Source organism: Pedobacter sp. (genome assembly GCF_965279535.1).
Taxonomy (GTDB): Bacteria; Bacteroidota; Bacteroidia; order Sphingobacteriales; family Sphingobacteriaceae; genus Pedobacter.
Map to the genome: position 1 here is coordinate 403,700 of NZ_OZ257244.1, position 57,671 is coordinate 461,370.

Below are 57,671 nucleotides of genomic sequence, written 5' to 3' on the forward strand. Positions count from 1 at the left end.
GAATCTGTTGTTTATTGTATCTATCAGGAGCAAAAAGCTAAAACCATATGGCTGGGCAGTCAGGGAAACGGGTTGTTTAAGTTAGACAAGAACCTTAAACTAACCCGGGTAGTAAATGAATCCAATGGCTTAGCATCCAACATAATATGTGGTATTCTGGAAGATGAAAAAGAGCAGCTCTGGATCAGTACAACCAATGGATTATCTTGTTTAATTAAAAAGAATTATCTGATTAGAAATTACAGCAAGTATGATGGGCTTCCGTCTACACAGTTTAATTATAGATCCTATAATAAATCTACAGATGGTGAAATGGTGTTCGGAACCACCAATGGGTTTGTGAGATTCTACCCCAATCAAATGAATTTAGCCATCGTTAAGCCTAAAATATTACTGCTTGATTTTAAAATCGCAAATAAAAGTGCTCCTGTTGGTATAGAATCATCTCCACTAAAAAGACATATCAATTTTGCATCTGATTTAAAGTTGTCTTACTCACAAAATTCGTTTTCATTCGAATTTATCGGAATGAGACATGCTAATCCCAAACAAATTAAGTATTCATGGCGGTTAAAAGGTTTTGAAAGTGAATGGAGCCCGGCAACATCAACAACAATAGCCAATTATACTAATATCGATCCGGGTGATTATGAGTTTGAAACCCGCGCCTCTCATGACGGTTTTTCCTGGTCAAAAGAAATCAGACGCGTTCATATTACCATTACACCTCCATTTTGGCGGAGTGGTGTTGCCTATCTGGTTTATTTCCTGCTACTGGTATTGTTAGTGATTGTCGGCTTTTATTATTTTAAAACCTGGTTGAACCAGAAACACTATAAAGATCGGCTTCAGTTTTTTGCTAATGTTGCACATGATATTCGTACTCCTTTAACATTAATTAAAACCCCTGTAACTGCTCTGTTATCCCGGAATACAATTAAGGATGACGACCGTGTTAACCTCAAATTGGTAGAGCGAAATGTAGAACGATTAAATCGTTTTGTAAATCAGTTGCTTGATTTTCAAAAGGCCGATCTAAATAAGATGAACCTGAAAGTATCCAGACAAAACCTGGCAAAAGTTTTACCTGAATTACTTGATTCCTTTGCACCATTGCTTGCAAGCAAAGAAATGCAGCTGATTAAAGATATACCAGAAAATGAACTGCAAGTATGGATTGATGTTGAAAAATTTGAAAAAATCATCTACAACCTGATGTCTAACGCAGTAAAATACACCAAAATTGGAGGTACAATCCATGTTCAACTTCTAACGGTAGATAGTTATTGTGAGATAAGGGTTAAGGATAACGGAATAGGTATTCCTGAAAAACAACAGAAGTTTATTTTTAATAATTATTACCGAGCAGATAATACTGTAAACTTGCAGGAAACAGGAAGTGGGGTAGGTTTAATGTTAACTAAACAGTTGGTAGAACTGCATAAAGGGAAAATTTCTTTTCACAGTTCTAAAGAGAAGGGAACAATCTTTATTATTCAATTACAGCTTCATCCTGCCTTTAGCGAGGATGAAATCCTGGATGCTGAGGTTATTCAGGACCTGTCATCAGCCGATCCTCAACAATCAGATATTGCAGAAGGCGGCAAAGGAAAGCTACTGATAGTAGAAGATAATACAGAGCTTCGTGAGTACCTGAGTCGTGAATTATCTGTAACTTATCAGGTGTATGCTGCCGAAAACGGAATAAAGGCTATTCAAATTGCGAATCAATATCATATCGATTTGATTTTATCTGATGTAATGATGCCGGAAATGAATGGCTATCAGTTCTGTGCTGCAATTAAAAAGGACGTAGCCACCTGCCATATCCCGGTAATTCTCCTAACCGCCATCAGTGGTATGGAATACCGTATCGAAAGTATGGAGCTTGGGGCAGACGATTATATCGAGAAACCCTTTGATCTGAATTATTTAAAAGCCAGAATTGTGAATTTACTGGCTACCCGGGCATCATTAAAGAATAAATTTCTAACTGTATTTGACTTTCCTTCAGTTTCAGAAGACGGACCGAATAGTTTGGATACAGCCTTCCTGAACAAAGCCATTAAAATTGTCAACGATAATATTGATAATCCTGACTTTTCAGTAGAAAAACTATGCCAGGATGCCGCTGTTAGCAGGCCTGTACTTTTCAGGAAACTTAAAGCTTTAACAAGTCAGTCTCCTCAGGATTTTATTAAGATTATTCGCCTGAAAAAAGCGGCAGAACTCTTACATACCAAATTACATTCTGTGAACGAAATTGCCTTTCTTTGCGGCTTTGCTGATGCAAAATATTTTAGTACCTCTTTTAAAAAACACTTCGGAGTGAGCCCTACGCTATATAATCAAAGAGATTCATCTTAATAAATTTCAATTGAGATTTGCTTATTGTTTAGGATGAAGTCGTTAATAAACAGACTTGAGCTTTTACTGTATCCTGTCAAAAATCAAGCTGAAATTTTAATTATTAAAATTGAATCCTCAACTGCCCCTTAATTACATGACCGTGTAATTAAGCGAAGTGTATACGCAATACGGTTCGTTAATAATTTAATATTTCATGTGTGTAAAATCACTGAAATGTCTCCCTCATTCAGAATCCTTTTAAACAACATCTTCCAGGTGAAGGTAGCTACACGGAAGCTATGTGGTTTCAGTATGGTTTTATTTAAGTCAGGATTCTAAGCTAAGAACCAAATAATAAATAACCAATATGAATTTAATGTTGAATACTTGCAGTAGGATTCTTCACAAACCCGTAAGTCAATTACCAGGTGTGAAGTTGTGCTTTTCGCTGCTATTTTTTCTTTCTTTCTTAACTGTTGGGGCAGTTGAAAGAGGCTTGTTAAGAATTGATCCCATCACCATTAACGGTAAAGTGCTCGATGAGACAGGACAACCCCTGGTGGGTGTTTCCGTTCTTTTAAAGGGCACACAAATTAAAACACAAACCAATAGTGAAGGTGGGTACACAATTAAAGTACCCGAACAATCAGGAGTTCTGGTATTTAGCTATATCGGCTATATCAAAAAAGAAGTAGAGATTAAGCACGCTGGTCCTATTAACGTTACGCTACAGCCTGAAAGCAGTAAACTGGACGATGTTGTAGTGGTAGGTTATGGAACGGTTAAGCGTCCTGATATTACTGGTTCCGTAGGATCAGTGAACATGAAAGATTTAGCCAAAGCACCTGTAACAAACTTTACAGACGCCTTAGCCGGTCGTGTGGCTGGTGTACAGGTAAACAGTAATGACGGACAACCGGGCAATGTATCTAACATTGTTATACGCGGAGCCAACTCTTTAACACAAAGTAATGCTCCACTTTATGTTGTAGATGGCTTCCCGATGGAGGATGTGGATGCCAATAATATTAGCTCAGCAGATATTGCTAATATCGATATTTTGAAAGATGCTTCGGCAACAGCAATATACGGCGCACGTGGTGCAAATGGTGTTGTGGTTATTACCACTAAAAAAGGCAAATCAGGCCGTCCAATATTCTCTTTCAATAGTTATGTGGGTATGCAGAACAACCCCAAAAGGGTTAAGCTATTAGATGCCTATGAGTATGTGAAGCTTATGCTGGAGGTAAATCCCAGTACGAATACGCCAAGATACCTCAACAGTAATTTCCCAACCCTGGAGTCTTATAGAAACGCGACTACAATCGATCTACAGGATGAGTTATTTCGAACAGCAATATATCAAAATTACGATATATCGCTGCGAGGTGGGAATGAAAACACGCAATATTCCATCTCTGGTAACAGGCTCGATCAGAATGGAATTATCATTAATTCGGGGTTTAAAAGATGGCAGGGCCGTTTTGATCTGGACCAAAAAATCAATAAATCCATTAAGGCGGGTCTGAATGTAAATTATGGGTATTCTAAAAACTATGGAACACCCATTAACAATCCTAACTTACCGGCAGCCCTGAATAACTCGAACGGAACAACAGGGGTATTGGGCACAGTTTGGTCTTATCGTCCAACAAGAGGTAAAAATGATGATCTTGAATCGATAACAGATGAATTGTTTGATAGCGGTGACGGAGCCGATGGATCACTGATTAATCCTATTATAGAAGCCAATAACCTGTTGCGTGAAAACATCTCTCATAATCTCAATATCAATGCATACACCAGAATTAACGTAGCCAGGAATCTGGTATTTAAGACCACATTTGGCATTAATGATACAAAGAAACAAAACAACCGTTTCTATAATTCGAATACATTTTATGGTAGAGACACCATTCCGGGAAGAGCAAATCTTGGTAATGGAGTTAGTGGTACAATTGTATACAACAATAAAACCTCTCTTACTAACGAAAACACATTGAACTATAAACTTAATGTAAACGACGCTCACCATTTTGATATGCTGGCTGGTATAACTTTTCAACGGACAAAAGAAAGTGAAAGAGGTCTTGCAGCAACACACATTCCAAGGGAAAACGAGTTTATGGGATTGGATGCGCTTGGAACAGCTCCAAGATTATGGTCGCCAACAGATGCCAGTTACAGTGTAATTTCTAATTCTGGTATTAATATCCTGAATTCATATCTGGCTAGAGTAAATTACGACTATAAAAGTAAATACTTATTAACCGCTTCCTTCAGGGCAGATGGTAGTTCGAAATTTGCAGCAGGACACCGTTGGGGATATTTTCCTTCTGGTTCATTGGCCTGGAAAATCACAGGAGAAGATTTCATGAAAGGTATACCACAAGTATCAGAAGCTAAAATCAGGGTGGGATATGGTGTAACGGGAAATAACCGGATAGGAGACTTTGATTACCTTCCCCGCCTTGATGCCTCTGCAGTACGTGGTTACTCATATAATAACCTGGCAGGAGGTTCTGGTGTTACCATAGGAAGTATCGGCAATGCTGATTTACGCTGGGAAACTACTGCTATGACTAATATTGGACTTGATTTAGGATTGTTTAAGCAAAGAATAGTCATTACTGCCGATTGGTATAAAAAGAATACAAACGATTTGCTTTTAAATGCGAACGTGCCCTCCACATTAGGGGTATCAAGCGCAATTAAAAATGTTGGAAAAATGCAGAATACTGGTTTAGAACTCAGTTTAACCAGCACAAACATTGAAACCAAATCGTTCTTGTGGTCAAGTACCTTTAATATTGCCTTTAATCAAAATAAATTAGTAGAACTTACTGAAGGAGCAAGCTTTTTAACACTTCCAGCCAATACACTTGGTGGAATAGGCTCTACAAATGCCTATAGTGCCATTTCGCCTTATATTTCTGTAGTCGGCCAGCCTGTAGGCCAAATGTATGGGGTTATTTTTGACGGTTTGTATCAATATTCCGATTTCGATAGGATGCCCAATGGAAGCTACGCACTTAAAGCAGGTATGCCATTTTACGGAAGTAGTGCAACAATACAACCTGGATGGGCCAAATACAAGGATCTTAATGGTGATGGAACAATAAACGCACAGGATTACACCATAATCGGACGGGGTTTACCCATTCATATTGGTGGTTTTTCCAATAACTTTAGTTATCATAACTTCGATTTAAATGTTTTCTTGCAGTGGAGTTATGGAAATAACATTGTTAATGCCAATCGCATTATTTTTGAGTCGCCGGCAGAGGTAACTAGCAGAAATCTTTATGCTACTATGGCCAACAGATGGTCGCCAACCAACCAAAATACAGATATACCAGTTGGAATAGCGACTAATTATTTAGGCTATAACTCGCGAGTAATAGAAGACGGTTCTTTTTTAAGATTAAAAACCATTTCCCTGGGATATAATCTATCGCCATCATTGCTTAAAAAAATCAGTTTATCTGCTTTGAGAGTTTATGCCACAGCTCAAAATATCTATACCTGGACTAACTACAGCGGTACCGATCCGGAAGTTTCAACGCGAAATACAGTACAATCTCCGGGATTCGACTATACCGCTTACCCACTTCCTAAAACACTTGTTTTTGGAATTAATGCAAGTTTCTAATCATAATTAAATAAATATGAAAACAAGACTCTTAATACTCGCCGCTTTAGCTACAGTTTTTAGCTCATGCGAAAAGTTCTTAGATACTACACCTACCAGCTTTACTACCCCAGGTAATTTTTATACCAATGAAGTACAGCTTCAAACCGCTCTTAATGGCGTATATGATGTATTAACAACGGAATCCTTTTTGTATGGACCATTCGGAACCAATTTGGCACTTAAATTTGGTTTTACCACAGATGAGGGCTTTTCGCCACAGTACGTAGAAATGCTTTTCAATTTTGATGCAAGTTCTGCTGCAGTTGCAGGTACATGGAAAGGGCTATACACAGGAATTGGACGGGCTAACTTATTACTGTCTAAAATTGATGATGTGAATATGGATGAAAAGAAAAAGAATATTATCAAAGGGCAAGCACTTTTTCTTCGTGGATACTATTACTATTTATTAGCAGTTTGTTACGGTGATGTACCATTGGTACTTAGCCCGGCAACATCAATTAATGGTGATCTGAGTGTGGCAAGAACACCGGTTAAGGAAATTTATAGTCAGGTTTTACAAGATATGAATGCTGCAGAGGTATTACTCAAAAACGCCGGTTTCACTTCAAAATCTTTAGGATATGCAGAAAAGGTTACAGTAGATGCTGTTTGGGGCATTTTGGCCAGAGTTTCTTTAACAATGGCTAGTCCGGGAGTTTCAGGTAAGCCAATTGATGCCTCCAAATATGCAGATGTTGTAATGTGGGCGGATAAACTATTGTCTTCTGCTGACCATGCCTTAAACCCAAGCTATAAACAGGTTTTTATTAATATGCTTCAGGATAAATATGATGTAAAGGAATCCATCTGGGAAGCAGGATTGTATGGGAATACCTCTACAGAAGGATCTAATTATGTTTTTTATACAGCCATAAGAAACAGTCCGGGAGGTGCGCAAGGAACAGCAACTGTAACCCGGAAACTTTTTTCGTCCTATGCAGTTTGGGATTCTGTTCGTTGCAACTGGAATTGTGCTAATTTCTTTTACACATCAACACCTACTTCCTTTAGCCCCCCTACAACAACAATTACCAATGCCTGGAATTATCAGGTAGGAAAGTGGAGAAGGATATATGAATCTTCATTTACTGGTACAGGAGGAGTAGGACAAAGCAGTTATAATGCTACAAATATGCCATTATTGCGTTTGGCAGATGTTTATCTTATGAAAGCAGAAGCATTAAATGAAATGGATAAGCCAGCTGCAGAAGTTTGTGAAGCCATTAATCCGGTTAGGAGAAGAGCATTTAAAATACCTACCAATCAAGTCAATGCAACATGCGATGTCCCGCTTACGCTGAACAAAGAACAATTAAGACAAGAGATCAGAGCAGAGCGCATGCGCGAACTCTGTTTTGAAGGCATTAGAAAATGGGATCAGGTACGTTGGGGCACCTATTATAAAGATTTGGTTGACATTGGTGTAGCGGCAAGTGATCCTGTAACGGGTATTCCTTCTACAGGAACATTTGGCAATCAGCGTGCACGTTTGTTAGCAGCATGTTCGGCAGTGTCGCCTAAACACTTTTTGTTACCGATACCAACAATAGAAATGCAATTGAACACGAAACTTACCCAAAACCCAGGTTGGTAAGCTTTAACTTAAAAAGAAAGAATTATGAAATATATATGGACTATGCTTTTGGGGATATCTTTACTATCTTCTTGCTCAAAAGACATCAAAGTTGAAAGTCTGGAACAACTAAATATTACCCTTGATCAGGCTAAACTTGTCGGAGATAGTTATCAGTTTAAGCTAGGAGATACAGTTAAATTTCTGATGACTGGTAAAGCTGATAACATTACTTTCTATAGTGGTGAAACGGGTAAAAACTACAGTAACGCAACAAGGGTTTCAGGTATAGGGAAAACATTACTCAGTTTGACCAGCAGTGTTACAAGTGGTAGTCAAACCAATACCCTGAAAGTTTATGCCATTAATAAACTGGAGAAATTAGATTATGATTTTATAAATACGGCAAATTGGACTGATATTACCAGTAAGGTAAGCCTGGCGACAAGTAGTACTGCTGTTAATGCTACAGATATTGATATTTCGGATATTATTACGTCAGCTGCAGATTCTTTATTTATTGCTTTCAAGTACACCGGGACAACAGGTTCAGCTCAACGTACCTGGACGATTACCAATTTAACTTTAACTAATTTACTGCCTGATGGTACAAGGTCTCCTTTACTTACTTTAGCCAATGACGCCAATTTTTGGACAAGAGTAAAATCGCCTACATCTCCTGCCAGCTGGACACCATCTTCATCTCAATTGCAAATAGTTGGAGGTGCTGCAAGCGCTGCAAGCAATGTGTCATGGATTGTTAGCCGTGCGCTGGATGTGAAAAGAGTGACGCCCGATTTACCAACAGTTTTAAAACACCTGGGAAGTGAAATCCCTAATTTTTTCTCCGGAGGGAAGAATATTGATGGACATACATACATCTACTCCAAGCCAGGAAAATACAAAGCAACCTTCGTTGCATTTAATACATCAATTGATAGAAGTGAATCGGTATTAAAAGAATTTAATATCGAAATTTTGCCATAACACAATCAGGACCCGTTGATTTACTGATCAGCCCCATTGGGTTGATCAGTTTTTTTTATAAAAAGATTTTCAGTGGAACCATGTGTGTGATACTGATAAAGATGCTCTATAACATAGAAGGCAGTTAAAGTTGCAAAGCCGAACATTGCCTAAACAATACTAACCAAATCAAACAAACTGTTATGAAATTTTCTTTACTCGTTTTCAGAGCTATGAGCTCATTTCTAAATCCAATCTGGATAATTCCAACCCGCGGTCAGTGCTGATTCCCATTAAAATCTAGCCCGCGTAGCTTCCTTATTGTTTTCATAAATATCTCAATGCTTGGTATAGTTTATCTCTTTGGTATTCTTGATGAGTTTTGTATGGTGTAGATAGTATTCAGGAGTAATTTGAAAGATAGATAATATCGTCAGTACATTTTAACCTTAAACTAAATGGAATTAAAATGAAATTAAGAATTTATCTTTTTTTACTAATCATGGCATCTTGTCTTGTAGTTAAGGCGCAAGGCACTTGGAATTCTTCCTCAATTAGTACCTGGAATTACAATTTAAATGCAGAAACCGGCTCAGCGAGCACCTTCACACCAGATAGTTTAGCACTGGTTTCGGTAGGTGGCAATGGTCAACTGGTTTATCGGAAATTTGCCAATGAGGGCGAAACCAATGCAGTAAATGTTATCCCTGATTTTTCTATGTGTGGATACAAAAAAGGCGGTGTTGCCATACCCAATATTACAGAAATTAAAAAGACCCTAAGCCCGCTGGCTAATAATGCCGATAATACTGCTCAAATACAAGCAGCTATAGATGAGGTAAGCGGATATACCGCGGATGGAAACGGAATCAGAGGAGTTATTTTACTAACTGCAGGTACTTACAACTTATCTGATACACTCAAGATAAGTCAGAGTGGTGTTATACTTAGAGGCGAAGGACAAGGCACTTCAGGCACAGTATTGATGGCCAATAAGTTAAGCAAACATGCTTTCATTACCATCACCGGTACCACTACAAGCCTTGGCACGGATGTGTCTTCCAACCGGATTGACATTGCAGACAGTTATGTGCCAACAGGTGCCAAATCTTTTAGACTTGCTTCAGTGAGTGGTTTAAGTATCGGTTCAACCATTGTTGTTGTTAGAAAACCCAATCAGGCATGGATTGACACTCTTCAAATGGGACAATACGGTTGGACTGCAAGTGGTTATCTTATGCGTTACGAAAGAACAATAACCAATATTTCATCTGATACAATCACAATTGATGCTCCAATTGTAGATGCCATACAAACACTGTATGGAGGAGGATATGTTTATTTAGGAGATGCCGTAGGCCGCATCGAAAATTGTGGAGTTGAAAACATGCGATTAGTATCTGCTTACGATACTAATAATATCGAAGATGAATCGCATGGCTGGCAGGCGATCCGCATTTTAAGTGCACAAAACTGTTGGGTTAAACAAGTTACAGCGAAATATTTCGGTTATTCATGCGTATCAATAGGCGCTTACTCCAGATTTAATACAGTTGAAGAATGTGCAATGTTGGACCCGATATCAATTACCACAGGAGGACGTAAATATTCTTTTGAATTAGAAAGTGGGATTACAAACTTTAATCTTTTTCAAAGGTGTTATACCAGGGGTGGAAGACACGATTTTGTTACCGGTGCAAGAGTTCCAGGCCCCAATGTGTTCTTAGATGGATATTCGGAAGAAACACATGCAGATATTGGCCCCCATCACCGTTGGGCAACGGGATTGCTGTTTGACAATATTAAAGGTGGCGAGATCGTAGTGCAGAACCGTGGTGATATGGGAAGCGGACATGGCTGGGCTGGAGCTCAGACACTCTTTTGGAAATGTATTTCTCAAATAGAAAATATCAAAGTAGAGAGCCCTAAAGGCGGTAAGAACTGGGGTATAGGTGGGTCAGGGTTAAGGGCTGGTGCTGGTTTTTGGGAAAATCATGGCAACCCGGTAAATCCAAGGAGTTTATACATTAGTCAGTTAAAGGACAGACTTGGAAGTACGGCTGTTGACCAGGTAACTACTACCGCCCAAAGGAGCGGGTCGATATATGAATTACTAAAAACATGGGCAGGAGAGGGTGCGCTCCCTGCTCAGTAATTCAGTCCATCGAATCCAATCTTTATTGTTTGAATCTTCAATCCATCATGATATTCAATATGAATTAATTAAAGCCAGTGAAGCGTCTGATAGCAAATACCTTGTTGTCAGTAAGTTGAATTGGGTATTTCTCATCTTCAAATGTTATTTAAAATGAAAAAATACATAATTGCCATAGTGAGTATGCTCCTAATCGGAAGTTCGGTTTTTGGACAAAATACAGTTAGCTTTACTTTTACCGGAACAAATGTTTCTTCACTTTCTACATCTGCTGCTCCAGGTTTTATGCCAAAACCATCAGGAGGGACGATCCGGGTAGGAGCGGGAAGCAGCGGAACACCGATATACAAGTTAACCCGTTCTTCGGGAAATACAACTTTTAAGTATCAGGCATCAAGTGCCAGTACTGTAAGTAAGTTTTCAGCCTATGGCATTCCTTCAGCTTCTTCGGTAGCCAGTTTATTCTATACGATTACTTTTAACGACAGTACATCAACGAATGTAAACTGGCTTTATGGCATCGGAAATACAGCCAGCAGCTCTAATGTTATCAATAACGGATCAGGGATTCCTAAAAGCGGTACAACTTCTTCACCTGAACTCTTTGGTGTTGTGAGATGGGCAATTTCCAACAATGATGCTACCCGTAAATTGGTATTCAGCTATCGGAATAAAGCTACTTCCACATCAACGGTGAGCTTCACTACCATAAGCAGCAGTTTTTTTCAAAAGGGTGTTGATTATAATATGGAGTTTTATTGTAACAATACTTCTAACAGCCAAACTTATACCCGTAGCGCAGTGGTGTATACAGTTGCTCCCCGCAGTTATCACATTTGGGCAAATAGTACGCGTTTAAGTGTGTCTTCTAATTATGATTTCCCAGCAAATGAACTGGCATCAAATACCGTAATCAATGCAACTGTGCTAACAAGCGACCAATCTCAAACCAGTGGTGTTGGAGATAATTCTGCCGCGGTAAACCTGAAAGATATTCGTATGGAGTTCCCAACAGTTAGCGGTTCCGGTTTAATGAGTTTTGCTAAAAATGATGGTTTACGTTCTTTCTCCCCAAAAGATTTGAATAGTTCACTGGAGAATATCATTAAAGTATATAAAAATAATGGAGAGTTGTGGACGTCATTAAATCTTTTAGAAAAAGGAAATGTGAAGATAACAATCGTCAACGTGTTAGGTTCGGTTTTGGGTAAATTCGATATCCAGGGTGAAAAAGGAAGCAACAACTTCGCAATTCCGGTGTCTATTCCGAGTTCTGGTGTCTACATTGCCTCATTTAAGTTAAATAATGAAGTGAAAAACATCAAATTCTTGTATTAAGCACTCAAACTCATGCGCAATCAATCCCCTGCAACGAAAAGGCGCAGGGGATTTTTACATTCCGGTGTATCAATTCATGGATAATATTTTCCAATTCGAAATCAAGTATTATCTTTAACTTGATGAGGAACACATCTTCGAAGATTCCATTAGAAATCAGACAGCTATACAAACCTGTTCAGCCAACCGTTACACAATCGGCTGGCCAGGTGCGTTATCACGAAATAATTCCAATAGAAAATCTTCAACCCTTTATTTACTGCTATTGGCAACTTCAAACCCAGCAAGCATTAAGCGAAACCTTTGTATATCGCGTGGTAGCGGATGGTTGTATTGATATATTCTTTGAACTCAACAATCCCAAAGAAAATTTTATTATGGGATTTTGCAAGCAGTTTACTGAATTTCCCCTGGAAAATACTTTCAATTACATTGGAATTAGGTTTTTGCCAACAATGTTTCCGCAGTTATTCAAAATAAATGCGCTGGATTTAAGTAACAAATTTCTGGACCTCAGTGCTGTTCTCCCTAAAGTAGCCCAATTTATTGCTCAGAACATTATTCCTCAACAAAATTTAACCCAAATTAAAACGCTATTAGATAATTACTTTACCAATCATCTTGCTTTAGTTAATATGGAGTACGACCCCAGATTGTACGGGGCCGTATCAATAATTTTGAATCAAATGGGGGTAGTAGATTTATCCAGGGATATTGATACCGGTATCAGTAGCAGGCAAATGCGCAGACTTTTTGAATTCTACATCGGCGACACAGCTAAAACCTTTTGTCAGGTTGTAAGGTTTCAGAATATATTAAAAGCCAAACCATCTTCACAGAGTTTGAAACACAATAAACTTTTTTTTAACGCGGGATATTACGATCAGGCGCACTTTATTAAGGAATTTAAAAACTTTTATGGGGTAACTCCAAGTCGAGCGTTTGGAAGATAAAATGGCCGATTTTTACAATACTTATCACCTTTTTCATCAGAACTTAGCTGTGTAAAAGCTATAAGAAATGAAAAAGTTAATTTTAATTATTGGTATACTTATATTATCAGTGAGCGTATATTCACAATCAAAAAACAAAAGTAAAATGAAATTAAATGCAGGTATCGTTACAAGTAAATTGGCAGAGAGTAAGGCTTTTTACATAGAGAACTTAGGTTTTGGAGTAACCTTCGAAAATGAATTCTACTTGTTGCTTCATACCCCCAATAATGAGGCGGAAATTAGCTTCTTAGTACCTAATCATCCCAGTCAGCAAACCTTATTTCATTTACCATTTCAGGGACAGGGAATGTACCTCACTATTGAAGTAGAGCAGGTAGATGAAATTTACAAGAGCTTAAAGAAAAAAGGAGTTCCGATTAAAATAGATATTCGTAACGAACCCTGGGGAGACAGGCATTTTGCCATTGAAGATCCCAATGGAATAGGAATAGATATAGTTAGCTATGCAGCGCCGGAATGAATTAGCTATTCTTTGTCTTTAAGTAAAAACTCACCCTTCACCAGCCAGGAAATTCCAAAAGCCCAAAGCGCAATGCCTTCAAGATAAAATACAGGTTTCAGCTTATTTAAGGATGTGTGTTCTCCCCAAACAAAATAGCAAGCTAAGAGAATGATACAAATAAGCATGATTAATCCACATATCTTGAAAATCACATTTCGCTTCTTCTTTTGAATAGTTTTGGTTCCGTTACTCTTGGTAAACAGAAAGAAAGCAAAAAAGGTTAGCGTGAGAAACAGACAAGCCGCAAAAATATAATGAATTTTACTGATAATGGGGTTCTGGTCTTCAGGAATAAATGCGCATGAATTTGCTGGTGGTTCAACTCCTGTTGGGAAGAACGCTACACCCAAAGCAAAAAAACAAGCTAAATTTCCGGCTATTCTGTCTGTGCGATCGTATCCGTTGTAGGCAAACATAAAAAAGCCAACAATACACAGTGTACCTACAAATATATCGCGCATTACCGTATGATAATAACTACTGATTGAACTTTGAACCGTACTGCAATTTCCAACAATTACTGATCCCAGGATCAGAATAACGGGGAAAGCCAAACCCAATAACCCCACAATCTTACGCAAAGTGTTGTAGGAAATTACAATGTTCTTGTTCATGGGAAGTTTGTTATTAATACATAATAGGGTATTTATGCATCTAATAATGCCTGTATATCAAATTTCTTCATTTTCATAAATGCAGCAATCACCCTCGGCGCTTTCTCCGGATCGGCCATGAGCTGGTGTAAAACCCTGGGAACAATTTGCCAGGAAAAGCCATATTTATCACTCAACCACCCACATTGATCATAACGTCCACCTTCACCTAACTTTTCCCAGTAAAAATCTATCTCTGTCTGGTCTTCACATTCAATTACATATGATGTTGCTGGAGTTGGCTTGTAATGTGGTCCACCGTTTAATGCCATAAACTTACTTCCCTTCAATTCAAACATCACAACCATCGGATTTTCACTTGTAATTTTAGCGTCCTTGAAAATAGAACAGTAGAAAGTTGCGGCGGCTTTGGCCTGGCCGTCAAACCACAAGCAGGGGTAAAGTTGATTTGTCATCATTAAAATATAATTATGGTGCAATTGTTATGCTGTTTATATTAAAGTTACTGAATCTTAAGGATTACAAACACAGTTCAGGACTTAATTATTTAATTTTCCTATTTTCGGAGGGCTCTAATGATACCCTGAAAGCAAAAATGAAACGAAGTAGATCTCCGCTATTCAATTTAAGAAACCTGATTAAGCAGTATATAATCGTATTCTTAATGCTAATCGCAATAACCGGATGTAGGAATGAGCATTCAAAATCGGGTTACAATAAAAAAGTCGATTCGCTAAAAACATCAATCGACTCAACTATTCAAGATGTTAACAATCAGCCGGATACTCAAAAAAGGAGCACAGCGCCAGTTCCTGAAATTAATGAGGAAGCCATGCAACGGGCAGTAATAAATAAAAGCGATAGCAGTTTTACGGTTTATAATAATATTCGGGCCGATTATCGGATTATAGGTTATCAACTACCAGATACCAGTTCTAAAAAGATGGTTCTGTTTTCTGTATTCACCGCCGATGTAGAAAATAATCCCGGTCGTTGCCCTTATGGATCTTATTACGGATCGCCAGGCAAAGAAGACCTGGAAATTAAATATATCGGCGATCAGGGAAATTTTGTTAAAGCCTTCATCAATAATGCAAAAGGAGAAAGTGCTACAATTTATTTCCCCAAAAAATGGGTTGAATTTGAATAATGGAATGTAATTCAGATATTTTGAATTCTTTTCTCTTATTAATTAAATGCTTTGTTTGAAACGACTTCCGTCATTTTGGCTACAACAATATGCATTATGGCAACGTCTCTATTTTGAAATCAAACCAATTTTGTGTTGTACAAAAGAAAACAACATGAAAACAATTTTTATAACAGGTGCATCGACCGGATTAGGTAAAGCTACCGCCAAATTATTTCAGCAAAATGGATGGAAAGTAATTGCCACCATGAGAAACCCAGAAAAAGAAACTGAATTGACTCAATTACCTAATGTAACAGTTTTAGGATTAGATGTTACTGATGTTGAACAGATTAACCGGGTTGTAACGCAAGCCATTAAGCAAGGAGTAGATCTTGTTTTTAACAATGCCGGATATGGTTTGGTAGGTCCGATGGAAGCCATTAGCGATGAACAATTGGTGAAGCAAATCAATACCAATTTATTAGGCGTACTTAGGGTAAGTCAGGCCTTTATTCCATATTTCAGAGAAAGGAAAGAAGGTATGTTTATAACCACAACCTCAATGGGTGGTTTATTTACCTTTCCGTTAGGTTCTGTTTACCATGCAACTAAGTTTGCTTTGGAAGGTTGGAGCGAAAGCCTTTCCTATGAAATGGCACTTTTTAATGTGGCGGTGAAAACAGTAGCTCCTGGGGGCATTGCCACTGATTTTGCTGGTCGTTCCATTGATAAACCTGCTCATCCTTTATATGATGAAGTTGACCGCAAACTGTGGGCATTATTTGATTTTGATAGTTTTTCAAGTGCAGAACAGATAGCAGCTGTAGTATATGAAGCGGCAACCGATGGAAAGAACCAGGTTCGTTATGTAGCAGGAAACGATGCCAATACGCTCTACGCAAGATACCTGGAAATCGGCAATGAAGCTTTTAGAAGAGAAATTGGGCAAAACTTATTAGGCATATAATTCCTTAAATTAGCATAATGAAAAAAGCTCCAGCTGCACCATATAAAATAGATTCAATTACCGGCTTGCATCGATTACTAGGCTTGCCAAGCCCATTACATCCGCTAATCAGCCTGATTGATAACACTAAAATTGCGGTAACGGTGGGGCAGCTCCCAGAAACCTTTCTGCTAAGCTTTTATAAGATCTCCTATAAAAAGCTTTTAAAAGGTAAAATTGGTTATGGACAAGGCTATTATGATTTTGATGAAGGCGGACTGGTATTCACGGCGCCTCATCAAATCATTTCCGTAGATGAAGATGCTGAGTTTTTTGGTGTAACCTTACTCATTCATCCCGATTTTATCCGCAATTACAATTTAGCAAAAAGCATTAAGAACTATGGCTTTTTTAACTATGAAGCCAACGAGGCACTACATCTCTCAGAAAAGGAACGCATTACGATTCAGGAAGTATTAGGGCACATTAATAAGGAACTTCAGAATCCTATAGATGATTTTAGTCAGGATGTATTGATTTCTTACCTGGAGGTTTTGCTCAATTACAGTAATCGCTTTTACAAAAGGCAGTTTATCACCAGAAAGGCTGTAAATCATGATTTATTGTCCAGGATGGAAGTGCTCCTAAACAGTTACTTTGAATCTCAAAATGCTTTAAATAGGGGTGTACCAACAGTAGAGTTTCTGGCAGAAGAGCTCAATCTTTCTCCCCGATATCTGAGTGACATGCTACGTTCACTTACCGGACAAAATGCGCAACAGCATATTCATGAAAAACTGATTGAAAAAGCAAAAGAAAAACTTTCTACCACCAGGCTTACAATAAGTGAAATTGCTTACGAACTGGGTTTCGAACATCCACAGTCTTTTAGTAAGCTCTTCAAGATTAAGACAAAGCAATCTCCATTAGAATTTAGGACATCTTTTAATTGAAGATAAAAATTGCGGTAAATAAAAGAGGTGTATCGCTCATCTATAAAATGAGCAGTACACCTTGATTCAGAGAAGATAAAGGTTTTTTTACCAGTCTATCAATTAATTTCTGTAATTGTGGTCCAACCGTTAATATAATTGGAACAACTATAAAATAGCCAACTACCCAGGATTTCAACCAAATCCGAATAAAATTTTCGGAAAATTCTACATTGAGGGCGATTAAACTAAAGGAAATTATTCCTGTAGTGATGATACCCATTACCATTGCAAATGTTTCATAACTGTAGCTATTGAAGAACTGAAATGGATTAGGGGAAGTACAATTTTGTGGCATTATTTTACTAATGTCAGAATAGGTTTTCCCTTTTCTACAATGTAAGTAGCCAGTTCAACCGCTTTTTCGTTGCCTACATTTTTGGCTGAATGTACTGTGCCTGCAGGAATAAAAAGTACTTGCCCGGCCTTTAATATTACCGGCTTTTGCCCTTCCACTTCATATTGCAGTTTCCCTGCCAAAACATAAATAACTTCCTCACCGGGATGAGTGTGTTTCCCAAAAGCACTTCCTTTTTCGAAATCTATTGTAGCTTGTACAGCTTCATGTCCAGGTACATTAAGATCGTGTTTCTGTAAATCCGTGCGTTTGACACCTGTTTGTGCATTTGCGCTTCCTGGTGCAAGGAAGATACCGAGTCCTATTATCGTGATTGCTACTAGTAGCAAGTTATTTTTCTTTTTCATGTCTGTGTTTAATTAGAGGAAAGATGTTGAACTATTTTGATTAAGGAAAATAGTTCAACGTCCTTATATGTTACAAGATGATGGTTTCCACTTTGATATTTCCTTTAGTGGCTTTTGAGTACGGGCAAGTGCCATGAGCAATTTCTGCAATCTGCTTAGCTGTTTCCTTATCAATTCCTGGCAGGCTAATGCTTAAGCGGGCTTGTAAGGAATATTGACCATCTAAAAGGCATAAATCAACTTCAGCATTTACACTTGTATCAACAGGTAGTTTTAATTTTAGTCCGGCAGCGGCAAAACCCATTGCACCGATAAAACAAGCTGACCAGCCAGCAGCGAATAGTTGTTCAGGATTAGTGCCTGCTCCAGATGCTCCGGGGGAAGTTAATTTGATATCTAAACGACCATCAGAACTTTTTGATGCCCCTTCACGACCACCTGTAGTTACTGTTTTTCCGGTGTATAATACTTTTGCTGTTTGAGGATTATTTGTAGTTTCCATTGTTTTAATTTTAAATGATTATTTGTTTTTATTTCCTGATCAAAATTACCCTGAATAAGCTTTTAAAACCATTGGAAAGTAGCTGAACCGGACAAAGTAGTTGGGGAGGCAGACAATTGAACCCCTGGTCCTTGGCCCAGAAACCAGTACCATGCATTATCGAGAGGTTCGTAACGAGGCGCTACGACCGGATTAAGGTTAAGACTGACAACCGAAATGTCTTATCTAATTCTTCCAACTCCCTGGTCTGTGGCTCACGGACCAGTAAATAAATAACCCGCCAAAGGTCGTAGCGAGACGCTACGACCAAATTGAATATTGATACTGGTAACCGAAAAGTCTTACTGATTCTTCAACATTTCAAAATGAGTAGTGGTATCACTAATCAATGCGTCCATCAGTGTTGCAGCTTTTTTATGTTTCAAAATAGGTGCAATTTGTCCACCCCAAAATAAAATCATATCCCATTTTTGCTGTTCAATTGCAGCCAGCCTCAAATGCGACATAAACTGTGATTGTAAAGGGAAGGGTAAAAAAAGCCGATCTTCCCTTAGCAGATCTTTGGCAATTCTACTCGCAATCCCCCTGCCCAATCTGCCCGTAAAGGCGCGGGAAAGGGTTGTATATTTTGAAGCCTCGGAAAAAAGCATTTCTTTATGGATTTCAGTGGCATTGGATTCATCAGTAGCCAGAAAAGCCGTACCCACCTGTGCTGCATCTGCACCCAAGGTTAATGCGGCAGCAATACCTTTTCCAGTTGCGATTCCTCCGGCGGCAATAACAGGTGTTTTTACTTTCTCTTTGATCAATTGCAGTAATACAAATGTTCCTGTAGTGGAGGCTTCGGCACTGGTTAAGAAGGAGGGACGATGCCCTCCCGCTTCAAAGCCGGAAGCTATTATCAAATCAACACCGGCAGATTCCAGTACCAAAGCCTCATCTAAGGTAGTAGCAGCGCCAATGGTTATAATCCCTAATCTGCGGCACTGTTCAAGAATATCAGCAGATGGCGTACCAAACATAAAGCTAAATACAGGTGGTTTTCGGTCAAGTATAACCGCTACCTGATTTTCAAATTTGGTTTGAAAGGGAGCTGGTTTAGCAGGTAACGGTATTCCCAGTTCATCGAAATATGGCTTAAATAAGTCCTGTGCTTTTTTGAACTGCTCATCCGAGACAGTGCCATCAACGGCATCAGTATCTGAAACCCAAAGATTAATATTGTATGGTTTATTGGTAGCAGCCCGAATCTGTTTGTCTACATCCACAATTTCCTGTGGACTTAAAGTATACGCCCCATAACCACCCAAGCCACCAGCATTTGATACCGTTGTTACCAGATCCACAGAAGATAAATTCCCCCCGAACGGACCCTGTAGAATTGGATATTGAATACCCAATATTTCAGTTGCCTTTGTTTGATACCACATATTGTTAGCGTTTAGTTGCTTATATCGGTCATCATTTTATTAACGATAAACCATTGATTGTTTATTTTATGGAAAGATAAGAATTCGTCATAATGAAAATCATACATCTTCACCTGTACTTTTGCCATTGCTATAGAATTAATAACTTCAATAGCAGTAATTGTTCCTTTAAATGGTTTGCCCGAATCCTTTGGACTTACACGGTTTTTAACGCCGGTTAGATAAGCTTCCAGGTTTTTAGCATAAGGTTCACCTTTTATATCACCAAAAAGTAGTGCGCCAGGGTGCAGAATATGTTTCAGTTTGTCAATATCTCCTTCATAAATACCTTTGAAGTAATCTTCTTCCAATGCATTTGCAATGGCTGAAGCATCTTGATTATTGTGTTCCATTATTTTAAAATTTTGGGCTTTTGCTCCGGGTACTATCCCCAAAAATAAAGCCATCCATATCCAGATTTTTATCATTAATTTAAGTGATGACCAGCATCCATGCCTCCATCTACATTGATGATTGCACCACTAATAAAATTGCTTTTAGCAATGGTATACACCATCTCGGCTACGTCTTGTACTTCTCCTACACGGTTTAATAAATGTATCCCGGCACTTTGATCTGCCACGTCGCCATGCATAGGCGTGCGGATTACCCCCGGTGCAACTGTATTGACGCGGATATTATCCTTCCCAAATTCAGCCGCCAATTGCAAGGTTAATGCATGAATAGCACCTTTAGATGAAATAGGGGCGGTGGAAGGTGCTCCACCCAGTGCATGATAAACCAATGGCGTTCCGATATTGATCACTACGCCATTTTTTTGTTTTAACATTTGAGGTAAAATGGCCTGGGTAGTAAAATAGGTTCCTTTCAAATTCGTATTTAGAAACCGATCTAAATAAGCCTCGTCTACTTCTAAGAATGGCTTAGTCTCGTAAATACCTGCATTGTTGATGAGCACATCGGCACTTCCGAATTTATCTAAAGCCGTTTTAAGTAAGGCTTCACCTGTACTTTTATCTTTTACATTTCCCGATACCATGGCTAACTGGTTACCTGCACCCAGTTCCTCGTAAACTTCTTCTAACTTACTCACTGTAGATGAATTAATGATTACATTGTCGCCCCGGTTTAGAAAGTGGCGGGCTATTTCTTTACCGATACCAGATGAGGCACCAGTAACTATAATGGTTTGTGTTTTCATGATATTATTTTATAAAAACCACCACACCAATTGGAGGACATTTACGCATGGTGGTCTCCAGATTAAATTATTTATCTGCGGTTATTCCTCTGGCTCTTAGTTCTGAAACCTGTTCTCCGGCAAAACCCCAGTCATCTAAATCATATTCCTGAATCAAGACATGAGTAAGTTGTGGATTTTTGTTCAATACATCAGATATCAAATCTGTCACCCCTTTAATGAGCGCTTGTTTTTGCGCTTTGGTAACCCCCTCACGGGTTACTTCTATTTTAACTACTGGCATAACTTTAGTTTTTAAGCCTGGACTACCGGTTAGGCAGCTTTAGCAGTGATACTTACGTTTAATTCAAAATCATTGTAGATTAACGTATCGCCCAGATTTTGAAAGAAATTTCCGGAACGAAATTTCATTCCATATTTAGTACGATCGATCAATAATTTACCTGAAGCGGTTAATTTTTCTCCGGCAACATGAATAACAACATCGAAACTAACAGGATGAGTTATGCCTTTGATGGTCAGATCTGCATCAATATGATTTCCATTTACAGCTTTGATCAGAAGTTTGGCTTCCTGATAATCCTGTGTAGAAAAGAAATCGTCTGAAATGAGGTGACCCAGAAATTGTGCATTGGTATCAGGATCGGTGATATCCAATATTTTAATTGAAGTAGTGTCTACAACGATGTTACCATCTGTTAACTTACCATTGTTTAAATTAAGCTCTCCAGCTTTGATACCAATGGTTCCGTTGTGTGCGCCGGTTACCTTTTTGCCGATCCAGTCAATATGACTTTCAGTATTGAGGATCTCAAATTTTTGATTTTCCATTTTGATTTGTGTTTTAATTACACCTCAAAGTACGGTAGGAAAAACGGGCTTAGCACGTGATCTACATCACATTCAAAAAGTAACAATCATTATGTGATCTACGTCACATCTTAGCTGTTATACAACCGGCTTAACGTCTCTCGGGATACGCCTAAATAAGCAGCAATCAGGTTCTTAGGAACGATGTTGTAAAGCTCAGGGTATAAATTCATCAATTCTTCGTATCGGAATTTTACGTTATTATTCATCACAGAAAGGAGCCTTTTCTGAGTGGCTACATAGCCCTTATTGGTTCTCCATCGAAAAAAGTATTCAATGGCATGGATTTCCCTGCATAATTTCTCCCGGTCAGTATTACTTAAACTGAGGACTTCGGCATCTGTAATACAATCTAAAGCGGTTGTAGCTTGGGTTCTGTTGTAAAGTGCATTGAAATCAGAAGCCCACCAGGTAGGTAGAGCAAATTGCAGAATGAACATTTTAAGCTCATCATTAATGAAAAAGGATTTTAAACAGCCGGAAACTACAAAGTATTCACAATCTACTACACTGCCTTCAGAAATGATAACCTGACCTTTTTTAAATTCCTGTAGCTTAAAATGCGAAAATACATATTCAAACTGCTCATCGCTGATTTCGACAATTTTGGCTATGTAGGCTCTTAATGTTTCCCTGGCTTTCATACAGATGATTTGATTCTAAAATTAGTACATATATTATGAAATAGGAAGCGTCGTTTCATGATACCAGATTTTCAGCGCTAAGTGTTGACATATTAAATTATATTTGGATGTAGATCACAGTGTGAACTCAATTGATTATAAAAATAGTTAGTAACGGATACAATACTCATGGAGAAAAAATATTTTGCATTACACCTGCTTCCTTCTCGACCTGATTTTGCTCAAACAATGACAGAAGAGGAACGTAATATCATGAAAGCACACATCGGTTACTGGACTGACCTGATGAATCAAGGAAAGGTATTGGTATTTGGACCGGTATTAGACCCGGCAGAAATTTATGGCCTTGGCATTGTTGCAGTAGACAATGAACAAGAAGTAAAGGATTTTATTGAAGGCGATCCTGCTGGTAAAATTAACAGATATGAATATTTTCCAATGAATGCTGTTGTCCCTTCAAAGTAAGACGTAAATATTGCAAGCCACAAGCTTGTTTAAAATTTCAGTTGCTTCATTTTAATGCAAGGAACGTACAATTACTTATACCTTCCTTGCAAATCTATTGATAGTAAAATGGAAATATCCTTTCATTACTTCAATTTTTTTCTCAACCATTTACGAACGGGTTCATCGTACCATTTCAAACTGACATAGGCCAGAACAACACTCCCCACTAAGATCAATAAGGCATACGGCCAGGCCTGTACAATGGTTGTCCCTTTATTGTTGCTAATCCAGGCTACATAGAAATAAACCAGCGGATAGTGTACCAGATAAAGCGGATAAGATATATCTCCTAAGAATTTGCATATCTTATTTTCCATTTTAGAATGAACAATTCCACTGGCACCCAGGTAAACAATCAATGGAAAAACAAGGATAATACAGATTGATTCGTATATTCCATTCATCCAAAGATGTTCAGCACCTCCAATACGTGGCATATACAATACTATAGCAACCAAAAGGCTGCACCATAAAAATGCATTTTTTATGCGTGTGGGTTTAGCCATTCGTGAAAGCAGCAAACCAGCAAAGAAAGGAAACATCGTTCGGGTAATTCCCACGCGAACCTGCTCTACATTTAGTGTCCAACCTCCGCTAATATCTCCATTCGGACTGGTAATGGCCAAATGAGCCAGTGCTATGGCTGCAATTAATACCAGAATACTCAGTGCTGTTTTAGAAAGTTTCCTGATGCCGATAGCGTACAGAATATTGGCAATATATTCAAAGAACAATGACCAGCCAACACTATTGAGTGGATGCATTTCCTGCCAACCTCTTATATCTAAAGACAATGGAACGGGTAAAATGGTATAACCAACAAGCATCACCAGCATCATTTTCCATAAGGGAACAGTATGGATAAGTGGCCAGATTGCCGAGTCAGTAAAATAGAATCCAATTGCGCCGAGGGTCATTCCTAATATTACCATCGGTTGGAGACGTTCGATTCGGCGCTTAAAGAAAGTCCCCACAGTCATTTTATTCCATCGATCGTCATAAGCATAGCCAATTACAAAACCAGACAATAGAAAGAAAAAGTCAACAGCAAGGTAACCATGATTAACTAGGATATCCAAATGTCCGGTTCCTAATGGTTCAGTCAGGTGAAAGGTTACCACAATAATGGCTGCTACGCCACGTAATCCATCTAGAATAGGGTAGTGGGGCTTCGCAGAAAGGGTATTGTCACTCATTGTTTTTCAGGTATGAAACTAATATTTTATGGGAAAATGGTTAGAATGGCAAACTTAAATAGATTATGTTGTCAGAATTTCATTAAATCGTATCAATATATACACATATAGTCTCATTTTTTCAAAAGTGTAGAAGGGTTGAGATGACTTGTAAATACTGACTATACAATGAATCTGGTTTCCGCTCAAGGAAATAGTGGTTAGAGCTAAGCTTCACTCTTCTGTAATCCCGCTGGGATTTTTTCGCTTGCTTTAATCTCTCGGTAAATGTCTCATCATTAACCAATTCGAAAATGATATAAAACAAAAAACCTCCAAGCTTTTAGGCTTGAAGGTTTTTGTGATCCCGCTGGGATTCGAACCCAGGACCACTACATTAAAAGTGTAATGCTCTACCAGCTGAGCTACGGAATCTTCTTTATTAAAAACGATTAGCTGTTTCCTTTAAAGTGGTGCAAATATAGGCTTAATGAGTATTCACTGCAAATAAATAATTACAAAAAAGCCTACCGTGTTGATTTATAGGCGAATTAATTAACATGTAGTTTATTTTGAATTAAATTACGGCCGATCTGATAATGATGATAACCCGGCATTGAAAATATTAAACTTTAAAGAGGCTATGCTTGCAATAAGTTTAAAGTTTACTAAATTTAGTGCATAAAAATCAATTGTTCTATATTAAATATTATCAATGTTGAAAAGCCGAACCTCAATCTACCTCATTCCTTTATTATTAATCTGCGCCTGTCAATCTAAACCAAAAGAAGAACTTAGTCAGCACCAAAAAGATTCACTCGCTTCTTGCGAAATGAATCTACCTGCTAGGTACGGCAAAGGCTTGGACACAACGAATATAAAGGGAGGAAAGGCTAGTCATGAGGGAATGATTTTTATTCGTGGTGCTGAATTTGATATGGGAGCTACTGATAAAGAAGGAAGAGCTGATGAATATCCTCAGCACAAAGTTAAGCTTGCTTCATACTGGATTGATGCGACGGAAGTAACCAATGCCAGCTTTAAGAAATTTGTTGAGGCCACAGGCTATGTAACCACTGCGGAGCGTAAACCCGATTGGGAAGAAATGAAAAAGCAGCTACCCCCGGGAACGCCAAAACCGCCCGATAGCGTTTTTGTGGCGGCTTCATTGGTTTTTTACCAGCCAAAATCCATTACCACTTTAAATGATGCTGCTCAATGGTGGCGTTGGGTTAAAGGTGCAGACTGGAAACATCCTCAGGGACCCAAAAGCAATATAAAAGGTAAAGAAAATTATCCTGTAGTACATGTTTCATGGGACGATGCCATGGCCTATTGTAAATGGGCAGGAAAACGCTTACCTACCGAGGCGGAGTGGGAATATGCTGCCCGGGGAGGTATCAAAAATGCATTATATCCCTGGGGGAATGAAGATATTGAGAAAGGCAAAGGAAAGGCCAATACCTGGCAGGGGAGTTTCCCGGTTAAAAACACTGATTGGGATGGGTTTTACGGGCTTTCAGCAGTAAAAAAGTTTAGTCCTAATGGTTATGGACTTTATGATGTGGCGGGTAATGTATGGGAGTGGTGCAGCGATTGGTATCGCCCGGATTATTATGAAACCCTGAAAGGTACCTCCGAAAATCCAGAAGGACCCGGTGATAGCTACGACCCTATGGAACCTACCGTACCCAAAAAAGTAGTTAGGGGAGGTTCATTCATGTGTAATGCGTCCTATTGTAAAGGCTACAGAGTTACCTCCAGAATGAAAACATCTGTTGATACAGGACTTGAACATACAGGCTTCAGGTGCGTAAGTTCTAATTAATAGTGATAAAAAATGTTAAATTGAAAATCACGCAAACGTTTGAGTGTAAATTTGCTAAAATATTTCAGTAGATTGGCTGCTTCAACTTAAACAGACCAAACAAGATGCTAAACACTACTCAAGCGGGTACCTCCAAAGGACCTAAGCCACTGATTATCATTTGCGCGCTTTTTTTCATTTTCGGATTTGTTACCTGGGCTAACGGTACCTTAATCCCCTTTTTCAAACTTTCTTTCGGATTATCAGACATTCAGGCGTTTTTAGTAACATTTGCGTCTTATATGGCTTATTTTTTCCTGGCGCTTCCATCTTCCTGGATCCTTAAAAAAGTAGGTTTTAAAAACGGAATCATTTTAGGTTTACTTATCCTGGGATTAGGTTCATTAATTTTTATTCCTGCAGCTCAAACCCGTACATTCGGCATGTTCTTAACAGGCATTTTTGTTCAGGGTGCTGCATTGGCACTATTGCAAACAGCTTCTAATCCTTATCTTACCATTATCGGGCCTATCGAAAGTGCAGCCAAAAGGATCAGTATGGCGGGTATTTGTAATAAATTTGCCGGAATGATTGTACCATTGGTAATGGGCTCATTATTTCTAAAGAATGCTTCAGAGGTTGAAAAGCAGATTCAGGCGGCTACTGGTGCCGCACACGAACAGCTTCTTAATGATGTTTTAGGCCGCGTAAATATGCCTTACATCGTATTGGCTATTGTATTTTGCTTATTTGCCATCGTAATTAAATTCACAGATTTACCTGAGGTAGAAGTAGAGGAAGATATTGTAGCTGATGATGACCGTACTGTAGTTCATAAAACAAGTATTTTTCAATTTCCACATTTGTTTTTAGGCGCACTATGTATTTTCGTTTATGTTGGGGCAGAAGTAATGGCAGGTGATATCATCGGCGTTTACGCCAGAGAGTTAGGCGTAAGTGCCGAACTCAGCGGAAAACTAACCTCACTAACGCTTTTCAGTATGTTAATTGGTTACATTGTAGGGATTATTGCTATCCCGAAATATTTATCACAGCAAAAAGCCTTGAGAATCTGCGCCATTTTAGGATTGATTTTCACACTTCTATCTGTAGCTATACCTAACTACTTTGCTGTATTTTTTGTAGCTCTATTGGGATTGGCCAATTCATTGATGTGGCCGGCTATTTTCCCACTAGGAATTAGTCATTTAGGTAAATTTACTAAAATTGGTTCGGCCATCATGGTAATGGGTATCGCAGGTGGAGCGTTACTTCCTTTTCTGTATGCATTTTTAAAAGATACCTTGCATCTGCACTTTCAAGTCGCCTATTTTGCAACGGTTCTGCCTTGTTATTTATACATCCTATATTTTGCCATTAAAGGTCATAAAGTGGGTGTTCACACGAAATAATTGTTTCTTTGTTAAGAATAAGCCCGGTTTAGCAATAAATCGGGCTTTCTTTTACCATTAATTTTCAGTTATTTTGGCGCAATTATAACAGAGGTCAACACAAGTACCTCTTTCCCAGTTACACAACCTTAAAAAATGAATAAAGCAATTTTTCTTGATCGTGATGGTGTTTTAAATCACGAAATTTATGATTACATCTGTAAAGTAGAAGATTTTCAAATCCTGGATTATCAGATTCCGGTTTTGAAGAGGTTGTATGATGAAGATTATTTACTGATCGTGATTACCAACCAGGGCGGAATTGCTTTAAAAAGATATACTGAAGAAGATCTGGGCATTATGCACCAGATGCTAAGAAATGCATTTGCTAAAAAAGGTGCAGAAATTGCAGCTTTTTATTATTGCCCACATCATCCAACTGTTGGCGGAGAATGCAAATGCCGTAAACCGGCTTCCGGAATGATCCTCGATGCAATAGAAATGTTTGAAATAGATCCTGCACAATCCATTATGATCGGAGATAAACCCCGCGATGTTGAAGCAGCCAACGGAGCAGGAGTGAAGGGAATCCTGATTGAACCTGATGAACAAATCAGCTATGAAAAGATAAAAGAATTACTTGCTTCTTAGTTAGTTACCTAGTAAGTAGTAGTTAGTACATTGTACTTAGTAGTTAGACAAGGTACCGGATGCTGATAATAAAAAAATCCCAAACATCACTGTTTGGGATTTTTTTATTATTCCATTCTCAGACTCAGTACTGAAGACTTCCGACTGAGGACTTCTTACTTACCAGCTGCTTTAGCATGATCAGCTAAGAATTGTGCTAAACCTGAATCGGTTAAGGGGTGTTTCAGTAAGCCAACAATAGCAGCCAATGGACCAGTGATTACATCTGCACCTAATTTTGCGCAGTTAACAATGTGCAAAGGACCACGGATTGACGCCGCTAAAATCTGTGTTTCATAACCGTAATTGTCAAAAATAGTTCTGATATCTTCAATTAAGGTTAAGCCGTCTGTAGAGATATCATCTAAACGACCTAAGAAAGGAGATACATAGGTTGCACCAGCCTTTGCAGCTAATAATGCCTGGCCGGCAGAGAAAATTAATGTACAGTTAGTTTTTATTCCTTTAGAAGAGAAATATTTGATGGCTTTAACACCGTCTTTGATCATCGGTACTTTTACTACGATTTTAGGATTTAAAGCAGCAAGTGCTTCACCTTCTTTGATGATCTCGTCATATGTAGTAGAAATAACTTCTGCACTTACGTTATCTTCAACGATATCGCAGATCGCTTTGTAGTGGTTAATTACATTTTGATCTCCGGTGATACCTTCTTTAGCCATTAAACTAGGATTAGTAGTTACACCGTCTAAAATACCAAGATCTTGAGCTTCTCTGATTTGATCAAGATTAGCTGTGTCGATAAAAAATTTCATGCTTTATAAATTCTTAAAATGATTATTAGGTTCTGTTATTAGAACCCCTGAAGAATTTAGTATCCCCCCTTCAGGGGGTTAGGGGTTAAAAAAAAGGGCAAGCACCTCTTATCGCACCGCTACAACCTTCTACCCTTGCTGTGTTCCCACCCTGGGGGAGTTCAAAGGGAGCTGGTCGTAAAAGACTTGCCCGGCACAAAGGTAGAAAAAGATGTTGTTATGCAAAATGCATTTCCTTATTTTTTTTGGTATATTAGCTATGTCGCTGATTCCTACAAGAATAATTTTAACATCTCCCAAAAAATTAACGGTAATTAGGTTTACAAAATACTTATAAGATCCTCCGTTGGAAATTATTTTTTGACGAAAACGCCAAAATTTATTTACTTATGAATAATGAATTTAAATATAAATAATTAAGCGAAATTGTTTTTAAATTAAATTTCGTTGTATAGGCCGTTTTTAGCTATTTTTTTGTGTTGTAATTTTTTTAATGAAACAGGGTTTATATTAAAAATTTGTTAAAATATATTGTTTATTTTGTTTGAAGACTAAAATTATTCAAAAAATTATGTCAACTCTATAATTTGCAAATTATTTTTTTTATCTTAGTGTTTCCTATACACTAACAACTAACGAGCAAAAAATGAAACCAAACAGTGGATTGTACGATGCGCAATTTGAACACGATGCCTGCGGTATTGGGTTCGTAGCGCATGTGAAAGGGCGAAAATCACATCAAATTATTTCCGATGCGCTTACCATTTTAGAGAACTTAGACCATAGGGGAGCCTGTGGTGCAGAACCCAATACTGGCGATGGTGCTGGTATTATGATTCAGATTCCTCATGAATTTTTTTATGATGAATGTCTGAAAGCTGGATTTAGCTTGCCTGAAACCAATAACTATGGTGTGGGTATGTTATTCATGCCTAAAGATATCCGGGCAAGAGAAGAGTGTCGCGAACTTATTTACCGTGCGGCAGAAAAACTTGGTCTGGAGGTTTTAGGATTTAGAAAGGTAGATGTAGATACTACAGATATCGGCAACATGGCTTTGTCTGTAGAGCCTGAAATTGAACAGGTTTTTATTGCTCGTCCGTATGCTGTATCACCTGGCGCTGACTTTGAAAGAAAGCTTTATGTTTTTAAAAACTATCTGATTAAGCTTATTGCCAATACGGTACATGGCGGAAAAGATTTTTATATTGTTTCCCTGTCAGCACAAACCATTATATATAAAGGTCAGCTGACTTCTTTACAAGTACGTACTTATTTTACTGATCTAAGCGATAAGCGATTGGTTTCTGCTTTAGGTTTAGTTCACTCTCGTTTTGCAACCAATACATTTCCTTCATGGAGATTAGCACAACCTTTCCGGTTCATCGCTCACAACGGAGAGATCAATACTTTGCAAGGTAACTTAAACTGGTTCAGAGCTGGCGTTAAATCACTGGCTTCAGCATATTTTACTCCTGAAGAACTTGATATGTTACTTCCGGTAATTGATGAAACCAATTCAGATTCAGGATGTTTAGATAATGTTATCGAATTATTATTCCATTCAGGAAGAACCTTACCTCATGTATTAATGATGCTGGTTCCTGAAGCCTGGGATGGTAATGAAGATATGGATCCGGTTAAAAAAGCATTCTATGAATTCCATGCTACTTTAATGGAGCCATGGGATGGTCCTGCAGCTATTGCATTTACAGATGGTAAATTAATAGGAGCTACTTTAGATCGTAACGGACTTCGTCCATCCCGCTATGCAATTACTTCAGACGATCGTGTAATTATGGGTTCTGAGGCTGGTGCACTGGCAATTGATCAAAGTACTGTAATAGAAAAAGGTCGCTTAACACCAGGAAAAATGTTCGTGGTGGATATGGAGCAGGGTAGAATCATCAGTGATGATGAGATTAAAACCCAGGTGTGCGGTCAAAGTCCTTATGCAGACTGGATTAACCAATATCAGATTCGCCTGGAAGAGCTGCCTGAACCAAGATTAATGTTTACTGGTTTATCCAGAGAATCAGTTTTTAAATACCAGCAGGTTTTTGGATACAGCAGAGAAGATGTTGATCTTTTATTAAAACCTATGGCTTTGGAAGGTAAAGAGCCAATTGGTTCAATGGGTACAGATACGCCTTTAGCAATCTTGTCTAAGCAACCTCAGCACCTTTCATCTTACTTCAAACAGCTGTTTGCGCAGGTAACCAACCCGCCAATTGACCCAATCAGGGAGAAAGTGGTGATGAGTTTGGCCAGCTTTATGGGTAGCAATGGAAACTTATTAGACGAAAATCCAAAACAAGCACATTGTGTAGCCATTAAGCATCCTATATTAACGAATCAGGAATTAGAGAAACTTAGAAGTATTGATACCGGCGTTTTCCAGGCGAAAACGCTTCAAACTTATTTCAGGGCTAATGATAAACCAGGTTCAATGGCTAAGGCATTAGACAGGCTTTGCCGCTATGCTGTTGATGCTGTTGAGGATGGTTTCCAGGTAATTGTGCTTTCTGATAGAGCAATCGATTCAGAGCATGCTGCAATTCCTTCATTATTAGCAGTTTCTGCAGTACACCATCATTTAATCAGAAAAGGTTACCGCGGAGCAGTAGGTATTGTTTGTGAAGCCGGAGACGTATGGGAAGTTCATCACTTCGCTACCTTATTAGGTTTTGGCGCTACAGCAATTAACCCTTATTTAGCTTTAGAATCTATCGATAGTTTCAAAGAAGAATCTGGTTTAACTTCAGAACAATTAACTAAAAACTACATCTACGCAGTAAACAGTGGTTTATTGAAGATTTTCTCTAAAATGGGAATCTCTACGCTTCAGTCTTACCAGGGTGCACAGATTTTCGAAATTTTAGGAATTAATAAACAAGTTGTAAATACTTACTTTACTGGTGCAGTATCACGCATTGGCGGATTAGGTTTAGATGAGATCGCTTACGAAACCTTAATCAAGCATCGCCGCAGTTTTGGCCCTGTTACACAGGTAGAAAGCTTATTACCAGCCGGAGGTACTTATAAATATCGCAGACGTGGAGAGCAGCACTTGTTCAATCCACAAACCATTCACTTGTTGCAAAATGCAACCCGTAGAAATGATTACAATATCTTTAAACAATATTCTAAACTGGTAAATGAGCAAACACAACAAGCTTATACCATTAGAGGTTTGTTTGAATTTAACTATAGTCGTCCATCAGTTCCTTTAAATGAAGTAGAATCTACAGCAGCAATTCTGAAGCGTTTTGCAACAGGAGCGATGTCCTTTGGTTCAATTTCTCATGAGGCACACTCAACATTAGCTATTGCCATGAACCGCATTGGCGGTAAAAGTAATACCGGTGAGGGTGGTGAAGATGAGATGCGTTATACTAAATTACCGAATGGTGATAGCATGCGCTCTGCAATTAAACAAGTAGCTTCTGCACGTTTTGGTGTAACCAGTTACTATTTAACTAATGCTGATGAACTTCAGATTAAAATGGCTCAGGGAGCTAAACCTGGAGAAGGTGGTCAGCTACCTGGACACAAGGTGGATGATTGGATTGCAAAAGTTCGTCACTCAACACCAGGGGTAGGTTTAATTTCTCCTCCACCTCACCACGATATTTATTCAATCGAAGATTTAGCTCAGCTGATCTACGATTTAAAAAATGCAAACCGTGCAGCAAGAATCAACGTAAAATTGGTTTCTAAAGCAGGTGTAGGTACCATCGCAGCTGGTGTGGCCAAAGCCCATGCTGATGTAATTTTAGTTTCCGGTTTTGATGGCGGTACAGGTGCTTCACCTTTAACATCTATCCAGCATGCAGGTTTACCTTGGGAACTTGGTTTAGCAGAAGCACATCAAACTTTAGTTAAGAACAGGCTACGTAACCGTATTGTTCTTCAAACAGATGGACAACTTAAAACAGGAAGAGATATCGCCATCGCTGCGCTTTTAGGTGCTGAAGAATGGGGTGTTGCAACTGCCGCTTTAGTAACTGCAGGTTGTATCATGATGCGTAAGTGTCACTTAAATACATGCCCGGTTGGTGTGGCAACTCAAGATCCGGAATTGAGAAAATTATTCTCTGGTGATCCTGATCACGTGGTTAACTTATTCTACTTCTTAGCAGAAGAATTACGTGAGATTATGGCTGAATTGGGTTTCAGAACTATTCATGAAATGATCGGTCAGGCTGATGCATTAAAAGTACGTGAATTGCCTACAGAAGACTGGAAATTAAAACACATCGATTTATCAGGCATCTTGTATAAAGCAGAAGATAATGGCTTACCTCAGTACAATACTGAAGAACAGGATCATGGTTTAGATCAGGTTATTGATCATCAGCTTATCGCTGCCGCAAGACCAGCTATTGAAAACAATGAGCCTGTATTTGCAAGCTTTAATGTTAAAAATACAGATCGTGCTATTGGTACAATGCTTTCTAATGAGATCTCTAAAGTTCATTTAGGTGCAGGATTACCTCCAGATACCATCAACTTTAAATTTAATGGTTCTGCCGGACAAAGCTTTGGTGCATTCAATACTCGCGGTGTAACGCTATCACTTGAAGGTGAAGCCAATGACTATGTGGGTAAAGGTTTATCGGGTGCTCGTTTAGCAATCTATCCTTTCGCTAACGTAACTTATGTTCCTGAACAAAATATCATTATCGGTAACGTAGCTTTATATGGAGCAACATCCGGAGAATTATATGCACGTGGTAAAGCAGGTGAGCGTTTCGCCGTAAGAAATTCAGGTGCTACAGCAGTTGTTGAAGGAGTTGGGGATCACGGTTGTGAATACATGACTGGTGGTGAGGTCTTGATTCTTGGAGATACCGGAAGCAATTTTGCCGCAGGTATGAGTGGAGGTATTGCCTGGGTTTACGATTCAAACGGAACTTTTGCCCGCAAGTGTAACAAAGAAATGGTTGATTTAGATCCGCTATTAGCTGAAGATGAAGAAAGAATATTGGCTTTATTGAAAACACATATTCGTTTGACTGACAGTAAAGTAGCTGAATTTATATTAAGTGATTGGAAAACACAATCAGCTCATTTTGTAAAGGTATTCCCTAAAGAATACAAAGCAGTTTTAAGCAAACGTAACACGCAAGTAAAAACACACTAAGCCATGGGAAAAGTAACAGGATTTCAAGAGTACGATAGAGTTGCGCCCACAAGAGAAGAGGCTGCAACACGTGTAAAACACTATGGGGAATTTTTAAATGAATTACCCTCAACAGAATTAAACAGACAAGCTGCCCGCTGTATGGACTGTGGAGTTCCTTTTTGTCAGTCAGGTTGCCCATTGGGTAACGTGATTCCAGAATTTAACGATGCCGTTTACAATGCAAAATGGGAACTAGCTGCCAATATTTTATTAAGCACCAATAATTTCCCTGAATTTACCGGGAGAATTTGTCCTGCACCTTGCGAATCTGCTTGCGTGTTAGGTATCAATCGTCCACCGGTATCTATCGAAGAAATTGAGAAACACATCATCGAAATTGCATTCGAAAAAGGTTTTATCAAAGCAAAAGCGCCATTAATCAGAACAGGTAAAAAAGTAGCTGTAATTGGCTCTGGACCTGCAGGTATGGCTGCAGCTGCGCAGTTGAATAAAGCTGGTCATGAAGTAACAGTTTTCGAACGTGATGATGCACCTGGTGGTTTATTGAGATACGGCATTCCTGATTTCAAACTACAAAAAAATGTAGTTGATCGTCGTATCGATTTAATGAAAGAAGAAGGCATTATTTTTAAATGCAATGCCAACGTAGGTGAAAACGTAGAAATCAGCACTTTGCTAAGAGACTATCAAGCCATTGTATTGGCTGGTGGCTCTACCATTCCTCGCGATTTACCTATTGATGGTCGTTCTGCTAAGGGAGTTCATTACGCAATGGATTTCTTAAAGCAACAGAACAAACGCGTGGCCAACAGACCTGTAGAAACTGAAGATATCATGGCTACAGGCAAAAATGTTATTGTAATTGGTGGGGGTGATACAGGATCTGACTGTATCGGAACCTCAAACCGTCATGGTGCTAAATCGGTAACACAGTTCGAAATCATGCCTATGCCACCTTCTGCACGTAGTGCAAACATGCCTTGGCCAACCTATCCAATGCTGTTAAAACATACCTCATCTCACGAAGAAGGTGCAGAAAGAGCATGGTCGGTTAATACGAAACAGTTCATTGCAGATGAAAACGGTAATTTAAAAGCACTAAAAGTAGTAGATGTGGAGTGGGAAATAGATGCAAATGGTCGTCCGGTAACTTTCAAAGAAGTTGCAGGAACAGAAAGAGATCTACCTTGCGAATTGGTTCTTTTGGCTATGGGATTTTTACATCCTCAAAAAGAAGGATTAATAGAAAAATTAGGGGTAGAACTAGATAATCGTGGAAACGTTAAAGCTTCTGAGCACACTTATCAAACCAATATTGCTAAAATATTTGCCGCTGGCGACGTTCGCCGAGGTCAATCATTGGTAGTTTGGGCGATATCTGAAGGAAGAGAAGCCGCCCGTAAAGTAGATGAATATCTAATGGGTACTACCAAACTGGCATCAAGAGATGCAGTTGCATATGCATAAATAGGTCTAAAATTTATATTTTTAAGCCCTGGTGAAAGCCAGGGCTTTTTTATTGTACCAAAAGCCAGGCTACTAATTCTTATAGTAACGTCTTGCTATCCCTCCTGTATATTCAAGGTTCTTATTTCAATTTTAGTTCACTAGCCCGTTTATAATCCACATTTGTCTGAAAAAATATATAAATGATACCTATTAAAGTTTTCCAAACTAACTCATTCTTCTCCTGCAAGCACGCAAATCCCCTTTAAGTAACAATACCATTGCTCAAACGTTTGCGTAGCTTTTTAACTTGTTTAAGTAGGCGGTCAAACTTATTTTTATTTAACCTTAAAAGGTAACCAAATATCAGATCCCTAACATGAAAACTAAACAAACTGAGAACCACAGTTCGCGCAGAGATTTTATTAAAAAGTCGGCTATCGGACTTGCCGCATTTACCATTGTACCGAGATATGTACTCGGAGGAACCGGATTTATTGCGCCCAGCGATAAATTGACTAAAGCTGTAATAGGTGTTGGATCAATGGGAAGAGGCCATTTCAGTTATGATGGCACACAGGTGGTAGCGATTTGTGATGTAGATAAGAGGCATTTGAACCAGGCAGCTGCGCTCCTAGATAAAGGCGTTAAAACATTTGGAGATTATCGCGAATTAATTAAGCTTCCTGAAGTCGATATCGTGCACATTGCAACACCTCCACATTGGCATGGAATTATGGCTGTAGAGGCTGTAAATGCAGGAAAGGATGTCTGGTGTGAAAAGCCAATGACACATACCATCGGTGAGGGGAAAAGGGTGGTAGAAGCAGTACAGAAACATGGCAGAATGTTTCGATTAAATACCTGGTTTCGTTTTAAAGATGTTTTCTATGGAATGGGAACAACGGTAAAACCCATTAAAAAATTGGTAGATAGCGGTTTGCTGGGCTGGCCATTGAAAGTTACAGTAGGTAAACACACCGGTTACGACTGGAAATTTTATTGGGTAGGAAAAGATAATCTGGCCCCACAACCCATACCTGCAGAATTAGATTATGATCAATGGTTGGGTCCAGCACCTTATAAACCTTATAATGAGCATCGTGTACATCAAACGTTCAGGGGATATTGGGATTATGATGGAGGTGGATTAAGCGATATGGGACAGCATTATATTGATCCTATACAATACTTTTTGGGGAAAGATGATACCAGTCCGGTTTCTGTAGAAATAGATGCACCACAACAACATACCGATGCAGTTGGAACCTGGAGAAGAATAACTTATACTTATGCAGATGGCTGCCAGATCATATTAGATGGAGAAGGTAAGGATAAGAACGTGCCTTACATTGAAGGGCCAAAAGCGAAGCTTTATCCCGGGTTCAAATCTGACATTCCAGATTTAGATCGAAAATTAGCAGCTTTCCCTGATCCAACTCCACAAATGACAGATTTTGTAGAATCGGTAAAAAACCGCGAGAAATTTGCATTGAATGAAGAGAATGGGCATCGATCATGCAACATTGTTAATATGGGCCTAATCGCCCTAAGACTTGGACGATCTTTAAAGTTTGATCCGGTAAAACAAGAGTTTATCGATGACGAAGGGGCTAACAGACTCATTAATCCGGTTATGCGCGCACCTTTCTCTATTTAGTTAACAAATCAGCATTCAATTTACATCAATCAAATAATGAAAAAAATATTCTTTGTCCTGTTGGCATTTGTCATGATTCAGGATCTGACCTATGGTCAGGAAAAAAAAGATGAACGGACCGTTACCACACGTATAGCTGATTTATTGGCTCAAATGCCTGCAAAAGATGCTAAATTACTAAAAAGTAACATGCAGGATATTGCTAACCTGGGAGAAGATGGGTATGTACAACTTATTTCAGGGCTTACAGCCCCTGGTAAAGCAAACAATTCCCTTATTGAATATACTGTAGGCGGTTTTACTGCATACGCCACACAAACCGGACAGGAAAGTCTGAGGAAAATGAGTGTAAATGCCTATTGCAAAGTCCTTCAACAATTAACAGATACACAAAACAAGGCTTTTATCATTAGCCAGTTCGATTTAGTTGGTAAAGATGATGCCGTTAACTGTTTGGGTGCTTACCTGAGTGATAATGCATTAGCAGATCCTGCTGCCCGTGCATTGGCAAAAATCAATACATCCACTTCAAAAGCTATGCTTTTAAATGGCTTGGGTAAAGCCAGCGGCCAGGCGCGTTTGTCTATAATTGAAGCTTTAGGAGATGTTCGCTATCCACAGGCCGCACAAGCTATTCAATCAATTCTTACCAATGCTGATGCGCGTACCACTAAAATCGCCTTATATAGTTTAGCTTATATCGCTGATCCGGCATCTGAAAATGTATTGGCTACAGCAGCAGAAAAGGCAGGGTATAAATATGAAAATACCAATGCAGTTTCAAGCTATCTCATTTATGCAAATGAAATACTTAAAAAAGGGGATAAAGCACTTGCAGCTAAAATGGCTCAAAATGCCTGGGATAAAACCAATACCGGAGAACTGACAGATGTTCATACCGCTGCATTAAAATTATTGGTTCAGGCAGTACCAGATAATCAATCCTTGTTATTAACCGCAGGTACAGCCCCCAATTCGCAATATCGCAGAGCAGCACTAAAATTTGCTATTCCATATGTAAATGAAGGCAATACAAGCGCATGGATTAAAGCAATGAACAAGGCAAACGATGAAACAAAAGCCGACATTATTTATATGCTTGGACAAGTGCCCGCTCCAGAAGCTTTAAATGCAATTGTTAAACAATATAAGCAGCAGAACCCAAATGTTAAGCGAAATGCAATTAATGCTTCAGTTAATATTGGCCAGGAAAAAGTACTTGGCGATCTGCTAAAATTGATGAATAAAGGCGACAGTTCCACCATTCAAGATGTTTCTAATGCCATTAAACGGATGAAAGGAAGCAGCATTACTGAGCAAATTGCAAAGGCTATTCCATCCGCAAAACCAGCCGCACAAATTGCTATGCTTAATCTTCTAGCTTCACGTGCTGCAAACACACAAATGGATGCCGTTTATACGCAGTTAAAGAATAAAAATCCTGAAGTAAGTAAGGCAGCTTATGCTGCATTAAACTCGGTAGTGGTTGCGAATGATTTACCTCAGTTATTTACCTTACTTAATGAAAATACTGGTGATAATGAAATTGCAGTTCAAAAAGCAATTATTGCCGCAGTAAGTGGTGGTGATCAAAATAATACTGCGACAGTACAAACAGTTCTACAGCAAATAAAAACAGCTCCAGAAGCAAAAAAGCATTTGTTTTATAAAGTATTGGCCAGTTTAGGGGGAGATCAGGCCCTGGCTGCTGTAACCAGTGCCTATCGCTCCGGCAATGAAACCAGCCAGCAAGCTGCAGTAGAAGCTTTGGCCTCCTGGAAAGATGCAACTGCTGCAGGAGAGCTTATTCGAATAGCCAGGGAAACCAAAAATGCTTCTTTTCTGGATACTGCCCTGAAGGGATATCTTAAGTTAATAAGAGAAAGTAAGGATCCTGCAGAACAAAAACTATTGATGCTCCGCAATGCAATGGAAGTGGCACAAATGGTAGAACAAAAACAACAGATTTTAAAGGATTTGCAACAGTCTAAGTGTTTGAATGCCATTCTTTTTGCAGGCAAGTACCTGGATAACGCTGCATTACAGCAAGCTGCTGCCCAGGCAGTAATGAACATTACCTTAGCCGGTGAATATAATGGAGATCTTGTAAAAGAACTTTTAAATAAAACCATTTCGGTAATTACCGGACCAGATAGCGGTTACCAAAAAGAAGGAATGCGTAAATACATTGCAGAAATGAAAGCCGGAGAAGGATTTGTATCTATGTTTAACGGAAAAGATTTAGCTGGCTGGAAAGGCTTGGTTGCTGATCCGGTTAAACGTGCTAAAATGGATGCGAAAACGCTGGCTACTGCTCAGGAAAAAGCAGATGCAGAGGCTCAAAATAACTGGAAGCCTGTAAATGGCGAGCTTCAGTTTGTAGGCAAAGGTAATAATTTGGCCACCATAAAAAAGTATGGTGATTTTGAAATGTTGGTCGATTGGAAAATTGTTGATGATAAAAAAGGAGAAGGCGATGCAGGAATCTATCTGCGCGGCACACCTCAGGTACAAATTTGGGATAATGCCAGAACCAAGGTAGGCGCACAGGTTGGATCAGGTGGTTTATACAATAACCAAACAAATGAAAGTAAACCACTAAAGGTTGCCGATAATAAAATTGATGAATGGAATACCTTCAGAATATTAATGAAAGGAGATCGTGTTACCGTTTATCTTAATGGACAGTTGGTAACTGACAATATCATTTTGGAAAATTATTGGGATAGAAGTTTACCCATCTTCGCCGAAGAACAAATTGAATTGCAGGCACATGGCTCACCAGTAGTTTACAGAGATTTATATATCCGTGAAATTCCAAGGGTTAAGCCTTTTGAGTTAAGTACGCAAGAAAAGAAAGAGGGCTACAAAGTGTTATTCGATGGCACCAACATGCACCAATGGACAGGGAATACGGTTGATTATTCTATTGAAGATGGAAACATCGCTATCCGGCCGAAACCAGGAAAAGGATCTGGAGGAAACTTATTTACTAAAGAAGAATTTAGCGATTTTGTGTTCCGCTTCGAGTTTCAGCTTACACCAGGAGCTAATAATGGATTAGGAATTCGCGCACCTCTGGAAGGGGATGCTGCTTATACAGGAATGGAATTACAGATTCTGGATAATGAAGCACCGATTTATAAAGATTTACATGTTTACCAGTATCATGGATCAGTTTATGGTACTTTACCCGCTAAAAGAGGTTTCCTTAAACCAGTAGGAGAATGGAATTATGAAGAAGTTGTAGTAAAAGGACCTAAAATTAAAGTAATCCTTAATGGAGCGGTAATATTGGATGGCGATATTACAGAAGCTCGCAAAAACGGTGCAGCAGATGGAAAACAACATCCCGGATTACTTCGCGACAGCGGTCATATTGGATTTCTGGGACATGGATCTATAGTTCAGTTCAGGAACATCCGGATTAAAGATTTGAGCAAGAAAAAATAAATAGAAATAAGATAAAGATTAAACTTAATTATATTGTTTAGCACAAGAGTATGATGGAAGACAAAGAAGATTCGACCAATCTGAATTCGAGAAGAAATTTTATTAAAACAACAGCTTTGGCAGCAGCTGGCTTCATGATCGTGCCACGCCACGTTTTGGGAAAGGGATTTTTAGCACCTAGCGATCGGTTAATGGTTGCTGGCGTTGGGGTTGGCGGAAAAGGGCAGAGCAATCTTGCCAATATCTACAAGGGAGGTAAATCAGACATCGCTTTTTTATGCGATGTGGATGATAGAAGGGCGGCAAACTCAGTCAAAAGTTTCCCTAAAGCAAAGTATTACAAGGATTATCGCGTAATGCTTGAAAAAGAAGGCAAGAATATCGACGGGGTAGTAGTTTCTACCCCCGATCATAACCATGCTATGATTGCCATGGCAGCAATGCAACTGGGGAAACACGTTTATGTCGAAAAACCCTTAACACACGATATTTTTGAGGCCCGTAAGCTTACTGAAGCAGCGAAACGTTATCAGGTAGTTACTCAAATGGGTAATCAAGGCGCTTCTGGTGATGGGGTTAGACAGTTGCAGGACTGGTGTAATGCAGGTGTAATTGGTAAAGTCCATACCGTATATTGCTGGACAGACCGCCCATCCTGGCCACAGGGAATTTTGTGGCCTTCTACTGGAGGCTCAAGTATTCCAACTGAGTTAGATTGGGATTTATGGCTTGGAAGCGCACCTTATAAACCCTATATTGATAAGTTAGTTCCCTTTAACTGGAGAGGATGGTGGGACTACGGAACAGGTGCAATCGGAGATATGGGTTGTCACCTGATCGAACCGCCTATTCGTGTTTTAGGCTTGGATACCCCCATCGACGTACAGTGTAGTGTGGGCAGTATTTATGTAGATGAATTCAAACGCGGATATTTCCCGGATAGCTGTCCGCCATCAAGCCACGTGATCCTCACATTTGAGAAAACAAAAAAAACAAAAGGCAACTTGCAAATCCATTGGATGGATGGAGGAATTAAACCGGCACGTCCCGATGAACTTGCTCCAAATGAATCTTTTGGACCAAATGGAGTGCTTTTTGAAGGCACCCGCGGTAAAATGATGTGTGACGTTTATGGCGCAAATCCGAGGTTATTACCATTGTCAAGAACCAATGAAGTACACGTAAAACCTAAAATTGAGCGCGTGAAGGGCGGTGTTGATGGACATTACTGGCAATGGGCAGAGGCTGCTATCGCAGGATATGGGAAAATTCAACTGAGTTCTCCTTTCGAGATTGCTGGCCCCGTTACCGAAACTTTACTGATTGCGAACCTGGCCATTCGCGGTACAGATGTACAAAAACCAAAAGCAGACGGAAAAGGCTTTACCTATCCAGGAAGAGACATTAAACTTTTATGGGATAAGGAGAATTTGAAAGTGACAAATTTTGATGAAGTAAACCAATTTGTGAAAAGGGAATATCGCAGTGGCTGGAGTTTAGGAGTATAATCGCATATGTTAGATACAAAAAAGAATTTAAGGGTTTTAGTGGTTGGTTGCGGCAATATGGGAGCTTCACACGCCATGGCTTACCACAGCTTACCCGGTTTTGAAATCTGTGGATTAGTTTCCACCGGTGAAAGTAAGGTAAAATTAAATGAAAAACTGGGAGGTAGATATTTGCTGTTTGCAGATTTCGAAGAAGCGTTACACGCCACGAAGCCGGATGCGGTATGTATCTCTACCTATCCGGATACCCATGAAAGCTTTGCTGTTAAAGCTTTCGAAAGTGGTTGTCATGTATTTATTGAGAAACCATTGGCAGATACTGTTGATGGAGCCATTCGTGTGGCAGAAGCAGCAAAAATAGCCAATAAAAAACTGGTTGTAGGCTACATTTTACGCTATCACCCTTCCTGGGAAAAGTTTATCGAACTTTCTCAGCAAATGGGTAAGCCGCTGGTGATGCGTATGAACCTGAATCAACAGAGTCATGGTGCAAAATGGACTGTACACCGCAACCTGATGAAGAGCTTAAGTCCTATAGTAGATTGTGCAGTACATTACATTGATGTGATGTGTCAAATGACGCGGTCAAAACCTGTACAGGTAAGTGCAATAGGAGCAAGATTAACTGACGATATCCCTGATTGGAATTATAATTACGGACAGTTGCAGATCCGATTTGAAGACGGCTCAATTGGCTGGTATGAAGCAGGTTGGGGTCCAATGGTAAGCGATAATGCCTTCTTTATCAAGGATGTATTTGGCCCGAAAGGCGCTGTCTCTATAGTTGCTAGGGATGCTTCAAAAGCAGGTAAATCCGATGATATTGATGCGCATACTAAAACGGAGTCGATTAAGGTACACTACGGAGAACTAAACAAACAAGATGAATTTACGCAAGCTGATGAGTACCTGGATCTTAAAGATGAACCAGACCATCAGGAGCTCTGCAACCGGGAACAGCGCTTTTTTTTAAAGGCCATTCAGGAAGATTTGGACCTTACGGATGCCACCGAAGACGCGATAAACAGCTTACGGATTGCTTTTGCATGCGATGAGTCCGTAAAAACAGGTAAAATGATTCAATTGTAATCAATGGTTATTTAGCCAGTTGTCATTAGTCATTGGGCTGGAAGCAAAACCTGGCCCTTTTACTGTCATCCCTGGTCTGTGGCTCACAGACCAGTAAAAAATCAAATCAGACATTTTCCAAACGCTTTTCCTAAACTGCCTTTCTAAAACAACTTCAGTTGCTGATTTTCGGGTGCTTTCTCCTTACCAAATACGGTCCTGCCTCCATACTTCCAGCTATTTACACGTTCCCGGGCGATAACCTTATCGAAATCCATATTGGGTATAAAATTTTGCTCCGCATTTTTAGCAATATCATGCAAAGATTTAATCGCTTCCTGTTTGTCTGTAAAACCAATCTTAGCCCGCTCTACAGCTTTTTGAAGTATAGAAATTGTTTCATCATAAACATTCACTGGAACAGGGAATGGATGCCCATCTTTTCCACCATTAGCAAATGAATACCGTGCAGGATCGGAGAAACGGGAGGGGGTGCCATAAATGATCTCACTAACCAATGCCATTGACTGCAATGTGCGTGGTCCCATGCCTTCCAGTAATAACAATGATTCAAAATCTTTGGGTTTCCTCTCTTGTGCCAACCACAAAACACTTCCTAAACGTTTTAAATCCACATCCTTGGCCCGTACATCATGATGATCAGGCATCACAAGCTTCTGTATTTCGGGAAGCATCTTAGCAGGAGATTCTGTTGTGATATCCAGGATACCATTTCTCGTAATCAGTGCATCATGAGCCGTAAGATTAAGTATCTGGCCCTGATTAACACCGCAAATACCAGTATGAGGCTCTTCTACAAAAGATTTAATACCAGCCGAATGCCAGTGATATCTTCTAGCAGTAGCACTTTGATCGCTCATACCTTGTTGTACAACAGTCCAATCTCCATCACTACTTAGGATAAAACTATGCAGATACAGTTGAAAACCATCCTGAATAGCTGTATTATCAACCTTAGCACTTAGTTTACTCGACCGAACTAGTGCATGGCCATCCAGCCCGGTCTTATCGGCTATCCTCAAAAGTTCTTGTGGTGTTTCTCTGCTGTATTTTCCCTTTCCACCACAAACATAAATACCCAATTCTTTCGAAAGTGGGTTAATCGCTTTCTTAAGGGCACCTAATACCGAAGTCGTGATTCCTGATGAATGCCAGTCCATACCCATCACAGCACCCAAGCTTTGAAACCAAAACGGACTACTCAAACGCCTGATTAATTCAGCGCGTCCGTATTCCAATAAAATTGCTTCGGTAATGGCTAGCCCTAACTTGGTCATGCGTTGCGCCAGCCAGGGTGGAACCTGGCCGTAATGTAAGGGTAAATCTGTACTTCCTGATCTTTTCAATACTAACAAATTTAGTAAAAAAATAGTTTAATATTCAGTAATGTCTGCATTAAGCCTGTAACATTTGAACTTATTTTTTGTTAAGTTTAGTATAGAAATTAATGAATGCAAAAATTTTTACAACGCCTACTAAGTAACTGGATCATTCGAATGTCCAATAAATATGCTTCCAGACCCAACCGGAAACGCATTCACGATGCTTTGACGAAGCTTTTTAAAACCATTAATAAAGCAAACAGCAAAAGAGGCCCGATTCTTCACATTACAACTGAAAGTAAATTCATCATATTTTCCGATCAGCACAAAGGTGCCCGTGATTTGGCCGACGATTTTGCTTTGGCAGAAAAGAACTATCTCGCTGCTTTACAACATTATGATGAAGCTAATTTTCACTATATCAATCTGGGTGATAGTGAGGAACTGTGGGAAAATTTGATGGAAAGCATTATCAACCACAATATGCCTACCTTTAATGCAGAAAAACGTTTTATAGAACGGGATGCATTTACCAAAATTTTCGGTAACCATGATCTCTATTGGGATAACGATCCTTTATCGGGATTTAATTTAAACAGGATTTATGGAAAAAAAATCCCGATTTATGAGGGCGCAATTCTTAAAATTATGCTGGAAGGGGAAGAATTAAAAATTTTTCTTACTCACGGACATCAGGGAGATTTACAAAGTGACGGAAACTGGTTTAGTAAATGGTTCGTAAGCACAATATGGGCTCCATTACAGGCTTATCTGCAGATTAACCCAAATACGCCTGCTTACGATAATCAACTCAAAACAAAACACAATGTACTGATGTACAGTTGGGTGGCAAACCAGAAACTAACAGCACTGATTACCGGCCATACTCACCAGCCTGTATTTGCTTCCTTAACACATCTGGAGCGAATTTATCTCAAATTGAGAAAAGCAAGAAAAGATAATAATCATGAACAAATTAATGCATTAAATGAAGCACTTAAAACAAGGATAAGGGAAGGGGATAAGGCACCTCACTTCAGAAAGTATCAGCCAGGATACTTCAACACCGGTTGCTGTTGCTTTAACGATGGGGATATCACAGGGATAGAAATCGAGCAAGGTTCAATCAGGCTGATTAAATGGTCTTTTGTAAAAACCGGTAGCCCAACAAGGACTGTGCTGGAAGAAATGTCGCTAATTAGCTTACTTCTCGCCAACTCATTTGAGGGGTAGTTGAACATACAAAATGGTTCCCGACTGACCTCCCGCGCGTTCGGCCCATACCTTACCTTTGTGCATATCAACTAATAACTTAACAATTTGTAAACCTAATTTGGGCGTATTTTCATGGTTTGTAGGTACGCTGCCAACATCAGCAAATTTGAAAAATAACTTCTCTAAACCTTCTTCGCTTAATTCGGTTCCCTGATCATGAATTTGTACAGTTACCTGGTTAATACCGGCTGTTAACGATAATCGAATCTCTTTTTCCGGTGCTGAAAATTTAATAGCATTATCAATCAACTGATGAAAAACTTCAAAAAGCTTTTCAGGATCTCCTATAATGCTGATTGGAACACCTGGCTCAAAGAGGAAGACCTGTTTTTTAAGTGCAGCCTTTTCACTTAAGTTCTTCAGGGTTTCATTAAGCAATTCGATTAAATCAAAACTTATTTTCTGAGGCTTGAAATTCGCATTTTCCCTTTTTGCCGAGCTAAGTATATGATTCAAGTCACTTACAATCTGTTTGCTTTGGCTATGTAGCTTTCCTGCAATCAATTTTACCTTTTCATCAGCGCCAGGCAGTTTGCTCAACAATTCAGATTGAAGGCCGATTGTAGTCATTGGATTTTTTAAGTCATGAATCAATACATGCAACCTGTCGTCTGTAATTCGCAGCAATTTCCTGACTGCCATTCGCTCTTCCAGCTTGTCGGTAATAATTGCCGATAAACGCCTGAGCATTTCCAATTGCTTCGAACCAGGCTTTACATGATGCTTTAAAAAGCAGCCCACATATCCCAACAGATATCCCTCAGGAGATTGGATGGCAGAAACAACAAGATCACTTTCGAGATATTGATCTGTTGAGAAATCTTTTAGCAACAAATCTGTAATCACTTTTTTAATAGACTCTGTTCCAAACCAGGATTTAAAAAACACCCCATCAGTCAATTTAAAAGCAATAAAAGCATTTTCTACATCAAACAAATCCTTTACCAGAAAAGTGATCTGGTCAAAACTACTTTCTGCTGCAGTAGCCACAATTTCATAATGGGAGATTTTAGCTAAACGTTTCTGCTCATTATCATAACTATTTCTTTCGGAACCGGCATCGTTAAACATAGATCAGTATTTGGTGGATGTATTTCGCTTTAAAGTTAAATATTATGATTAAAACATAAATATTAGAAACAATATATATCGTAAATTAGTTAATACTACTATCCTGATTGCTTAGATAATTGGAAAGTTCGTCAAAACATGCAAAGCTAATGAGACTATATATTGAACGTAAGCCGGTAAAGGTAAATCCAGATACCAAAAGAGTAATTGCCCGTTTTTTCTTTAACGGAGAAACAAGGGCCTTAGAAGTTATCAGAAAAGTACTTGAATTTTCAGACGATAAGGTCTTTTCATTAATCTCACCAATTCTGCAAGAATACTCTAAACGGCATCGCAACATTACCAAGATACTCAATCGCCATTGTAAAAAACTTCGTAAACAATTTTCAATTTTAGGCGTCGATTATGAAGACATTGAACCTTATACAAAACTTTTAATCGGTGCATATTTTACCCACGAGTATTCGATTGAATCAGCAGCCTTTTTCAATCCGAGTATTGTTGATGATCCCGATCAGACCGATTTGGTTGAAGGAGAAAAAAGGGTGATTATTAGCTTTAGGGCTGTTGGAGAGGGACACATCTCATCAATAGTCTTCAGAAGGGCCTTAATTGATGCTAAAAACAATATCCAGGTATTGCCGGTAGGTAATTATGTAGATGAGGCTGAGGTAGTTAAAAATGCGATTTACATTAAGAAACTCTTTTTGAAAAAGGCAGCCTATGCGCAAATTGACCCAGCAGTACTGGAAGAGATTGAAAGCAAGCTCGATGAACGTTTCGAATACACCAGCTTAAGCAATATAATTAAGGACTCCAAGACCTTGCATAAAGACAATCCCGATCGTTTAATTGAGTACGACAAGGTTTTATGGTTGTCAGACACTTATCATACAATTAGTTTTTCAAAGGATACCGATATTTCCGATCGGGTTATTTTTCCAATTTCAGAATTTGAACGTAAAGGAATTGAGGATGCACGTTTTGTAAAATTTATCAGAGAAGATGGTAAGGCTGTTTATTATGCTACCTATACTGCATTTGATGGTTCATTAATCATTCCAAAGCTAGTTCAAACAGAGGATTTCTATGAGTTTAAGGTAATTCCACTGTATGGCGATGGTGCCCAGAATAAAAACTTAGCCTTATTTCCCAGAAAGATAAAAGGCAAATATGTAATGATGAGTAGAATCGATGGCTGGAATAATTATTTAATGTTTTCTGATAAAGTTAATATCTGGGAAAATCCAATCTTACTCAAACAACCACGATATGATTGGGAACTTGTACAAATCGGGAATTGTGGATCGCCTATTGAAACAGAAAAAGGCTGGTTAGTAATTACGCATGGTGTAGGTCCTATGCGGAGATACTGCATCGGGGTGGTGTTATTGGATCTGGAAGACCCCTGCAAAGAGATCGGTCATTTGAAAGAGCCATTAATTATCCCGAATAATGACGAACGTGAGGGGTATGTACCTAATGTCGTATATTCCTGTGGATCAATAATCAGCAATGGTGAACTCATTATTCCTTACGGATTATCTGATTATAGTTCATCATTTGCAACAGTAAACCTGGAACTTCTCTTAAACAGATTACTGGAGAATAATACTGACTAAAAATGTTCTATAATAATCCTGATTACCGATTATTATAGCCTTTTATAATGATCCTTATAATAATCTTAAAAAAAGAGACACCTGTAAAGTGTCTCTTTTATATTTCCGAGAAAAGAGTATAATTAACTGTATTTATCTACTTCAACCAATGGTGAAGATAAAGTTTGATATTCACTCTCTGCTGCTTTTAATACAGAAAGATGCGAAATAAAATAGGCCAAAGTGCTTTCTGCCCCCTGATTTCGGTTTACACTGTTAAACTGTAATCCATCTGCACAACCATGCGTTTCAGGATCATACAAAGGGATGTGGAGACTGTTTTTACCCAGGAACCACTCGTAACTCATCTGCATTTTTTCCAGAAAAGCAGTGTCTTTTGTAATTGCAAATGCTTTTGAATAAAGCAATACCATTGCCATAGTCTCTATAGCCTGTTGATCATAGATCGGGTTTTTACCATGTTTCTTCATCCATCCGGCATTTCCAACCGGATTTAAGTAACCATTTTCAAATGAAAAAGTATTTAAAAATTCTATACTTTCCATGGCAATTTGATAGGACTCCATATTACCTGTTACCTCATAGTGATGTAACAACGCAAGAGGTAAAATCGCATTGTCATAAGTTAGTATATCTTCAAACCAATGCCAATCTCCTTCTTTGTTTTCGTGGTAAGCCTTGATAAGTGATTGAGCCAGGCCATTAATCTCCAAAGTAATACGTTCATCGCCATGCTGCGCCATTAAATAGTAGGAGAGGCCAATAATGGTATTTGCCCTTCCTCGGATATATTTCAGTTTTTTAAAATGTGACAACGAGTGTGAAAATAATTCTCTACCAAACTCGCGATAAGAGTTGTTTGGCGCGGCACAAATCAGGTAACCCAAAGCCCAAATGGTTCTGCCGAAAGAATCTTCAGAACCTACCTCATCGAGATAATTCCTGTTAAAACTCAGAAAGTTTCTGAAATTACCATCTTCAGACTGCATGTATTGTATAAAACTGAGGTAAACTGGCATCAGTTTAAGTCCGGTGGGATTCTTATCCTGGTCATATGCCATTAAGGTCATAATCAAAGCCCTGGCATTATCATCAATACAATATCCCTCCTTCAAATTGGGAATGCCGAATCTTGCATGTTGAATAATCCCGGTATCGTCAGTTAATAAAGATATATGTGCGAGGTTTAATGCCGGCATATTTTCTACATCTATAATAGGAGGAATTGTTCTTCCTGGTTTTTGATGTGCAATAAGCGCCTCATTTAATAATGCTAAATATACATTACCAATTGCCGGCCATCTTAAATTTAAACCGTATCGGTAAGCATTAACCTTCAATTCATGATGTTTTGTTTCATCTGATAAAAGAGAATTAACGATTAAGGCCAATTGTTTATCATCCTTAAAATCAAATAGTTTTCCGCGGTTATCTGCCAATAACTCCTGGGCATGCCAATAGGGTGTAGATACCACTGCTGCACCCGCACCTACAGCATAAGATAGAGTTCCACTCGTAATTTGAGCCTCATTTAAATAAGGCGTTATATAAAGGTAACATGCAGTAAGGTACTGGTGTAATTCTTCTTCTGATACGAATTTATTTACAAAAGCAATGTGATTGGCTACGCCCAGGTCATCTGCTAATTGCTTCAAACTATCGCGGTATTCCTCTCCGTTATGCCTAACAACTCCCGGATGCGTATTACCCAAAATAACATAAAGCACATCCGGATGTTGTTCAACTATTTTAGGGAGTGCTTTAATTACGGTTTCCAGCCCTTTATTTCTACTAATTAAGCCGAAAGTAAAAAGTACTTTTCTATTTTTAAAAAGTGCTGAAACAGCAACAGGATTATCATCTGAAGGATTTAGATCCGGAACACCGTGTTCAATTAATTTTATTTTAGCAGAAGGAATTTGATAGATATTATTTAAGAACAGAATCGCCTTCTTACTCATCACCACAATTTTGGCAGATTTAGCTGCAATTTCCTTAATGATGGTTTGCTGCATAAAATTAGGCTCTTTCAATACAGTATGTAGAATGGTAACAAAAGGCTTGTTGAGCTTATTAATCAAGGAAAGCAAAAATACACCACTGTTTCCTCCATAAATGCCAAATTCATGTTCTATAATACAAGAATCTACACCACTATTGTTTATAAAATTAGCTGCATCGATGTAATCTTGCTGATTTTGTTGTCGGATTACAAACTTAACTTCTTTGGGGTAGGCATATTCACTAATATCGTCTGACTCATTCATCGCAACAATAAAGCTTTCGTCAGCATTATAGGATGGGTTTAAGCTTAACGCATTAACCAGATTTTGATTAAAGGTAGCTAGCCCACACTCACGTGGTGGATAGGTAGAAATATAAGCGATCTTCATATGTATTTAGTACTTTAGGTATCTAAATAACATAAGGTTATCTAAATAGTTTGGGAATTTTCTCAATTTACGATTTTTAATATCAAAACAATCTGCTTTAGGATCATGTTAGTAAGTATATTAAATATCATTATGAGATCGATTTGGAAAGGTTCAATAGGATTTGGATTGGTAAATATTCCTGTTAAGTTATATTCCGGGGTTCAGAATAGTAATTTAGATCTGGATATGCTCGATGAGCGCGATCATGCCAAAATCAAATTTATGCGTGTAAATGAAAATACGCAAAAAGAAGTGCCATATGATAAAATCGTACGCGGTTACTTCTTAAAAGACCGTTATGTGGTTCTGGATAAACACGATTTCGAAGAAGCAGCACCCGAAAAAACAAAAATTATAGAATTGGAAAATTTTGTTGATATCAAGGAAATTAGTCCAATTTATTACGAAACTTCCTATTATACTGAGCCAGAAAAACAAGGAAGAAAAGCTTATGCACTTTTACTTAAAGCACTGGAAAAATCGGGTAAGGCTGGTGTAGCCAGGTTTGTACTGCGAAACAGCGAAAACCTTTGCGTAATCCATCCGATGAACAACATCATTGTCATAACCAAAATCAGGTTTGATCAGGAAATAAGAAGTCTCGCCGATATTACCACAGTAGATGATATTAATATTACCAAGAAAGAGATCGATGTAGGCTTGGCCTTAATTAAACAATATAGCGCTAAATTTGACTTAAGTAGTTTCAAAGACGATTACAGTGATGAACTGTTAAAAATTATTAAAGCAAAATCTAAAGGTAAGCGCGCAACAGTTAAGAAGATAAAACCACAAAAAGCTTCAAGCGATGATCTATATGATCAGTTGATGCAGAGCCTGACTGCAAAAAAAGGAGCATAAGAAAGTCCTGTCATAACCGACAGGACTTTCTTGTTTCAAGTTTATTTGAATGCTGCTTTAAGTTGTTCTGCGGCATAAGCCTGGGCCAGTTTCGCTTCTGGAACAACCAGTGCCATTCCAAAAAATTCATGGGTAACACCTTCGTAATTCCGGCTATTAACTTTAACCCCTGCTTCAGATAGTTTATTCGACAGCATTACCCCGTCATTATTTAGCGGATCTATTTCAGCCGTGATAATGGTAGTTGGTGGAAGATTTCTCAGGTTGGCATGAATAAGCGAGATTTTAGGGTCCTGAGCTTCAATTGCAGTATAAAGATATTGAGTTGTAAACCAGTTCATCATAGCCTTATTAAGCGGTTTCGCATCTGTATACATCTTGTACGATTCGGTATTCATATCTGCCTGCGCGATAGGATATATCAATACCTGAGCCAAGGGAAGCATAATATGTTTATCTCTGGCCATAATTGATACGTTTGCAGCAAGGTTTCCACCTGCACTTTCACCTGCAACCGCAATTTTAGCCGGATCTCCTTTCAGGCTCACAGCATTTTTAACTACCCATTCATAAGCGGCAAATGCATCCTGATGAGCGGTTGGAAATTTATATTCAGGCGCTAAACGATACGCAACAGATACTACAATCGCATTCACCTGTTCGGATAAAGCTCTTGCAGAAGCATCATATACATCTAAATTGGCAATCACAAAGCCACCACCATGATAGTAAACAACAATTGGAAGTGCTGATTTTGCATTTTTAGGTTTATAAATCCGAACATGAACATTTCCACCATTCACGCTGATATCTTTTCCGCTTGTGTCTACTTTTGAAGCGGGTGCAACAATATGATTTTGTTCAGCTACAGCCAGAACTGCATCTGCAGGGGTATGATTTTTTCTTGCCTCAGTGGCGGATAAACCCTCGATGGGCCTATCTCCATAGCTAACAAGCTTCTCCATAACCGTTTGCATTTCTGGTCGGATTGTTTTTCCCCATTCGGGTGCCGGTCCGGCAGGTTTTAAGCTTATTATATTCGAAGAATCACTAGTAATTGAATCAGTACTTGTAGAATGCTGTTTAGTGTTATTTGTACAGGCAAGAAATGTAAAACCCGTAATTGAAAGATAAATAGCTGTTTTTAATAAATTGTTTTTCATGGTGATTGATTGAGTTATAAAAGCATAACACCATAAGCTTAATAACTGTTTGAATACGAATTCCAAAAGGGAAGAATTTAATTTTAGGCAAACATCTTCTGTTTTTAATGTGTTCTATCTTAAAAGAAACAACATGTTAACAGAAATAACCGGATTACCCGATAGCATATTTGGCGTACGGGCCACAGGCGAAGTAGATAGTAAAGACCTGAAAAATGTACTCTTGCCTGGCTTAGAGCGAACAGCAGAACGTTTTAACGAAATCAGATATTTGCTGGTTTTAGAAACAGCAGTAAAGAATTTTACAGCCGGTGCATGGATACAGGATGCCAAAGCAGGTTTGGAGAATTTTACGAAATGGAAAAAAATTGCTGTGGTAAGCCCTGAGAAAGGGGTGCAATGGTTTACAGATGCTTTCACCTTCGTTACCCCAGGAAGTGCCAAGGGCTTTGGCCCAGATGAAATCGAAGAAGCTAAAACCTGGTTAACTCAAGATTAAACTAACAAAAAATGAAAAATTCAAAAACTGCAGCAGAAGATAGCAAGGCTACAGCTGCTAGAAATAGTAAGGCAAAAGGTGCTGATGAGAAAGTTACCTCTGCAAAAGATGCAAAAAAAGTAACCGTTACAAAAGATGCTCCCGTAAAACATAAGAAGCCCTAATTTAAATATAATCGTCCCCTAAAATGAAAGCTGATAATTTTGATCTGAATAAATTTTATAACAAAGCCTATGACTGGATAATATTAAAAGGCCCCAACGTATTAATTGGGATTGTTGTACTAATCATTGGCCTTTGGCTAATTAAACTTGTTGCTAAATGGTTACAAAGGAGTTTGCACCAAAAGGATGTCGATCCATCTTTGCGGCCATTTTTAAATAGCCTGATTATCATCACACTGCGTGTGCTCCTCATATTTTTTGTAATCCAGCTTTTTGGTTATGAACTCACCACTCTCACGGTTTTATTGGGTGGTTTGAGTGTTGCTGCCGGTTTAGCACTATCTGGAACACTTCAGAATTTTGCCAGTGGTGTACTTATTTTACTGCTTAAACCCTTTGTTGTAGGCGATAATATCCTAGCCCAGGGGCAAGAAGGAACGGTAACCTCTATACAGATTTTCTATACCATCATCAAAACCTTTGATAACAGAACGGTTATTGTCCCAAACAGTAAACTTTCCAATGAAGTCATTATTAACATCAGCAGACAAGGTAACCGCAGGTTAGACATAGAGATCAAATTTGGATACGGTATCGAATACGATAAAATAGTGGATATTTTCAATAAAACGGTAACCAAGTGTAAAGAAGCCCTGAAAATTCCAGAAAAAAGGATTGGCATATCAGCACTTGAAGAAAGCGGTTATAAAGTTGCCATGAATATCTGGGTAAATGCACATGGTTTCACAGACACAAAACTCGCCTTTCAAAAAGAGTTAATGGATAACCTGAAAGCAGGAGGAGTAAAATTACCTGGAATGACAGATTAAGGTTACTTCTTTAACAATGCATAAATTTTATCCATCAAATCATCAATATTGAATGGTTTTGCCATAAAATCATCTGCCTCTGTGCCATCTAAAGTGTAGTTAGATGCATTATAACGCGCAGAAATCATTAAAACCGGAATGTGACTGGTAGAAGGTTTGCTTTTAAGCTCTTTAAGGAGTATCCGTCCATCAATATCTGGAAGCATAATATCCATAATAATTACATCTGGCTTGGATTCTTCAACGTGTGCAATAAAATCAGCGCCCTTATTAAGACCTGACACATTAAAAGCTTCGCTTTCTAAAATAAGGGTTATAACATCTAAAATTGCATGGTTATCTTCGATAACCAAAATGTTTTTCTTTGCCAATGTAGGGACGATAGTTAAAATTTGAACAAATATATAATAAAAACTAAATCATAAAACTAAATTAATGAAATATAACTTATAGGAATAAACCAAACTTTATTACTTCAATATTTCTGATAGTTTTGCAATGTCAAATCTCTAAAATGAACAAATTTTCTGTAGACTTAACCAATTGTGATAAAGAACCAATCCATATTCCAGGAAAGATTCAATCTCATGGCTTCTTAATCGCTATCGATAAAGCAAGCTTAAATGTCAGTTATATTAGCGATAATACGGGTACTTTTTTAAATGAAGATCCTAAAAAGTTATTGGGAAAACCCTTGGCGTTAATCAATAGCTTTGTTACCCAAAGAGATCCTGAATTCAATATTGAAGATCTACTCAAACTCGGAATTATCAGGAAAAGCTTTGATGCCATTAGTCCGCATCCGATTGAAATAAACGGAAATCCATTTTACCTGATTATTTCACCATCAACTGTTGATTGGTTGTTAGAATTCGAACCCCTAACATTACAATACGATATCCAAAGTACAATCGGCAGATCGGCATCTGCCATTCTTCAGGGTAAAAGTGTATCTACTTTACTTAGAAATGCTGCTTCAGAGGTGAAGAAACTAATCAATTACGATCGGGTAATGATTTACAAATTTTTAGACGATGGACATGGAGAGGTTGTTGCTGAAGAAAAGGAAGAAAGCCTTGAGCCATTTTTTGGCCTCCATTATCCTGCATCAGATATCCCCAAACAGGCGAGAGAGCTTTATAAATTAAACCTAACGCGTTTGATTGCTGATGTTAACACTGCCGATGCACCAATCATTACCTACACAGAAGATAAGCCGCTGGATTTAACAAACAGTGGATTAAGAGCCGTTTCCCCAATCCACATCCAATACTTAAAAAATATGGGTGTAGATTCAAGTTTCAGTATTTCCCTTATTGCCAGGGGCGAATTGTGGGGATTAATCGCATGCCACAATTATAGCCCCAAATTCATCGATTATAAAGCCCGGGAAGGCTCCAAACTTATTGGTCAGATTTTATCATCGGCATTAGAATACCGTCAGGATGAAGAAGATTCAGAGGTTATTGCACAGTTTAAAGATACTTCTTCGATACTATCTGAGCATTTAAACAGAGATAAATATCTTGTTGAAGCCATTACCGGACACAAGACAACTATTCTTGATATAACTAAAGCCACAGGTGTAGCCATCATTTTTGATAATGGTTTACAAACCCTGGGGAATGTACCCGCAAATGAAGATATTGAAGCGCTTGCGGAATGGCTGAAGAAATCAAGCGACGAAACCATTTATTATACCCACAGACTTTCAGAAATCTTCCATCCCGCTAAAAAATATAAGGAGATTGCATCCGGAATTTTATCATGTGTTTTAAGTAAGGAGTTGGGAGAGATGATTATCTGGTTTAAACCAGAACAAATTACCACGGTTAACTGGGCCGGTAATCCTGAAAAACCAGTGACTACAACAGAAAATGGTTTAATGAGCTTGTCTCCCCGTAAATCATTTGAAACCTGGGCTCAGGTGGTCAATAACACTTCTGAGCGCTGGATGCCTGAAGAGATTGCTTCCGTGTTGCGAATCAGGGAAATTATCATTACCGATGTAAATAAGAAAGCCAATGAAGTAAGGTTGTTGAATGAAAAATTACAGGCCGCATATGAAGAACTAGATACCTTCAGCTATACCATTTCTCACGATTTAAGAACTCCGTTAACCTCTATTAAAACCTATGCCGAGCTATTGCTTAAAAATAAAAGCATTGATGATAATGGAAGAAAAATGCTCGATCGCATTCTCACAGGTGCCGATAAGATGAATTTTCTCATTAAGGAAATTTTAAATCTTGCCCGTGTTGGTCGTTCTGATGTAATTTTTGAAACAGTTGATATGCCTTTGTTGTTAAAAGAAATAACAACCGAAGTTTGGACGGCGTTTAAAGCAGACAATGCCGAACTTATTTTAGGCCAGCTACCAGATTTAAAAGGAGATAATACCATGATTGCACAGGTTTTTACAAATCTGATCAGTAATGCAGTAAAATACTCTTCTATGGTAGAAAAACCTAAAATTGAAGTTTTCGGAAGCGTAAACGACGACGAAACCGTGTATGCTATTAAAGATAACGGTATGGGAATTGACAACCGTTATTATGACAGAGTTTTTGAGCTTTTTAAGCGCATGGACAATGTAAAAGACATTGATGGAACAGGAGTAGGGTTAGCTATTGTAAAGCGTATTGTAGAAAAACACAATGGTAGAGTTTGGTTCGAAAGTAAATTAAATAGTGGATCAACATTTTACGTAGCTTTTAAAAACAGATAAAGAAATGAAAACGCCGGATATATTTTATGTAGAGGATGATGTAGACTACGCTTTTTTCATGCAGAGTGCTATACAAGAGGTGAAAGACACCTTAAATTTAACTATTGTAGAAGATGGAACGGAAGCGCTTCTTAAACTACAGAAATTTGCAGAAAGTAAAACCAAACCCAAATTGATCTTATTGGATTTGAATCTGCCAGGTTTGTCAGGTTTAGATCTTTTAAAGTTTATAAGGGATATTCCTTATTTAAAGTCGATACCAGTTATACTTTTTTCAACTTCTGATAATCCGGAGGATGTCAAAGCATCGATGGAGTTTGGTGCCAATGCCTACCTTACCAAGCCCAATGGCTACGATAATTTAGTGAAGTGTGTGCACTCTGTACACGATTTCTGGTTCAACCAACACCTTCGATTG

At 38.6% G+C, this 57,671-nt stretch carries 47 protein-coding genes, 1 tRNA gene and 1 other RNA gene (2 of these 49 running past the window's edge); 29 read left to right on the plus strand and 20 right to left on the minus strand.

Annotated elements, in window-relative coordinates; all coding sequences use genetic code 11:
* The 8 genes from ACQY77_RS01315 to ACQY77_RS01350 form a co-directional block, all read left to right on the plus strand.
* On the plus strand, window positions 1-2,367 hold the 3' portion of the coding sequence (locus ACQY77_RS01315) for a hybrid sensor histidine kinase/response regulator transcription factor (protein WP_421939792.1). It extends 1,554 nt beyond the left edge of the window; the window shows 2,367 of its 3,921 coding nt (coding positions 1,555-3,921); its start codon lies off the left edge, out of view; the stop codon is at window positions 2,365-2,367.
* Between the two features lie 349 nt (window positions 2,368-2,716).
* Window positions 2,717-6,001 carry a SusC/RagA family TonB-linked outer membrane protein gene (locus ACQY77_RS01320; RefSeq protein ID WP_421939791.1) on the plus strand — a complete coding sequence of 1,095 codons (3,285 nt, stop codon included), beginning with the start codon at window positions 2,717-2,719 and terminating at the stop codon, window positions 5,999-6,001.
* A 16-nt stretch (window positions 6,002-6,017) separates the two neighbouring features.
* Window positions 6,018-7,640, plus strand: coding sequence for a RagB/SusD family nutrient uptake outer membrane protein (locus ACQY77_RS01325; RefSeq protein ID WP_421939790.1), 1,623 nt, complete (start codon window positions 6,018-6,020; stop codon window positions 7,638-7,640).
* Window positions 7,641-7,664: 24 nt separating this feature from the next.
* The gene (locus ACQY77_RS01330; RefSeq protein WP_421939789.1) at window positions 7,665-8,606 is read left to right on the plus strand and encodes a DUF5017 domain-containing protein; all 942 of its coding nucleotides are present in this window, start codon (window positions 7,665-7,667) and stop codon (window positions 8,604-8,606) included.
* 448 nt (window positions 8,607-9,054) lie between these two features.
* Window positions 9,055-10,740, plus strand: coding sequence for a hypothetical protein (locus ACQY77_RS01335; protein WP_421939788.1), 1,686 nt, complete (start codon window positions 9,055-9,057; stop codon window positions 10,738-10,740).
* Between the two features lie 153 nt (window positions 10,741-10,893).
* Window positions 10,894-12,078 carry a T9SS type A sorting domain-containing protein gene (locus ACQY77_RS01340; protein ID WP_421939787.1) on the plus strand — a complete coding sequence of 395 codons (1,185 nt, stop codon included), beginning with the start codon at window positions 10,894-10,896 and terminating at the stop codon, window positions 12,076-12,078.
* A 122-nt stretch (window positions 12,079-12,200) separates the two neighbouring features.
* Complete coding sequence (locus tag ACQY77_RS01345) at window positions 12,201-13,031, plus strand: AraC family transcriptional regulator (RefSeq protein ID WP_421939786.1); 831 nt, start codon at window positions 12,201-12,203, stop codon at window positions 13,029-13,031.
* Window positions 13,032-13,176: 145 nt separating this feature from the next.
* Window positions 13,177-13,554, plus strand: coding sequence for a VOC family protein (locus ACQY77_RS01350; RefSeq protein WP_421939785.1), 378 nt, complete (start codon window positions 13,177-13,179; stop codon window positions 13,552-13,554).
* 5 nt (window positions 13,555-13,559) lie between these two features.
* Here the strand turns inward: ACQY77_RS01350 and ACQY77_RS01355 are convergent, their stop codons facing one another.
* Both ACQY77_RS01355 and ACQY77_RS01360 read right to left on the minus strand, forming a co-directional pair.
* Complete coding sequence (locus tag ACQY77_RS01355; RefSeq protein ID WP_421939784.1) at window positions 13,560-14,210, minus strand: DUF998 domain-containing protein; 651 nt, start codon at window positions 14,208-14,210, stop codon at window positions 13,560-13,562.
* A gap of 32 nt (window positions 14,211-14,242) precedes the next feature.
* Window positions 14,243-14,668, minus strand: a complete 426-nt coding sequence (locus tag ACQY77_RS01360) for a VOC family protein (protein ID WP_421939783.1) — start codon at window positions 14,666-14,668, stop codon at window positions 14,243-14,245.
* A gap of 137 nt (window positions 14,669-14,805) precedes the next feature.
* Between ACQY77_RS01360 and ACQY77_RS01365 the strand changes: the two genes are divergently transcribed.
* The 3 genes from ACQY77_RS01365 to ACQY77_RS01375 all read left to right on the plus strand — a co-directional run bounded on the left by ACQY77_RS01365 (window position 14,806) and on the right by ACQY77_RS01375 (window position 17,241).
* Complete coding sequence (locus ACQY77_RS01365; protein WP_421939782.1) at window positions 14,806-15,360, plus strand: hypothetical protein; 555 nt, start codon at window positions 14,806-14,808, stop codon at window positions 15,358-15,360.
* A gap of 154 nt (window positions 15,361-15,514) precedes the next feature.
* Window positions 15,515-16,309: an SDR family oxidoreductase gene (locus ACQY77_RS01370; RefSeq protein ID WP_421939781.1), complete on the plus strand. Its 795-nt coding sequence runs from the start codon at window positions 15,515-15,517 to the stop codon at window positions 16,307-16,309.
* Between the two features lie 17 nt (window positions 16,310-16,326).
* The gene (locus ACQY77_RS01375) at window positions 16,327-17,241 is read left to right on the plus strand and encodes a helix-turn-helix domain-containing protein (RefSeq protein ID WP_421939780.1); all 915 of its coding nucleotides are present in this window, start codon (window positions 16,327-16,329) and stop codon (window positions 17,239-17,241) included.
* A 40-nt stretch (window positions 17,242-17,281) separates the two neighbouring features.
* On the opposite strand, the gene ACQY77_RS01380 is transcribed toward ACQY77_RS01375, so the two are convergent.
* From ACQY77_RS01380 to ACQY77_RS01420, 9 genes are all read right to left on the minus strand, one after another.
* A complete protein-coding gene (locus ACQY77_RS01380) occupies window positions 17,282-17,578 on the minus strand; it encodes a DUF2798 domain-containing protein (RefSeq protein ID WP_421939779.1) in 297 nt (98 codons plus the stop codon).
* Window positions 17,578-17,985 carry a cupin domain-containing protein gene (locus ACQY77_RS01385; protein ID WP_421939778.1) on the minus strand — a complete coding sequence of 136 codons (408 nt, stop codon included), beginning with the start codon at window positions 17,983-17,985 and terminating at the stop codon, window positions 17,578-17,580. The genes ACQY77_RS01380 and ACQY77_RS01385 overlap by 1 nt, the downstream gene beginning before the upstream one ends.
* Before the next feature lie 70 nt (window positions 17,986-18,055).
* Window positions 18,056-18,487 (minus strand): organic hydroperoxide resistance protein, encoded by a 432-nt coding sequence (locus ACQY77_RS01390; RefSeq protein ID WP_421939777.1) that lies wholly within the window; start codon window positions 18,485-18,487, stop codon window positions 18,056-18,058.
* Between the two features lie 341 nt (window positions 18,488-18,828).
* Window positions 18,829-19,917, minus strand: coding sequence for an NAD(P)H-dependent flavin oxidoreductase (locus ACQY77_RS01395; RefSeq protein WP_421939776.1), 1,089 nt, complete (start codon window positions 19,915-19,917; stop codon window positions 18,829-18,831).
* Between the two features lie 11 nt (window positions 19,918-19,928).
* Window positions 19,929-20,309: a nuclear transport factor 2 family protein gene (locus tag ACQY77_RS01400; protein WP_421939775.1), complete on the minus strand. Its 381-nt coding sequence runs from the start codon at window positions 20,307-20,309 to the stop codon at window positions 19,929-19,931.
* 74 nt (window positions 20,310-20,383) lie between these two features.
* Window positions 20,384-21,118, minus strand: a complete 735-nt coding sequence (locus ACQY77_RS01405; RefSeq protein WP_421939774.1) for an SDR family NAD(P)-dependent oxidoreductase — start codon at window positions 21,116-21,118, stop codon at window positions 20,384-20,386.
* A 67-nt stretch (window positions 21,119-21,185) separates the two neighbouring features.
* On the minus strand, window positions 21,186-21,401 hold the full coding sequence (locus ACQY77_RS01410) for a tautomerase family protein (RefSeq protein WP_421939773.1): 216 nt from the start codon (window positions 21,399-21,401) through the stop codon (window positions 21,186-21,188).
* 29 nt (window positions 21,402-21,430) lie between these two features.
* Window positions 21,431-21,949, minus strand: coding sequence for a YceI family protein (locus tag ACQY77_RS01415; RefSeq protein WP_421939772.1), 519 nt, complete (start codon window positions 21,947-21,949; stop codon window positions 21,431-21,433).
* Between the two features lie 110 nt (window positions 21,950-22,059).
* Window positions 22,060-22,632, minus strand: a complete 573-nt coding sequence (locus ACQY77_RS01420; RefSeq protein ID WP_421939771.1) for a Crp/Fnr family transcriptional regulator — start codon at window positions 22,630-22,632, stop codon at window positions 22,060-22,062.
* Window positions 22,633-22,800: 168 nt separating this feature from the next.
* Here ACQY77_RS01420 and ACQY77_RS01425 point away from each other — a divergent pair, with 168 nt between their 5' ends.
* Window positions 22,801-23,097 carry a YciI family protein gene (locus ACQY77_RS01425; RefSeq protein ID WP_421939770.1) on the plus strand — a complete coding sequence of 99 codons (297 nt, stop codon included), beginning with the start codon at window positions 22,801-22,803 and terminating at the stop codon, window positions 23,095-23,097.
* Between the two features lie 125 nt (window positions 23,098-23,222).
* Here ACQY77_RS01425 and ACQY77_RS01430 read toward each other — a convergent pair whose 3' ends face one another.
* Entirely contained in the window at window positions 23,223-24,335 is a 1,113-nt protein-coding gene (locus ACQY77_RS01430; protein WP_421939769.1) for an acyltransferase family protein, read from the minus strand.
* A gap of 341 nt (window positions 24,336-24,676) precedes the next feature.
* A tRNA-Lys gene (locus ACQY77_RS01435) sits at window positions 24,677-24,749 on the minus strand.
* 280 nt (window positions 24,750-25,029) lie between these two features.
* Here ACQY77_RS01435 and ACQY77_RS01440 point away from each other — a divergent pair.
* The 3 genes from ACQY77_RS01440 (at window position 25,030) to ACQY77_RS01450 (ending at window position 28,163) form a co-directional block, all read left to right on the plus strand.
* Window positions 25,030-26,142, plus strand: coding sequence for a formylglycine-generating enzyme family protein (locus tag ACQY77_RS01440; RefSeq protein WP_421939768.1), 1,113 nt, complete (start codon window positions 25,030-25,032; stop codon window positions 26,140-26,142).
* Between the two features lie 104 nt (window positions 26,143-26,246).
* On the plus strand, window positions 26,247-27,533 hold the full coding sequence (locus ACQY77_RS01445) for a sugar MFS transporter (RefSeq protein ID WP_421939767.1): 1,287 nt from the start codon (window positions 26,247-26,249) through the stop codon (window positions 27,531-27,533).
* A gap of 135 nt (window positions 27,534-27,668) precedes the next feature.
* Window positions 27,669-28,163 (plus strand): D-glycero-alpha-D-manno-heptose-1,7-bisphosphate 7-phosphatase, encoded by a 495-nt coding sequence (locus ACQY77_RS01450; RefSeq protein WP_421939766.1) that lies wholly within the window; start codon window positions 27,669-27,671, stop codon window positions 28,161-28,163.
* A gap of 155 nt (window positions 28,164-28,318) precedes the next feature.
* Here the strand turns inward: ACQY77_RS01450 and fsa are convergent, their stop codons facing one another.
* Together fsa and ffs are read right to left on the minus strand one after the other, a co-directional pair.
* Window positions 28,319-28,978, minus strand: coding sequence for a fructose-6-phosphate aldolase (gene fsa / locus ACQY77_RS01455; protein ID WP_421939765.1), 660 nt, complete (start codon window positions 28,976-28,978; stop codon window positions 28,319-28,321).
* A 92-nt stretch (window positions 28,979-29,070) separates the two neighbouring features.
* An RNA gene (gene ffs / locus ACQY77_RS01460) (signal recognition particle sRNA small type) lies at window positions 29,071-29,170 on the minus strand.
* A 454-nt stretch (window positions 29,171-29,624) separates the two neighbouring features.
* On the opposite strand from ffs, the gene gltB reads away from it, so the two are divergent.
* The 6 genes from gltB to ACQY77_RS01490 all read left to right on the plus strand — a co-directional run bounded on the left by gltB (window position 29,625) and on the right by ACQY77_RS01490 (window position 43,283).
* Window positions 29,625-34,124, plus strand: coding sequence for a glutamate synthase large subunit (gene gltB / locus ACQY77_RS01465; protein WP_421939764.1), 4,500 nt, complete (start codon window positions 29,625-29,627; stop codon window positions 34,122-34,124).
* Window positions 34,125-34,127: 3 nt separating this feature from the next.
* Window positions 34,128-35,594, plus strand: a complete 1,467-nt coding sequence (locus ACQY77_RS01470) for a glutamate synthase subunit beta (RefSeq protein ID WP_421939763.1) — start codon at window positions 34,128-34,130, stop codon at window positions 35,592-35,594.
* A gap of 358 nt (window positions 35,595-35,952) precedes the next feature.
* The gene (locus tag ACQY77_RS01475; RefSeq protein ID WP_421939762.1) at window positions 35,953-37,233 is read left to right on the plus strand and encodes a Gfo/Idh/MocA family oxidoreductase; all 1,281 of its coding nucleotides are present in this window, start codon (window positions 35,953-35,955) and stop codon (window positions 37,231-37,233) included.
* A gap of 36 nt (window positions 37,234-37,269) precedes the next feature.
* Complete coding sequence (locus tag ACQY77_RS01480) at window positions 37,270-40,686, plus strand: family 16 glycoside hydrolase (protein ID WP_421939761.1); 3,417 nt, start codon at window positions 37,270-37,272, stop codon at window positions 40,684-40,686.
* Between the two features lie 50 nt (window positions 40,687-40,736).
* Window positions 40,737-42,194, plus strand: coding sequence for a Gfo/Idh/MocA family protein (locus tag ACQY77_RS01485; RefSeq protein WP_421939760.1), 1,458 nt, complete (start codon window positions 40,737-40,739; stop codon window positions 42,192-42,194).
* A 6-nt stretch (window positions 42,195-42,200) separates the two neighbouring features.
* Entirely contained in the window at window positions 42,201-43,283 is a 1,083-nt protein-coding gene (locus tag ACQY77_RS01490; protein ID WP_421939759.1) for a Gfo/Idh/MocA family protein, read from the plus strand.
* A gap of 143 nt (window positions 43,284-43,426) precedes the next feature.
* On the opposite strand, the gene ACQY77_RS01495 is transcribed toward ACQY77_RS01490, so the two are convergent.
* On the minus strand, window positions 43,427-44,629 hold the full coding sequence (locus tag ACQY77_RS01495) for a DUF763 domain-containing protein (RefSeq protein ID WP_421939758.1): 1,203 nt from the start codon (window positions 44,627-44,629) through the stop codon (window positions 43,427-43,429).
* Window positions 44,630-44,734: 105 nt separating this feature from the next.
* Between ACQY77_RS01495 and ACQY77_RS01500 the strand changes: the two genes are divergently transcribed.
* Window positions 44,735-45,838, plus strand: a complete 1,104-nt coding sequence (locus ACQY77_RS01500; RefSeq protein ID WP_421939757.1) for a metallophosphoesterase — start codon at window positions 44,735-44,737, stop codon at window positions 45,836-45,838.
* Here ACQY77_RS01500 and ACQY77_RS01505 read toward each other — a convergent pair.
* On the minus strand, window positions 45,824-46,951 hold the full coding sequence (locus ACQY77_RS01505; protein ID WP_421939756.1) for a sensor histidine kinase: 1,128 nt from the start codon (window positions 46,949-46,951) through the stop codon (window positions 45,824-45,826). The two genes, ACQY77_RS01500 and ACQY77_RS01505, sit on opposite strands and share 15 nt — an antisense overlap.
* A gap of 149 nt (window positions 46,952-47,100) precedes the next feature.
* Here ACQY77_RS01505 and ACQY77_RS01510 point away from each other — a divergent pair, with 149 nt between their 5' ends.
* Window positions 47,101-48,573: a glycoside hydrolase family 130 protein gene (locus ACQY77_RS01510; protein WP_421939755.1), complete on the plus strand. Its 1,473-nt coding sequence runs from the start codon at window positions 47,101-47,103 to the stop codon at window positions 48,571-48,573.
* A gap of 122 nt (window positions 48,574-48,695) precedes the next feature.
* Here the strand turns inward: ACQY77_RS01510 and ACQY77_RS01515 are convergent, their stop codons facing one another.
* On the minus strand, window positions 48,696-50,966 hold the full coding sequence (locus ACQY77_RS01515) for a glycosyltransferase family 4 protein (RefSeq protein WP_421939754.1): 2,271 nt from the start codon (window positions 50,964-50,966) through the stop codon (window positions 48,696-48,698).
* A gap of 132 nt (window positions 50,967-51,098) precedes the next feature.
* On the opposite strand from ACQY77_RS01515, the gene ACQY77_RS01520 reads away from it, so the two are divergent.
* Complete coding sequence (locus ACQY77_RS01520) at window positions 51,099-51,869, plus strand: Ku protein (protein ID WP_421939753.1); 771 nt, start codon at window positions 51,099-51,101, stop codon at window positions 51,867-51,869.
* 41 nt (window positions 51,870-51,910) lie between these two features.
* Here ACQY77_RS01520 and ACQY77_RS01525 read toward each other — a convergent pair whose 3' ends face one another.
* Window positions 51,911-53,032 carry an alpha/beta hydrolase gene (locus ACQY77_RS01525; protein ID WP_421939752.1) on the minus strand — a complete coding sequence of 374 codons (1,122 nt, stop codon included), beginning with the start codon at window positions 53,030-53,032 and terminating at the stop codon, window positions 51,911-51,913.
* A gap of 133 nt (window positions 53,033-53,165) precedes the next feature.
* On the opposite strand from ACQY77_RS01525, the gene ACQY77_RS01530 reads away from it, so the two are divergent.
* Genes ACQY77_RS01530 through ACQY77_RS01540 form a run of 3 tightly spaced genes read left to right on the plus strand, consistent with a single transcriptional unit; the run spans window position 53,166 to window position 54,525 of the window.
* Window positions 53,166-53,531, plus strand: coding sequence for an STAS/SEC14 domain-containing protein (locus ACQY77_RS01530; RefSeq protein WP_421939751.1), 366 nt, complete (start codon window positions 53,166-53,168; stop codon window positions 53,529-53,531).
* Window positions 53,532-53,542: 11 nt separating this feature from the next.
* A complete protein-coding gene (locus tag ACQY77_RS01535) occupies window positions 53,543-53,695 on the plus strand; it encodes a hypothetical protein (protein WP_421939750.1) in 153 nt (50 codons plus the stop codon).
* 23 nt (window positions 53,696-53,718) lie between these two features.
* Window positions 53,719-54,525: a mechanosensitive ion channel family protein gene (locus tag ACQY77_RS01540; protein ID WP_421939749.1), complete on the plus strand. Its 807-nt coding sequence runs from the start codon at window positions 53,719-53,721 to the stop codon at window positions 54,523-54,525.
* A gap of 2 nt (window positions 54,526-54,527) precedes the next feature.
* On the opposite strand, the gene ACQY77_RS01545 is transcribed toward ACQY77_RS01540, so the two are convergent.
* Window positions 54,528-54,896 (minus strand): response regulator transcription factor, encoded by a 369-nt coding sequence (locus tag ACQY77_RS01545; RefSeq protein WP_421939748.1) that lies wholly within the window; start codon window positions 54,894-54,896, stop codon window positions 54,528-54,530.
* Window positions 54,897-55,039: 143 nt separating this feature from the next.
* On the opposite strand from ACQY77_RS01545, the gene ACQY77_RS01550 reads away from it, so the two are divergent.
* On the plus strand, window positions 55,040-57,253 hold the full coding sequence (locus ACQY77_RS01550; protein ID WP_421939747.1) for an ATP-binding protein: 2,214 nt from the start codon (window positions 55,040-55,042) through the stop codon (window positions 57,251-57,253).
* A 4-nt stretch (window positions 57,254-57,257) separates the two neighbouring features.
* Window positions 57,258-57,671, plus strand: the 5' portion of a protein-coding gene (locus ACQY77_RS01555) for a response regulator (protein WP_421939746.1). The gene runs 6 nt beyond the window's last position; 414 of the gene's 420 nt are visible here — the first part of the coding sequence; it begins with the start codon at window positions 57,258-57,260; its stop codon lies off the right edge, out of view.

Bases quoted from the DNA above. Each gene is read 5' to 3' on its own strand.
- ACQY77_RS01320 (WP_421939791.1), top strand. From the start codon at position 2,717: ATGAATTTAATGTTGAATACTTGCAGTAGGATTCTTCACAAACCCGTA.
- ACQY77_RS01325 (WP_421939790.1), top strand. From the start codon at position 6,018: ATGAAAACAAGACTCTTAATACTCGCCGCTTTAGCTACAGTTTTTAGC.
- ACQY77_RS01330 (WP_421939789.1), top strand. From the start codon at position 7,665: ATGAAATATATATGGACTATGCTTTTGGGGATATCTTTACTATCTTCT.
- ACQY77_RS01335 (WP_421939788.1), top strand. From the start codon at position 9,055: ATGAAATTAAGAATTTATCTTTTTTTACTAATCATGGCATCTTGTCTT.
- ACQY77_RS01340 (WP_421939787.1), top strand. From the start codon at position 10,894: ATGAAAAAATACATAATTGCCATAGTGAGTATGCTCCTAATCGGAAGT.
- ACQY77_RS01345 (WP_421939786.1), top strand. From the start codon at position 12,201: ATGAGGAACACATCTTCGAAGATTCCATTAGAAATCAGACAGCTATAC.
- ACQY77_RS01350 (WP_421939785.1), top strand. From the start codon at position 13,177: ATGAAATTAAATGCAGGTATCGTTACAAGTAAATTGGCAGAGAGTAAG.
- ACQY77_RS01355 (WP_421939784.1), bottom strand. From the start codon at position 14,210: ATGAACAAGAACATTGTAATTTCCTACAACACTTTGCGTAAGATTGTG.
- ACQY77_RS01360 (WP_421939783.1), bottom strand. From the start codon at position 14,668: ATGATGACAAATCAACTTTACCCCTGCTTGTGGTTTGACGGCCAGGCC.
- ACQY77_RS01365 (WP_421939782.1), top strand. From the start codon at position 14,806: ATGAAACGAAGTAGATCTCCGCTATTCAATTTAAGAAACCTGATTAAG.
- ACQY77_RS01370 (WP_421939781.1), top strand. From the start codon at position 15,515: ATGAAAACAATTTTTATAACAGGTGCATCGACCGGATTAGGTAAAGCT.
- ACQY77_RS01375 (WP_421939780.1), top strand. From the start codon at position 16,327: ATGAAAAAAGCTCCAGCTGCACCATATAAAATAGATTCAATTACCGGC.
- ACQY77_RS01380 (WP_421939779.1), bottom strand. From the start codon at position 17,578: ATGCCACAAAATTGTACTTCCCCTAATCCATTTCAGTTCTTCAATAGC.
- ACQY77_RS01385 (WP_421939778.1), bottom strand. From the start codon at position 17,985: ATGAAAAAGAAAAATAACTTGCTACTAGTAGCAATCACGATAATAGGA.
- ACQY77_RS01390 (WP_421939777.1), bottom strand. From the start codon at position 18,487: ATGGAAACTACAAATAATCCTCAAACAGCAAAAGTATTATACACCGGA.
- ACQY77_RS01395 (WP_421939776.1), bottom strand. From the start codon at position 19,917: ATGTGGTATCAAACAAAGGCAACTGAAATATTGGGTATTCAATATCCA.
- ACQY77_RS01400 (WP_421939775.1), bottom strand. From the start codon at position 20,309: ATGGAACACAATAATCAAGATGCTTCAGCCATTGCAAATGCATTGGAA.
- ACQY77_RS01405 (WP_421939774.1), bottom strand. From the start codon at position 21,118: ATGAAAACACAAACCATTATAGTTACTGGTGCCTCATCTGGTATCGGT.
- ACQY77_RS01410 (WP_421939773.1), bottom strand. From the start codon at position 21,401: ATGCCAGTAGTTAAAATAGAAGTAACCCGTGAGGGGGTTACCAAAGCG.
- ACQY77_RS01415 (WP_421939772.1), bottom strand. From the start codon at position 21,949: ATGGAAAATCAAAAATTTGAGATCCTCAATACTGAAAGTCATATTGAC.
- ACQY77_RS01420 (WP_421939771.1), bottom strand. From the start codon at position 22,632: ATGAAAGCCAGGGAAACATTAAGAGCCTACATAGCCAAAATTGTCGAA.
- ACQY77_RS01425 (WP_421939770.1), top strand. From the start codon at position 22,801: ATGGAGAAAAAATATTTTGCATTACACCTGCTTCCTTCTCGACCTGAT.
- ACQY77_RS01430 (WP_421939769.1), bottom strand. From the start codon at position 24,335: ATGAGTGACAATACCCTTTCTGCGAAGCCCCACTACCCTATTCTAGAT.
- ACQY77_RS01440 (WP_421939768.1), top strand. From the start codon at position 25,030: ATGTTGAAAAGCCGAACCTCAATCTACCTCATTCCTTTATTATTAATC.
- ACQY77_RS01445 (WP_421939767.1), top strand. From the start codon at position 26,247: ATGCTAAACACTACTCAAGCGGGTACCTCCAAAGGACCTAAGCCACTG.
- ACQY77_RS01450 (WP_421939766.1), top strand. From the start codon at position 27,669: ATGAATAAAGCAATTTTTCTTGATCGTGATGGTGTTTTAAATCACGAA.
- fsa (WP_421939765.1), bottom strand. From the start codon at position 28,978: ATGAAATTTTTTATCGACACAGCTAATCTTGATCAAATCAGAGAAGCT.
- gltB (WP_421939764.1), top strand. From the start codon at position 29,625: ATGAAACCAAACAGTGGATTGTACGATGCGCAATTTGAACACGATGCC.
- ACQY77_RS01470 (WP_421939763.1), top strand. From the start codon at position 34,128: ATGGGAAAAGTAACAGGATTTCAAGAGTACGATAGAGTTGCGCCCACA.
- ACQY77_RS01475 (WP_421939762.1), top strand. From the start codon at position 35,953: ATGAAAACTAAACAAACTGAGAACCACAGTTCGCGCAGAGATTTTATT.
- ACQY77_RS01480 (WP_421939761.1), top strand. From the start codon at position 37,270: ATGAAAAAAATATTCTTTGTCCTGTTGGCATTTGTCATGATTCAGGAT.
- ACQY77_RS01485 (WP_421939760.1), top strand. From the start codon at position 40,737: ATGATGGAAGACAAAGAAGATTCGACCAATCTGAATTCGAGAAGAAAT.
- ACQY77_RS01490 (WP_421939759.1), top strand. From the start codon at position 42,201: ATGTTAGATACAAAAAAGAATTTAAGGGTTTTAGTGGTTGGTTGCGGC.
- ACQY77_RS01500 (WP_421939757.1), top strand. From the start codon at position 44,735: ATGCAAAAATTTTTACAACGCCTACTAAGTAACTGGATCATTCGAATG.
- ACQY77_RS01505 (WP_421939756.1), bottom strand. From the start codon at position 46,951: ATGTTTAACGATGCCGGTTCCGAAAGAAATAGTTATGATAATGAGCAG.
- ACQY77_RS01510 (WP_421939755.1), top strand. From the start codon at position 47,101: ATGAGACTATATATTGAACGTAAGCCGGTAAAGGTAAATCCAGATACC.
- ACQY77_RS01515 (WP_421939754.1), bottom strand. From the start codon at position 50,966: ATGAAGATCGCTTATATTTCTACCTATCCACCACGTGAGTGTGGGCTA.
- ACQY77_RS01520 (WP_421939753.1), top strand. From the start codon at position 51,099: ATGAGATCGATTTGGAAAGGTTCAATAGGATTTGGATTGGTAAATATT.
- ACQY77_RS01525 (WP_421939752.1), bottom strand. From the start codon at position 53,032: ATGAAAAACAATTTATTAAAAACAGCTATTTATCTTTCAATTACGGGT.
- ACQY77_RS01530 (WP_421939751.1), top strand. From the start codon at position 53,166: ATGTTAACAGAAATAACCGGATTACCCGATAGCATATTTGGCGTACGG.
- ACQY77_RS01535 (WP_421939750.1), top strand. From the start codon at position 53,543: ATGAAAAATTCAAAAACTGCAGCAGAAGATAGCAAGGCTACAGCTGCT.
- ACQY77_RS01540 (WP_421939749.1), top strand. From the start codon at position 53,719: ATGAAAGCTGATAATTTTGATCTGAATAAATTTTATAACAAAGCCTAT.
- ACQY77_RS01550 (WP_421939747.1), top strand. From the start codon at position 55,040: ATGAACAAATTTTCTGTAGACTTAACCAATTGTGATAAAGAACCAATC.